The 54,514-nt window shown below is 65.8% G+C and carries 57 protein-coding genes, 1 tRNA gene and 2 pseudogenes (2 of these 60 only partly in view); 28 read left to right on the top strand and 32 right to left on the bottom strand.

What is annotated here, in order from left to right; translation table 11 throughout:
* From AC5Y2L_RS00820 to AC5Y2L_RS00790, 7 genes are all read right to left on the bottom strand, one after another.
* On the bottom strand, positions 1–178 hold the 5' portion of the coding sequence (locus tag AC5Y2L_RS00820) for a DUF3349 domain-containing protein (protein WP_499938582.1). 134 nt of this gene lie to the left of the window's left edge; the window shows 178 of its 312 coding nt (coding positions 1–178); it begins with the start codon at positions 176–178; its stop codon lies beyond the left edge, outside the window.
* Positions 179–233: 55 nt separating this feature from the next.
* Positions 234–524 carry a hypothetical protein gene (locus AC5Y2L_RS00815; protein ID WP_499938580.1) on the bottom strand — a complete coding sequence of 97 codons (291 nt, stop codon included), beginning with the start codon at positions 522–524 and terminating at the stop codon, positions 234–236.
* Positions 524–1,753, bottom strand: a complete 1,230-nt coding sequence (locus AC5Y2L_RS00810) for an inorganic phosphate transporter (RefSeq protein WP_499938578.1) — start codon at positions 1,751–1,753, stop codon at positions 524–526. Before AC5Y2L_RS00810 ends, AC5Y2L_RS00815 begins: the two co-directional genes overlap by 1 nt.
* Before the next feature lie 97 nt (positions 1,754–1,850).
* On the bottom strand, positions 1,851–2,258 hold the full coding sequence (locus AC5Y2L_RS00805) for a VOC family protein (RefSeq protein WP_499938576.1): 408 nt from the start codon (positions 2,256–2,258) through the stop codon (positions 1,851–1,853).
* A gap of 32 nt (positions 2,259–2,290) precedes the next feature.
* Positions 2,291–3,172 carry an SDR family oxidoreductase gene (locus tag AC5Y2L_RS00800; protein WP_499938575.1) on the bottom strand — a complete coding sequence of 294 codons (882 nt, stop codon included), beginning with the start codon at positions 3,170–3,172 and terminating at the stop codon, positions 2,291–2,293.
* Between the two features lie 90 nt (positions 3,173–3,262).
* Entirely contained in the window at positions 3,263–4,165 is a 903-nt protein-coding gene (locus AC5Y2L_RS00795; RefSeq protein ID WP_499938573.1) for a 1,4-dihydroxy-2-naphthoyl-CoA synthase, read from the bottom strand.
* Entirely contained in the window at positions 4,162–4,635 is a 474-nt protein-coding gene (locus tag AC5Y2L_RS00790; protein WP_499938572.1) for a nitroreductase family deazaflavin-dependent oxidoreductase, read from the bottom strand. The genes AC5Y2L_RS00795 and AC5Y2L_RS00790 overlap by 4 nt, the downstream gene beginning before the upstream one ends.
* 61 nt (positions 4,636–4,696) lie before the next feature.
* On the opposite strand from AC5Y2L_RS00790, the gene AC5Y2L_RS00785 reads away from it, so the two are divergent.
* Positions 4,697–5,116: a PPOX class F420-dependent oxidoreductase gene (locus AC5Y2L_RS00785; protein ID WP_499938570.1), complete on the top strand. Its 420-nt coding sequence runs from the start codon at positions 4,697–4,699 to the stop codon at positions 5,114–5,116.
* 202 nt (positions 5,117–5,318) lie between these two features.
* Here AC5Y2L_RS00785 and fadD8 read toward each other — a convergent pair whose 3' ends face one another.
* Positions 5,319–6,920, bottom strand: coding sequence for a fatty-acid--CoA ligase FadD8 (fadD8, locus tag AC5Y2L_RS00780; RefSeq protein ID WP_499938569.1), 1,602 nt, complete (start codon positions 6,918–6,920; stop codon positions 5,319–5,321).
* A 78-nt stretch (positions 6,921–6,998) separates the two neighbouring features.
* On the opposite strand from fadD8, the gene AC5Y2L_RS00775 reads away from it, so the two are divergent.
* From AC5Y2L_RS00775 to AC5Y2L_RS00740, 8 genes are all read left to right on the top strand, one after another.
* Positions 6,999–8,603, top strand: coding sequence for an amidohydrolase (locus AC5Y2L_RS00775; protein ID WP_499938568.1), 1,605 nt, complete (start codon positions 6,999–7,001; stop codon positions 8,601–8,603).
* Positions 8,603–9,571, top strand: coding sequence for an o-succinylbenzoate synthase (locus AC5Y2L_RS00770; RefSeq protein ID WP_499938566.1), 969 nt, complete (start codon positions 8,603–8,605; stop codon positions 9,569–9,571). The genes AC5Y2L_RS00775 and AC5Y2L_RS00770 overlap by 1 nt, the downstream gene beginning before the upstream one ends.
* A complete protein-coding gene (locus tag AC5Y2L_RS00765) occupies positions 9,568–10,356 on the top strand; it encodes an alpha/beta fold hydrolase (RefSeq protein WP_499938564.1) in 789 nt (262 codons plus the stop codon). Before AC5Y2L_RS00770 ends, AC5Y2L_RS00765 begins: the two co-directional genes overlap by 4 nt.
* Positions 10,357–10,402: 46 nt before the next feature.
* Positions 10,403–10,666 (top strand): type II toxin-antitoxin system VapB family antitoxin, encoded by a 264-nt coding sequence (locus AC5Y2L_RS00760; protein ID WP_499938562.1) that lies wholly within the window; start codon positions 10,403–10,405, stop codon positions 10,664–10,666.
* Positions 10,663–11,088: a type II toxin-antitoxin system VapC family toxin gene (locus AC5Y2L_RS00755; protein WP_499938560.1), complete on the top strand. Its 426-nt coding sequence runs from the start codon at positions 10,663–10,665 to the stop codon at positions 11,086–11,088. The genes AC5Y2L_RS00760 and AC5Y2L_RS00755 overlap by 4 nt, the downstream gene beginning before the upstream one ends.
* A gap of 52 nt (positions 11,089–11,140) precedes the next feature.
* Positions 11,141–12,799, top strand: a complete 1,659-nt coding sequence (gene menD / locus AC5Y2L_RS00750; RefSeq protein WP_499938558.1) for a 2-succinyl-5-enolpyruvyl-6-hydroxy-3-cyclohexene-1-carboxylic-acid synthase — start codon at positions 11,141–11,143, stop codon at positions 12,797–12,799.
* 7 nt (positions 12,800–12,806) lie between these two features.
* Positions 12,807–13,325, top strand: coding sequence for a DUF3592 domain-containing protein (locus AC5Y2L_RS00745; RefSeq protein ID WP_499938556.1), 519 nt, complete (start codon positions 12,807–12,809; stop codon positions 13,323–13,325).
* A 66-nt stretch (positions 13,326–13,391) separates the two neighbouring features.
* The gene (locus tag AC5Y2L_RS00740) at positions 13,392–14,537 is read left to right on the top strand and encodes a glycosyltransferase family 4 protein (protein ID WP_499938554.1); all 1,146 of its coding nucleotides are present in this window, start codon (positions 13,392–13,394) and stop codon (positions 14,535–14,537) included.
* Positions 14,538–14,632: 95 nt separating this feature from the next.
* On the opposite strand, the pseudogene AC5Y2L_RS00735 reads toward AC5Y2L_RS00740, so the two are convergent.
* A pseudogene (locus AC5Y2L_RS00735) lies at positions 14,633–14,920 on the bottom strand (SDR family NAD(P)-dependent oxidoreductase); the annotation flags it as partial.
* Between the two features lie 92 nt (positions 14,921–15,012).
* Between AC5Y2L_RS00735 and AC5Y2L_RS00730 the strand changes: the two are divergent.
* Positions 15,013–15,699 (top strand): demethylmenaquinone methyltransferase, encoded by a 687-nt coding sequence (locus tag AC5Y2L_RS00730; RefSeq protein WP_499938552.1) that lies wholly within the window; start codon positions 15,013–15,015, stop codon positions 15,697–15,699.
* 6 nt (positions 15,700–15,705) lie between these two features.
* Here AC5Y2L_RS00730 and AC5Y2L_RS00725 read toward each other — a convergent pair whose 3' ends face one another.
* The 3 genes from AC5Y2L_RS00725 to menJ form a co-directional block, all read right to left on the bottom strand.
* Positions 15,706–16,044, bottom strand: a complete 339-nt coding sequence (locus AC5Y2L_RS00725) for a DUF732 domain-containing protein (RefSeq protein ID WP_499938550.1) — start codon at positions 16,042–16,044, stop codon at positions 15,706–15,708.
* A gap of 24 nt (positions 16,045–16,068) precedes the next feature.
* A complete protein-coding gene (locus tag AC5Y2L_RS00720; RefSeq protein WP_499938548.1) occupies positions 16,069–16,755 on the bottom strand; it encodes a class I SAM-dependent methyltransferase in 687 nt (228 codons plus the stop codon).
* A 126-nt stretch (positions 16,756–16,881) separates the two neighbouring features.
* The gene (menJ, locus tag AC5Y2L_RS00715) at positions 16,882–18,102 is read right to left on the bottom strand and encodes a menaquinone reductase MenJ (protein ID WP_499938546.1); all 1,221 of its coding nucleotides are present in this window, start codon (positions 18,100–18,102) and stop codon (positions 16,882–16,884) included.
* 21 nt (positions 18,103–18,123) lie between these two features.
* On the opposite strand from menJ, the gene grcC1 reads away from it, so the two are divergent.
* The 3 genes from grcC1 to AC5Y2L_RS00700 all read left to right on the top strand — a co-directional run bounded on the left by grcC1 (position 18,124) and on the right by AC5Y2L_RS00700 (position 20,365).
* Positions 18,124–19,131: a nonaprenyl/(2E,6E)-farnesyl/geranylgeranyl diphosphat synthase gene (gene grcC1 / locus AC5Y2L_RS00710; protein ID WP_499938544.1), complete on the top strand. Its 1,008-nt coding sequence runs from the start codon at positions 18,124–18,126 to the stop codon at positions 19,129–19,131.
* 84 nt (positions 19,132–19,215) lie between these two features.
* A complete protein-coding gene (htpX, locus tag AC5Y2L_RS00705) occupies positions 19,216–20,070 on the top strand; it encodes a zinc metalloprotease HtpX (RefSeq protein ID WP_499938543.1) in 855 nt (284 codons plus the stop codon).
* A gap of 61 nt (positions 20,071–20,131) precedes the next feature.
* Positions 20,132–20,365 (top strand): helix-turn-helix transcriptional regulator, encoded by a 234-nt coding sequence (locus AC5Y2L_RS00700; RefSeq protein ID WP_499938542.1) that lies wholly within the window; start codon positions 20,132–20,134, stop codon positions 20,363–20,365.
* A 13-nt stretch (positions 20,366–20,378) separates the two neighbouring features.
* Here AC5Y2L_RS00700 and AC5Y2L_RS00695 read toward each other — a convergent pair whose 3' ends face one another.
* From AC5Y2L_RS00695 to AC5Y2L_RS00680, 4 genes are all read right to left on the bottom strand, one after another.
* Positions 20,379–21,932, bottom strand: a complete 1,554-nt coding sequence (locus AC5Y2L_RS00695; RefSeq protein WP_499938540.1) for a SulP family inorganic anion transporter — start codon at positions 21,930–21,932, stop codon at positions 20,379–20,381.
* A gap of 232 nt (positions 21,933–22,164) precedes the next feature.
* On the bottom strand, positions 22,165–23,190 hold the full coding sequence (locus AC5Y2L_RS00690) for an NAD(P)H-dependent glycerol-3-phosphate dehydrogenase (RefSeq protein ID WP_499938539.1): 1,026 nt from the start codon (positions 23,188–23,190) through the stop codon (positions 22,165–22,167).
* Positions 23,180–24,670 (bottom strand): flavin-containing monooxygenase, encoded by a 1,491-nt coding sequence (locus AC5Y2L_RS00685; RefSeq protein WP_499938537.1) that lies wholly within the window; start codon positions 24,668–24,670, stop codon positions 23,180–23,182. The genes AC5Y2L_RS00690 and AC5Y2L_RS00685 overlap by 11 nt, the downstream gene beginning before the upstream one ends.
* A 13-nt stretch (positions 24,671–24,683) precedes the next feature.
* Positions 24,684–25,175 (bottom strand): YajQ family cyclic di-GMP-binding protein, encoded by a 492-nt coding sequence (locus tag AC5Y2L_RS00680; RefSeq protein WP_499938535.1) that lies wholly within the window; start codon positions 25,173–25,175, stop codon positions 24,684–24,686.
* A gap of 81 nt (positions 25,176–25,256) precedes the next feature.
* Between AC5Y2L_RS00680 and AC5Y2L_RS00675 the strand changes: the two genes are divergently transcribed.
* A tRNA-Tyr gene (locus tag AC5Y2L_RS00675) sits at positions 25,257–25,340 on the top strand.
* Positions 25,341–25,345: 5 nt separating this feature from the next.
* Here the strand turns inward: AC5Y2L_RS00675 and AC5Y2L_RS00670 are convergent.
* Both AC5Y2L_RS00670 and AC5Y2L_RS00665 read right to left on the bottom strand, forming a co-directional pair.
* Positions 25,346–25,696 (bottom strand): annotated as a pseudogene (locus AC5Y2L_RS00670) (tyrosine-type recombinase/integrase); the annotation flags it as partial.
* 354 nt (positions 25,697–26,050) lie between these two features.
* Positions 26,051–26,305, bottom strand: coding sequence for a helix-turn-helix domain-containing protein (locus tag AC5Y2L_RS00665; protein WP_499938534.1), 255 nt, complete (start codon positions 26,303–26,305; stop codon positions 26,051–26,053).
* Between the two features lie 568 nt (positions 26,306–26,873).
* Between AC5Y2L_RS00665 and AC5Y2L_RS00660 the strand changes: the two genes are divergently transcribed.
* The 4 genes from AC5Y2L_RS00660 to AC5Y2L_RS00645 all read left to right on the top strand — a co-directional run bounded on the left by AC5Y2L_RS00660 (position 26,874) and on the right by AC5Y2L_RS00645 (position 29,531).
* Positions 26,874–27,170 carry a hypothetical protein gene (locus AC5Y2L_RS00660; protein ID WP_499943414.1) on the top strand — a complete coding sequence of 99 codons (297 nt, stop codon included), beginning with the start codon at positions 26,874–26,876 and terminating at the stop codon, positions 27,168–27,170.
* A gap of 217 nt (positions 27,171–27,387) precedes the next feature.
* Positions 27,388–27,669 (top strand): transposase, encoded by a 282-nt coding sequence (locus AC5Y2L_RS00655; RefSeq protein WP_499938530.1) that lies wholly within the window; start codon positions 27,388–27,390, stop codon positions 27,667–27,669.
* Positions 27,670–27,846: 177 nt separating this feature from the next.
* Positions 27,847–27,975, top strand: coding sequence for a hypothetical protein (locus AC5Y2L_RS00650; RefSeq protein ID WP_499938528.1), 129 nt, complete (start codon positions 27,847–27,849; stop codon positions 27,973–27,975).
* On the top strand, positions 27,972–29,531 hold the full coding sequence (locus AC5Y2L_RS00645) for an MFS transporter (protein ID WP_499938526.1): 1,560 nt from the start codon (positions 27,972–27,974) through the stop codon (positions 29,529–29,531). Before AC5Y2L_RS00650 ends, AC5Y2L_RS00645 begins: the two co-directional genes overlap by 4 nt.
* A 64-nt stretch (positions 29,532–29,595) precedes the next feature.
* On the opposite strand, the gene AC5Y2L_RS00640 is transcribed toward AC5Y2L_RS00645, so the two are convergent.
* Positions 29,596–29,700 (bottom strand): VOC family protein, encoded by a 105-nt coding sequence (locus AC5Y2L_RS00640; protein ID WP_499938524.1) that lies wholly within the window; start codon positions 29,698–29,700, stop codon positions 29,596–29,598.
* A gap of 40 nt (positions 29,701–29,740) precedes the next feature.
* A complete protein-coding gene (locus tag AC5Y2L_RS00635; protein ID WP_499938522.1) occupies positions 29,741–30,253 on the bottom strand; it encodes a hypothetical protein in 513 nt (170 codons plus the stop codon).
* Positions 30,254–30,797: 544 nt separating this feature from the next.
* Here AC5Y2L_RS00635 and AC5Y2L_RS00630 point away from each other — a divergent pair.
* Entirely contained in the window at positions 30,798–31,109 is a 312-nt protein-coding gene (locus AC5Y2L_RS00630) for an Rv1352/Rv1906c domain-containing protein (RefSeq protein WP_499938520.1), read from the top strand.
* Between the two features lie 26 nt (positions 31,110–31,135).
* Here the strand turns inward: AC5Y2L_RS00630 and AC5Y2L_RS00625 are convergent, their stop codons facing one another.
* Positions 31,136–31,939, bottom strand: coding sequence for a mycofactocin-coupled SDR family oxidoreductase (locus AC5Y2L_RS00625; RefSeq protein WP_499938518.1), 804 nt, complete (start codon positions 31,937–31,939; stop codon positions 31,136–31,138).
* A 104-nt stretch (positions 31,940–32,043) separates the two neighbouring features.
* On the opposite strand from AC5Y2L_RS00625, the gene ligD reads away from it, so the two are divergent.
* Positions 32,044–33,030 carry a non-homologous end-joining DNA ligase gene (gene ligD, locus AC5Y2L_RS00620; protein WP_499938516.1) on the top strand — a complete coding sequence of 329 codons (987 nt, stop codon included), beginning with the start codon at positions 32,044–32,046 and terminating at the stop codon, positions 33,028–33,030.
* On the opposite strand, the gene AC5Y2L_RS00615 is transcribed toward ligD, so the two are convergent.
* Positions 33,009–34,322 (bottom strand): hypothetical protein, encoded by a 1,314-nt coding sequence (locus AC5Y2L_RS00615; RefSeq protein WP_499938515.1) that lies wholly within the window; start codon positions 34,320–34,322, stop codon positions 33,009–33,011. The genes ligD and AC5Y2L_RS00615 overlap by 22 nt on opposite strands.
* Before the next feature lie 120 nt (positions 34,323–34,442).
* Between AC5Y2L_RS00615 and AC5Y2L_RS00610 the strand changes: the two genes are divergently transcribed.
* Positions 34,443–35,900: an amidase gene (locus tag AC5Y2L_RS00610; protein ID WP_499938513.1), complete on the top strand. Its 1,458-nt coding sequence runs from the start codon at positions 34,443–34,445 to the stop codon at positions 35,898–35,900.
* Between the two features lie 56 nt (positions 35,901–35,956).
* Here the strand turns inward: AC5Y2L_RS00610 and AC5Y2L_RS00605 are convergent, their stop codons facing one another.
* Both AC5Y2L_RS00605 and AC5Y2L_RS00600 read right to left on the bottom strand, forming a co-directional pair.
* A complete protein-coding gene (locus tag AC5Y2L_RS00605; RefSeq protein WP_499938512.1) occupies positions 35,957–36,397 on the bottom strand; it encodes a DUF5994 family protein in 441 nt (146 codons plus the stop codon).
* Positions 36,398–36,692: 295 nt separating this feature from the next.
* Positions 36,693–36,896, bottom strand: coding sequence for a cold-shock protein (locus tag AC5Y2L_RS00600; RefSeq protein WP_499938618.1), 204 nt, complete (start codon positions 36,894–36,896; stop codon positions 36,693–36,695).
* 368 nt (positions 36,897–37,264) lie between these two features.
* Between AC5Y2L_RS00600 and AC5Y2L_RS00595 the strand changes: the two genes are divergently transcribed.
* Entirely contained in the window at positions 37,265–37,792 is a 528-nt protein-coding gene (locus AC5Y2L_RS00595; RefSeq protein WP_499938511.1) for a DUF5994 family protein, read from the top strand.
* Positions 37,793–37,850: 58 nt separating this feature from the next.
* Here the strand turns inward: AC5Y2L_RS00595 and AC5Y2L_RS00590 are convergent, their stop codons facing one another.
* Together AC5Y2L_RS00590 and AC5Y2L_RS00585 are read right to left on the bottom strand one after the other, a co-directional pair.
* A complete protein-coding gene (locus tag AC5Y2L_RS00590; RefSeq protein ID WP_499938509.1) occupies positions 37,851–39,503 on the bottom strand; it encodes an ABC transporter ATP-binding protein/permease in 1,653 nt (550 codons plus the stop codon).
* A 124-nt stretch (positions 39,504–39,627) separates the two neighbouring features.
* On the bottom strand, positions 39,628–41,181 hold the full coding sequence (locus AC5Y2L_RS00585; protein ID WP_499938507.1) for an HD domain-containing phosphohydrolase: 1,554 nt from the start codon (positions 41,179–41,181) through the stop codon (positions 39,628–39,630).
* A gap of 92 nt (positions 41,182–41,273) precedes the next feature.
* Between AC5Y2L_RS00585 and AC5Y2L_RS00580 the strand changes: the two genes are divergently transcribed.
* Positions 41,274–42,080, top strand: a complete 807-nt coding sequence (locus tag AC5Y2L_RS00580; RefSeq protein ID WP_499938506.1) for an adenylate/guanylate cyclase domain-containing protein — start codon at positions 41,274–41,276, stop codon at positions 42,078–42,080.
* On the opposite strand, the gene AC5Y2L_RS00575 is transcribed toward AC5Y2L_RS00580, so the two are convergent.
* A complete protein-coding gene (locus AC5Y2L_RS00575) occupies positions 42,065–43,234 on the bottom strand; it encodes an FAD-binding domain (RefSeq protein WP_499938504.1) in 1,170 nt (389 codons plus the stop codon). The two genes, AC5Y2L_RS00580 and AC5Y2L_RS00575, sit on opposite strands and share 16 nt — an antisense overlap.
* 447 nt (positions 43,235–43,681) lie before the next feature.
* On the opposite strand from AC5Y2L_RS00575, the gene galT reads away from it, so the two are divergent.
* The 3 genes from galT to AC5Y2L_RS00560 are packed head-to-tail and all read left to right on the top strand — an operon-like array spanning position 43,682 to position 46,598.
* Entirely contained in the window at positions 43,682–44,764 is a 1,083-nt protein-coding gene (gene galT, locus AC5Y2L_RS00570; RefSeq protein WP_499938503.1) for a galactose-1-phosphate uridylyltransferase, read from the top strand.
* Entirely contained in the window at positions 44,761–45,846 is a 1,086-nt protein-coding gene (locus AC5Y2L_RS00565) for a galactokinase (RefSeq protein WP_499938502.1), read from the top strand. The genes galT and AC5Y2L_RS00565 overlap by 4 nt, the downstream gene beginning before the upstream one ends.
* The gene (locus tag AC5Y2L_RS00560; RefSeq protein WP_499938616.1) at positions 45,843–46,598 is read left to right on the top strand and encodes a Mut7-C RNAse domain-containing protein; all 756 of its coding nucleotides are present in this window, start codon (positions 45,843–45,845) and stop codon (positions 46,596–46,598) included. Before AC5Y2L_RS00565 ends, AC5Y2L_RS00560 begins: the two co-directional genes overlap by 4 nt.
* 3 nt (positions 46,599–46,601) lie before the next feature.
* Here the strand turns inward: AC5Y2L_RS00560 and AC5Y2L_RS00555 are convergent, their stop codons facing one another.
* The 3 genes from AC5Y2L_RS00555 to AC5Y2L_RS00545 form a co-directional block, all read right to left on the bottom strand.
* Positions 46,602–47,087 (bottom strand): hypothetical protein, encoded by a 486-nt coding sequence (locus AC5Y2L_RS00555; RefSeq protein ID WP_499938500.1) that lies wholly within the window; start codon positions 47,085–47,087, stop codon positions 46,602–46,604.
* Positions 47,088–47,171: 84 nt separating this feature from the next.
* Positions 47,172–47,849, bottom strand: a complete 678-nt coding sequence (lpqN, locus tag AC5Y2L_RS00550) for an envelope biogenesis lipoprotein LpqN (protein ID WP_499938499.1) — start codon at positions 47,847–47,849, stop codon at positions 47,172–47,174.
* A gap of 296 nt (positions 47,850–48,145) precedes the next feature.
* Positions 48,146–48,403, bottom strand: coding sequence for a hypothetical protein (locus AC5Y2L_RS00545; RefSeq protein WP_499943406.1), 258 nt, complete (start codon positions 48,401–48,403; stop codon positions 48,146–48,148).
* Between the two features lie 170 nt (positions 48,404–48,573).
* Here AC5Y2L_RS00545 and AC5Y2L_RS00540 point away from each other — a divergent pair, with 170 nt between their 5' ends.
* Positions 48,574–50,586, top strand: coding sequence for a zinc ribbon domain-containing protein (locus AC5Y2L_RS00540; RefSeq protein ID WP_499938496.1), 2,013 nt, complete (start codon positions 48,574–48,576; stop codon positions 50,584–50,586).
* 18 nt (positions 50,587–50,604) lie between these two features.
* Here the strand turns inward: AC5Y2L_RS00540 and AC5Y2L_RS00535 are convergent, their stop codons facing one another.
* The gene (locus AC5Y2L_RS00535) at positions 50,605–52,974 is read right to left on the bottom strand and encodes a lysylphosphatidylglycerol synthase domain-containing protein (RefSeq protein WP_499938494.1); all 2,370 of its coding nucleotides are present in this window, start codon (positions 52,972–52,974) and stop codon (positions 50,605–50,607) included.
* 86 nt (positions 52,975–53,060) lie between these two features.
* On the bottom strand, positions 53,061–53,510 hold the full coding sequence (locus tag AC5Y2L_RS00530) for a hypothetical protein (RefSeq protein WP_499938492.1): 450 nt from the start codon (positions 53,508–53,510) through the stop codon (positions 53,061–53,063).
* A gap of 107 nt (positions 53,511–53,617) precedes the next feature.
* Here AC5Y2L_RS00530 and AC5Y2L_RS00525 point away from each other — a divergent pair, with 107 nt between their 5' ends.
* Positions 53,618–54,514, top strand: partial view of a class I SAM-dependent methyltransferase gene (locus AC5Y2L_RS00525; RefSeq protein ID WP_499938490.1) — the 5' portion only. 48 nt of this gene lie beyond the right edge of the window; 897 of the gene's 945 nt are visible here — the first part of the coding sequence; the start codon lies at positions 53,618–53,620; the stop codon falls past the right edge of the window.

The following is a 54,514-nucleotide window of genomic DNA, read 5'->3' as shown; positions in this document are numbered from 1 at the left end:
CGATGTCGATATGGTCGAATTCGCCGCGCCGCATCAGCTCGTTAGCTACCAGCTTGACCTCATCGTTGGTCAATCGGCGCGCCAGCAGGGCAAGTACCGCGAATGAGTCCGTAGGCGGGATGCCCTCCGGATAGCCGGCACGCAGCCACGAGACGATCGAGGTGAGAAATCGGTTCACGCTCTTACCACTCCGCGCGTAGGCTCGGCACTCCTTGGGGGACGACGCTTCGATGCTACTTGGGTTTGGCGCCCAGGAAGGGATAGCCGGTGTGATGGGCGATGAAATCCCGGGCGATGAAAAGCACGCCGAGGATGACCACGGCAACTACCAACGCGTAGATCAGCCAGGCGATCGAAGTCAGGACCGGGTTGCGCTTGGGTGCGGCCCTACCGACGCCGATCGCGCCGGCACCGAGCGCCTGCAGCCGCACCCCGAGCGCAAAAATCGCGGGCAGCGCGGCCCCGGCCAGCATGCTGAAGACCAGTATTTTCAGCGTCGCTTGATAGTTGAACCAGGCGCTCATCATGCGGTCCGCACGGGAAGAGCGTCGTCATCTGAGCCGTAGGGGGACGCGCCCACCTTAGGGCCCGAACCGGGTGGCGGGTCGGGTGATTCGTCGAGCCCCGCGGTCAGGCTGCCTTCCCAGTCGGCGTTGACGTTGTGGTGGTCGACCTTCACCCGGCGTGACCGCAGGTAGATGGCGCCGGAGATCGCCACCAGCAGTGCGAAGCCGATGATCGCGCCCGGGTATCCGCCGATGAGGTGCACGACCCAGTAGGTGACCGCCCCGACCAGCCCGGCCAGCGGTAGCGTCACCAGCCACGCCGTCGCCATCCGGCCGGCCACCCCCCAGCGCACCTCGCCGCCTGGCTTGCCCAGCCCGCTGCCAAGCACCGAGCCGGTGCAGACCTGCGTCGTCGACAGCGCGTAGCCGAAGTGCGCCGATAGCAGAATCACTGCGGCAGAAGACGATTCAGCCGCCATGCCCTGTGGCGACTGGATCTCGACCAGGCCCTTGCCCAGGGTGCGGATGATCCGCCAGCCACCCAGGTAGGTGCCGGTCGCCATGGCTACCGCGCAACTCACGATGACCCACAGCGGCGGCGTGGCCGCTGTTTTGCTGACGGCCCCGTACGACATGAGCGCCAGGAAGATCACGCCCATCGTCTTCTGCGCGTCGTTGGTGCCGTGGGCCAGCGAGACCAGCGAAGCCGAGCCGATCTGGCCGCGCCGGAACCCGCTGGCGGTGCGCTTTTCCGGAACGCCGCGGGTGATCCGGTACACCAGCCAGGTCGCCGCCGCCCCGACCAGGACCGCCAGCACCGCCGACACGACGGCCGGAATGATTGCCTTGGACACCACGCCTTTCCAGATCACCCCGTGTCCGCCGACCGCTGCGATGGTGGCGCCGACGATGCCGCCGATCAGCGCATGGGAGGAGCTGGACGGGATACCGAGCAGCCAGGTCAACAAGTTCCAGACGATGCCGCCGACCAAGCCGGCAAACACCAACTCCAGCGTCACCAGGTTCGCGTCGATCAGGCCTTTGGCGATCGTCGCGGCCACCGCGGTGGACAAGAACGCGCCCACCAAATTGAGCACCGCGGACAGGGCGACCGCCGCCTTGGGTGCCAGCGCGCCGCTGGCGATCGAGGTCGCCATGGCGTTGCCGGTGTCATGAAAGCCGTTGGTGAAGTCGAACGCCAATGCAGTGATCACGACGATGATCAAGAGGAACAGTTCGATGTTCACAGCGCCTGATTCTGGTGGTCGGGGGATTCGATTGTCGAATGGTGGAAGACGCGAATCGCGGGAATACCTCGACTCGTCGCCAGATATTAGTTCGTCGTTAACCGTCCGTTCCGCGGGGCTGGGCGCGGGTGTCGCGGCGCAGCGGGTGATCGCCGGGCACCTGGACGAAGATCAAGGTGATGCCGTCGGGATCGGTCACATGCATCTCATGTAGGCCCCATGGTTCCCGGCGCGCCTCGCGGGTGATCGGCACGCCACGGCTTTCCAGCTCGGACTGGGTCGCCCGGACGTCGCGCACCTGCAACCACAAAGCGCCGGGAAACGGGCCCCGGGAGTGGTCCGGCTCGCCGTAACCGGCCAGCTCCAGCAACGACTGGCCCGCGAAAAACACTGTGCCCGCTCCGTATTCGCGCGCGATCGCCAGGCCTATCTGGTCGCGGTAGAAGGTCAGCGACCGCTGGTAGTCCGCCGGCCGGAGCAGCATCCGGCTGGCCAGGATGTCCATGTGGTCGTGTCTACCACGTCCGATGCCCGGAGCTACTTCAAATGGCTGGCGCGCCGCTGCATGAGCGCATTGACCCAGCGGGGGCCGACGGTGTTGAGCGCGTCCAGGGCAACGGCCATCCGCGGCGCAATCCGCACCGGCCGGGTGCGGGCGGCGGTGACCATCCATTCGGCGGCCTCTTCCGGGGTCAACGCGGGCATGCCGTCGTAGGCCTTGGTCGGTGCGATCATCGGTGTGGCCACCAATGGGTAGTAGAGCGTCGTCGAATGCACACCCTGTTGGCCCCATTCGGTTTCCACGACTCTGCTGATGGAGGCCAGCGCGGCCTTCGATGCGTTGTACACCCCGAACATCGGCGATGCCTCCGACATCACGCCCCAGGTCGCGACGTTGATGATGTGGCCGTCGCCGCGTTCGAGCATTCCCGGCGCCAGCCCGCGGATCAACCGCAGCGGGGCGTAGTAGTTGAGCACCGTGACCCGCTCGACGTCGTGCCAGCGTTCCAGCGACTCGGCCAGCGGCCGTCGTATCGACCGGGCGGCGTTGTTGATCAGGATGTCAACGCCGCCGATGCGGTCTTCGACGTCGGCCACCAACGCATCGACGGCATCCATGTCCGACAGGTCGCACGGGATCGACAACGCCGTGCCGCCTGCCGTCGTGATCCGGTCGGCGACCGCGTCCAACAGATCCTGGCGGCGGGCCACGGCCACCACCGTGGCGCCGCGTTTGGCGAATTGTCCTGCCGCGGCCTCACCTATGCCCGACGATGCGCCGGTGAGCAGGACGCGCTTGCCCTGGAGGCTGACCGGTTTGATCGCGGGACGGTTGACCATCAGCTGCGGCGCAGCCGGCGGCCGCATGCTGGCCAGCACCAGCTGGTCGGCGAACCGGCGAAACGGGCTCTTGCTCATCGTCGGCAGTGTAGTTTCGCCGAGCCGGTAATTTTGCAGGCCCTTACTCGACCTTTCGCTGCAAATTTACCGGCTCGACGATAGCCATCGTCAGAAGTAGCGCGGAAAGGAGCTCCAGTCCGGCGCCCGCTTCTGCAGGAACGCGTCGCGGCCCTCCACGGCCTCGTCGGTCATGTAGGCCAGCCGGGTGGCCTCACCGGCGAACAGCTGCTGACCCACCAGCCCGTCATCCAGCAGGTTGAACGCGTACTTCAGCATCCGTTGCGCCTGAGGCGATTTCGCGTTGATCTCGCTGGCCCATTGCACACCGACGCGCTCCAGCTCAGCGTGGTCGACGACCTCGTTGACCGCGCCCATCCGGTGCATCTGCTCGGCGGTATACGCACGGCCCAAAAAGAAGATTTCGCGGGCGAACTTCTGGCCCACCTGCCGGGCCAGGTAGGCGCTGCCGTAGCCGCCGTCGAAGCTGCCGACGTCGGCGTCGGTCTGCTTGAAGCGGGCGTGCTCCCGGCTGGCCAGGGTGAGGTCGCAGACCACGTGCAGGCTGTGCCCGCCGCCGGCCGCCCATCCGTTGACCAGGCAGATGACCACCTTTGGCATGAACCGGATCAGTCGTTGCACCTCGAGGATGTGCAACCGGCCGGCGCGCGCTGCGTCAACCGTGTCGGCGGTGTCTCCGCTGGCGTATTGATAGCCGGAGCGTCCGCGAATGCGCTGGTCGCCGCCGGAGCAAAAGGCCCAGCCGCCGTCCTTCGGCGACGGCCCGTTGCCGGTCAGCAGCACCACACCCACGTCGGGTGACATTCTGGCGTGGTCGAGCGCGCGGTAGAGCTCGTCGACCGTGTGGGGTCGAAATGCGTTGCGCACTTCGGGCCGGTCGAACGCCACCCGCACGGTGGCGTCTGCGACGTGGCGGTGGTATGTGATGTCGGTCAGGTTGTCGAATCCCTCGACCGGCCGCCACTGAGTAGCGTCGAATGGGTTGTCGCTCAAGGCTGTTGAACTCCGTCGATCGGATCGAGACGAAATACCGCGCAGCGGCCGGCCAGCTTCTCGAACTCGTCGGGGTGTCCATGCTCGACGAGTCCCGACCGCTTCATGAAACCCACCCCGGTGGGCACCTCGGTGGGGAAGGCCCGCAGCAGCGGCTTGGCCTCGTCGGGGGAGAGCTCCACCATCCGGACATGTTCGGTGTTGCGGCCCCGGGTCAGCGTGACTTCGCCTGCGGCGCGGACGTTTTGCACCCAGTCCGCACCGGGGAAGCCGCCCACGACATAGCGTCTTCCGTCGACCGTCATCGGTGTGACGGGCGTCGACCGGGGCGCGCCCGACTTGCGGCCGGGAACCGTCAGCACCACCGGGCTTTCCCCGCCGAAGCCCATGCCCAGTCGCGACATCTGGATGAAGACCTTGTTGGCAGGCTTCAGCCACCACGGCGGCTTGATCCGCTCAGCGTTGCCCATGCCGCGACGTTACCTCCGCACTCGTGGGAATGAATCGGCAGGCGCCACGGTAGAAGACCGTATGAATCTCAACGAAGCCGCGCGCGGGCTCATCGGTAACGGCGCCGACGCCACACTGGTCACTCTCAATCCGGACGGTAGTCCGCAGGTGACGCTGGTCTGGGTGGCGCTGCGATCGACACCCGAGGGCGACGAGCTGGTGACGGCGCACCTCGGCGAGCACAAGAAGGTCCGCAATATCCGCCGCGATCCCCGAGTCGCGTTGACGATCGTGTCGACCGGAGACGCCGGCAAGGCCATGCGGCCCTATCTCTCGGTCGAGGGGACCGCGCGGGTTGTCGAGGGCGGGGCCCCGGAGCTGCTGCGGTCGCTGGCGCAGACGCTGTCGGACCCGGCCGCGTTTCCGCCCGACGACGCGCCGCCGGGGTTCGTGACGCATATCCGGATCGACAAGATCGGCGGCGTCGGTCCCTGGCAGTAAGACCGAGCATTGCCCGCGGCGCGTTCGCTAGGGTTTGGGCGTGAAGCCACGGCTTTCGTTGTGAATCCTGGACTTTGAGTGTGAGGCCAGGGCGCAAACTGGCGCCGATCCCCGCCCCCTGTTCACTGTGAAAGCCCAGGATTCACAACGAAAGCCGTGGCTTCACACTCGAAGCCGTCGCTTCACACCCGGCGCGGCGAACTCAGCCGACGGCGCGCTCGGCGCCTTCCCAGAACTGTGCCCGCACGGCCTTCTTGTCCGGCTTACCCAGCCCGGTCAACGGCAGCGACTCGACGACCACCACCCGCTTGGGCGATTGCACCGAGCCCTTGCGCTCTTTGACGGCGGCCTGGATCTCGGCGGTCATCGCCTCGATCGCGGCGTCGTCGCGGGGTGCGTCGGAGCGCAGCACCACCACCGCGGTGACGGCCTCGCCCCACTTGTCGTCCGGCGCCCCGACCACGCACACCTGCGCCACCGCGGGATGCTCGGCCACCACGTCCTCGACCTCGCGCGGGAAGACGTTGAACCCGCCGGTCACGATCATGTCCTTGACCCGGTCCACGATGTAGTAGAAGCCGTCCTCGTCCTCGCGGGCCATGTCGCCGGTGTGCAGCCAACCGTCTTTAAAGGTCTCGGCCGTCGCCTCCGGCAGATTCCAGTAGCCGCCGGCCAATAGTGGTCCGCTGACACAGATTTCGCCCGGTTCGCCCTGGGGCACCGGCTTGCCGTCGTCGCCCAGCAGGGCGACGCGAGCGAACAGCGTCGGGCGACCGCACGAGGTCAGCCGCTTCTCGTCGTGGTCGCCCTTGGCCAGGTAGGTGATGGCCATCGGCGCTTCGGATTGCCCGTAGTTCTGGGCGAAGATCTTGCCGAATCGGCTGATGGCCTCGGCCAGCCGCACCGGGTTGATCGCCGACGCGCCGTAATACACGGTTTCGAGCGATGACAGGTCCCGGGTGCGCGAATCCGGGTGGTCCATCAGCGCGTACAGCATCGACGGCACCACGAAGGTGGCCGTAATCCGTTTCTCTTCAATGGTTTTCAGCACCTCGGCCGGATCGAATTTGGGCAGCACGTACATTTCGCCGCCCTTGATCAGCGTCGGCACAAAGTAGGCAGCCCCGGCATGCGACAGCGGAGTGATCATCAAAAACCGCGGCTGTTCCGGCCATTCCCATTCGGCGAGCTGAATCATCGTCATGGTCGAGATCGACTGGGCGGTGCCCATCACGCCCTTGGGCTTTCCGGTGGTACCGCCGGTGTAAGTCAGGCCGATCACCTGATCCGGCGGCAGGTCGGAGGCCACCAGCGGCTGCGGCTGGTACTTGGCGGCCTCGGCGGACAGATCCACCGCCACACCACGCAAAGCCTCGGGCACCGGCCCGATCGTCAGGATCTGCTTGAGCGAGTCCACCTTCTCCAGTAGCCCCAGCGCGCGCTCGACGAACATCGGGTTGGGGTCGATGATCAGCGAGCTGATGCCCGCGTCGTTGAGCACATAGGCGTGATCGTCCAGCGAGCCCAGCGGGTGCAACGCGGTGCGCCGATAGCCCCGGGCCTGTCCGGCGCCGATGATCATCAGCACCTCGGGACGGTTGAGCGACAGCAGCCCCACCGCGACGCCGGTCCCGGCTCCCAGCGCCTCGAACGCCTGGATGTATTGGCTGATCCGCTCGGCCAGTTCACCACCGGTCAACGTGGTGTCCCCGAGGAACAGCACCGGCTTGTTCTTGTGGCGCTTGAGCGCGCCCACCAACAGGTGGCCATTGTGGGTCGGGTTGCGCAGCAGCTGGTCACTCATGGGGCCAGACTAGAACGTGTTGCAGTTCTGCCGTATCGCACCCTCAACCAAGCGCCGCAATCAGTAGGCTTCCTGCCTATGGCCGAGGCAGATGTCGTCATCACCGGAACCGTATTGACCGTCGACGAGACCCGCCCCACCGCTGAGGCGCTCGCCGTCGCCGACGGCCGCATCATTGCGGTTGGCGATCGCTCGGAAATCGACGCATTCATCGGCAGCGGCACCGAGACGATCGACATCGGCGATGGCTGCGTGATGCCGGGATTCGTTGAGGCACACGGACATCCGCTGATGGAGGCGATCGCGCTGTCCGACCGGCTCGTCGACATCCGGCCGGTCACCCTGCGCAGCGCCGACGACGTGATCACGGCGGTACACCGCGAGGTTGCTCGCCGCGGTCCCGACGGCGCTTATCTCAACGGCTGGGATCCGCTGCTGCAGAGCGGGCTACCACAGCCGACGCTGGCCTGGCTCGACGAGGTCGCACCGGACGGGCCGCTGGTGATCATGCACAACTCCGGGCACAAGGCGTTTTTCAACACACACGCCGCCCGCCGCGCAAACCTGACCCGCGACACCCCCGATCCCAAGGGAGCCAAGTTCGGCCGCGACGCGCACGGTGAGCTGGACGGCACCGCCGAGGAAACCGGCGCGGTGTTCCCGCTGCTAGCCGGCGCCATCCAGCCCAGCGACTACCCGCAGATGCTGCGCGCCGAGTGTGCCCGGCTCAACCGGGCCGGACTGACCACCTGCTCGGAGATGGCCTTCGACCCGAATTTCAAGCCGCTGGTGGAGCAGGTGCGCAGCGACCTGACCGTCCGGCTGCGCACCTACGAGATCTCCAACCCGCAAATGCGCACGGCCGCCACACCGGGCGAAGGCGACGACATGCTGCGCCAGGTCGGCATCAAAATCTGGGTGGACGGCTCGCCCTGGATCGGCAACATCGCGCTGTCGTTTCCTTACCTCGACACCGAAGCCACCCGCATCAGCGGCATACAGCCCGGTTCGTGCGGGTGCGCCAACTACACCGCCGAACAACTGCACGAAATCGTCGGCGCCTACTTCCCGCTGGGCTGGCCGATGGCGTGTCACGTCCAGGGCGACGCCGGCGTGGACACCATCCTCGACGTCTACGAAGAAGCGCTGCGCCGGCACCCGCGCGACGATCACCGGTTAAGGCTCGAGCACGTCGGCGCCATCCGGGACGACCAGATCCGCCGGGCCGTCGAACTCGGCGTCACGTGCAGCATCTTCGTCGACCAGATCCACTATTGGGGTGACATCATCGTCGACGGATTGTTCGGGCCGGAGCGCGGATCCCGTTGGATGCCTGCGGGTTCCGCGGTTGCCGCCGGCATGCGCATCTCGCTGCACAACGACCCGCCGGTCACGCCCGAGGAGCCGCTGCGCAACATCAGCGTGGCCGCGACACGCACAGCGCCGAGCGGGCGGGTGCTGGCGCCCGAGGAGCGGCTGACCGTCGAGCAGGCCATCCGCGCGCAGACCATCGACGCGGCGTGGCAGTTGTTCGCCGACGACATCATCGGCTCGCTCGAGGTGGGCAAATACGCCGACCTGGTGGTGCTGTCGGCCGACCCGCGCGCGGTGCCGCCCGAGGAGATCGCCGATCTGGACGTGCGTGCGACGTTTCTGGCGGGGCGCCAGGTTCACCGCGCGTGATGCCGCCGCTGCAGGACCTGCTGGACCGCCTGCATGTGGTGGCGCTGCCGATGCGGGTGCGATTCCGCGGCATCACGACCCGCGAAGTTGCGCTGATCGAGGGCCCCGCCGGCTGGGGGGAGTTCGGGGCATTTGTCGAGTACGCGCCGCCCGAGGCCGCGCACTGGCTCGCTTCGGGCATCGAGGCCGCCTATCGCCAGCTGCCGGCGCCGCGACGTGACCGGATCCCGATCAACGCGACCGTCCCCGCCGTCGGCGCCGCCCAGGTCAGCGAGGTGCTGGCCCGGTTTCCCGGCGCCCGCACCGCCAAGGTGAAAGTTGCCGAGCCCGGGCAGCGGCTGGCCGATGACGTCGAGCGGGTCAACGCGGTGCGGGAATTGGTCGCCACCGTGCGGGTGGACGCCAACGGGGGCTGGAGTGTCGACGAGGCAGCCGAAGCCGCGGCAGCCCTGACCGCCGACGGACCTCTGGAGTACCTCGAACAACCCTGCGCCACGGTGGCCGAATTGGCCGAGCTACGCAGCCGGGTCGACGTGCCGATCGCCGCGGACGAGAGTATCCGCAAGGCCGACGACCCGCTGGCCGTGGTCCGCGCCGGCGCCGCCGACATCGCGGTGCTGAAAGTTGCTCCGCTGGGCGGTGTTTCGGCGCTACTCGATATCGCAGCGCGGATCGACGTCCCGGTCGTGGTATCCAGCGCGCTCGATTCCGCCGTCGGCATCGCCGGTGGGCTGGCGGCCGCCGCGGCCCTACCCGAGCTGCGTCACGCCTGCGGGTTGGGCACCGGCGGACTGTTCTTGGCGGACGTGACAGCGCCCGCGGAGCCGGCCGACGGCTACCTGCCGGTTCGCCAGGTTGTGCCGGACCAGGCGCGGCTGCAGGCGCTGGCCGCGCCGGAGCAGCGACGGCGCTGGTGGATTGACCGGGTCAAGGCGTGCTATCCGCTGCTTGTACCGTCGTTCGGGTGATCAACCTGGCTTACGAAGACAAGGGGACTGGCGAGCCGGTTGTCTTTATCGCCGGCCACGGCGGCCTCGGACGAACCTGGCAACCCCATCAGGTCCCGGCGTTCCTGGCCGCGGGCTATCGCTGCATCACGTTCGACAACCGTGGGGTTGGTGCCACCGAGAACGCCGAGGGTTTCACCACCGAGACGATGGTCGCCGACACCGCGGCGCTGATCGAATCCCTCGACGCCGCGCCGGCGCGCATCGTCGCGTTGTCGATGGGCTCCTTCATCGCCCAGGAACTCATGGTGGCGCGGCCTGAGCTGGTGAGTGCGGCCGTGTTGATGGCCACCCGCGGGCGCCTGGACCGAACCCGCCGGTTCTTCCACGAGGCCGAAGCGGAGCTGTATGACTCCGGCACCCTGCTGCCGCCCCTGGCCGACGCGAAAAACCGCTTGTTGGAGAACTTTTCACCCAAGACGCTCAATGACGACAACGCCGTCGCCGACTGGATCGGCATGTTCACCATGTGGCCGGTCAAGCCCACGCCCGGGTCGCGCTGCCAGCTCGAGGTCGCCCCAACGACCAATCGGTTGCCCGCCTACGGCAGCATCACGGCGCCGGTGCTGGTGATCGGCTTCGCCGACGACGTCGTGACGCCGGCGCATCTGTGCCGCGAGGTCGCCGACGCCATACCCAATGGCCGGTATCTACACGTTCCGGAGGCCGGGCATCTCGGCTTCTTCGAGAAGCCGGACGTCGTCAACGACGCCGCGTTGCGGTTCTTCGCGAGCGTCAAGGCCTGACAGCCGGAACGGTAGATTACACCTTTAGCAGGTGTATTCTTACTTAATGGCATTGAACATCAAGGACGCGGAGACCGAACGCCTAGCCACCGAACTTGCGGCCCGCCTGAAGATCAACAAGACCGCTGCCATCCGCCACGCTCTCCGGACGCAACTCGCGCTGCTCGAATCGCGAAACCACGAGCGTCTCGATCAGGCCATCGAGATGCTCCGCTGCGAAATCTGGCCGCTCACAGCACATTCCACGCCCATAACCAAGAAGGACCGAGAAGACATCCTTGGCTACGACGAGCGCGGATTCAACGCGTGATCGTCGACACCTCGGCCATCATCGCACTTGCCCAAAACGAGCCGACGGCAACGGATGTCGTCGCGGCGCTGATTCGCGACCGGCATCCGGTCATTGCTGCGCCCACCGCAACCGAATGCCTTATCGTGCTCACCAGCCGATTCGGACCAACCGGTCGCACCATTTACGAGCGGCTTCGCGCGGAATTCAATATCAGCGTCACCCCTTACACCGAAGACCATGTCGTTCCCGCGCTGCAAGCATTCACCCGATTCGGCAAAGGACGGCACGCAGCGGGGCTGAACTTCGGTGACTGCATGACGTACGCGGCTGCGCGCGTGAGCGGTGAGCCGCTGCTGGCGGTGGGCGAAGACTTCCCTCACACAGATCTCGAATTCGACGGAGGCGTCCTCGGCTACTGGCCAACCTCGCCAAATCGCTGAGCGTGATGTCGGCTCCCACCGGCGCAAGCCGCGGTTATGACACCCTGTACTGATGAACCCCTCGACGACACAGGCTCGCGTTGTCGTCGACGAGCTGATCCGCGGCGGCGTCCGCGACGTGGTGCTGTGCCCCGGCTCGCGCAACGCGCCGCTGGCATTCGCGCTGCAGGACGCCGACCGCGCCGGCCGGATCCGGTTGCACGTCCGCATCGACGAACGCACCGCGGGCTATCTGGCCATCGGGCTGGCGATTGCGGCCGGCGCGCCGGTCTGCGTCGCGATGACGTCGGGCACCGCCGTGGCCAACCTGGGCCCGGCGGTGGTGGAGGCCAACTACGCGCGCGTGCCGTTGATCGTGCTGTCGGCCAACCGGCCCTACGAATTGCTGGGAACCGGGGCCAACCAGACCATGGAGCAGCTGGGCTATTTCGGCACCCAGGTACGCGCCACCATCAGCCTGGGCCTCGCGGAGGACGCGCCGGAGCGGCTGGATGCCCTCAACGCGACCTGGCGCTCGGCCACCTGCCGGGTCTTGGTGGCCGCCACCGGTGCCCGGACCGCCAACGCCGGGCCGGTGCATTTCGACGTCCCGCTGCGCGAGCCGCTGGTGCCCGATCCCGAACCGCACGGCGCGCCGACTCCGCCGGGCCGGCCGGGCGGCAAGCCGTGGACGCATACGCCGCCGGTCAGCTTCGATCAGCCCTTGGACATCGACCTGTCGGCCGACACCGTCGTGATCGCCGGGCACGGCGCGGGCGTGCATCCCAACCTGGCCCAGCTGCCCACCGTCGCCGAGCCCACGGCACCCTCACCCCCCGGTGGCGGCAACCCCCTGCACCCGCTGGCCCTGACGCTGCTGCGCCCCAGGCAGGTGATCATGCTGGGCCGCCCCACGTTGCACCGGCCGGTGTCGGCGCTGCTGGCCGACCCCAAAGTGCCCGTGTACGCGCTGACCACCGGGCCGCGCTGGCCCGACGTCTCGGGCAACTCGCAGGCCACCGGGACTCGCGCTGTCATTACCGGGACGCCGAACCCGGCCTGGCTGCGCCGCTGCGCGGAGATGAACCGGCACGCGATAGCGGCGGTTCGCGGCCAGCTCGCCGCACACCCGCTGACCACGGGTCTGCACGTCGCAGCGGCGGTGGCCGACGCGCTTCGGCCCGGCGACCAGCTGGTGCTCGGCGCGTCCAACCCGGTGCGCGATGCGGCCCTGGTCGGCCTCAAAACCGACGGCATCCTGGTGCGGTCCAACCGCGGCGTGGCGGGCATCGACGGCACCGTCTCCACCGCGATCGGGGCGGCTTTGGCGCATGAGCGGACGGGTGGGCCGGACAGCCCCGCCCGCACCGTAGCGCTGATCGGCGACCTGACCTTCGTCCACGACAGCTCCGGGCTGCTGATCGGCCCCACCGAGCCGACACCGGCGCACCTGACGATCGTGGTGTCCAACGACAACGGCGGCGGCATCTTCGAGCTACTCGAACAGGGCGACCCCAGGTTCTCCGACGTGTCATCGCGGATCTTCGGCACCCCGCACGACGTCGACGTGGGCGCGTTGTGCCGCGCCTACCACGTGGAGAGCCGACAGATCGAGGTCGACGAGCTCGCAACGGCCCTCGACGAACCCGCGTCGGGCATGCGGGTGCTGGAAGTCAAGGCCGACCGGTCTTCGTTGCGCGGCCTGCACGCCGCCATCAAGGCTGCGCTATGAGGGCGCGATGAAGTCGCCGAAACTGCTGCTGCGCATGCTGATCCACGGCCGTACGGACGAGCCGCCGAAAACCCGCGCCCGGATCGTGCTGCGGTGGGCCCGGATCGCGGTCCTGATCGTGACGGGTCTGGTCACCTTGCAGTCGGTGCTGTTGGTGGCCGGCGCCTGGCGTAACGACTTGGCGATCAAACACAACATGGGAGTGGCGCAAGCGGAGGTGCTCAGCGCTGGGCCGCGGCGCTCCACCATCGAGTTCGTCACCCCGGAACGGGTGACCTATCGACCCGAACTTGGAGTGCTGTATCCGTCCGAGTTGGCCACGGGTATGCGGATCTACGTCGAGTACAACAAGAACGACCCGAACCTGGTCCGGGTGCAGCACCGCAACGCGGGATTGGCGATCATCCCGGCGGGTTCTATCGCCGTCGTCTGCTGGCTGGGCGCCGCGGCTGTGCTGGTGATGCTCGCCCTGGTGGACCGGCGGCTGGACCGTCGATCAACCGGCACGCCCAGCACGGCAACCTGACGAGATTTCGCGCGCCGTATGCCCGTCGGCAATCTTGTCGACAGTTAGTGCTGCGACCGTGGTGGCGTGCGCGTTGCGATCGTCGCCGAGTCGTTTCTTCCGAATGTCAACGGCGTCAGCAACTCCGTGCTGCGGATACTGGAGCACCTGCGCCGAACCGGGCATGAAGCCCTGGTGATCGCGCCCGACAACCCGCCGGGTGAGCCCCGTGCCCCGCGAATTCACGACGGTGTGCGAGTTCATCGGGTGCCGGCCCGGATGTTTCCCAAGGTGACCACCCTGCCGCTCGGTGTGCCAACACCGCGAATCGTCGGTGTGCTACGCGGATTCAATCCCGACGTGGTCCATCTGGCATCGCCCGCGCTGCTCGGTTATGGCGGGCTGCGCGCGGCGCGCCGGCTGGGGGTGCCGACGGTGGCGGTCTATCAAACCGACGTACCAGGATTCGCCGCGAGCTATGGCATTCCGATGGCTGCCCGGGCCGCATGGGCGTGGTTCCGCCATTTGCACGGCCTCGCCGACCGCACCTTGGCTCCGTCCAGTGCGACGATGGAAACGCTTCTCGCCCAAGGGTTTCCGCGCGTGCACCGATGGGCGCGCGGGGTGGACGTGCTGCGCTTCGCGCCGTCGGCGCGGGACGAGGCGCTGCGACGACGGTGGTCGCCGCGGGGTAAGCCGATCGTCGGATTCGTCGGTCGGCTTGCACCGGAGAAGCATGTCGAACGGCTGGCCGTGCTGGCGGCGTGCGACGCGGTGCAACTGGTCATCGTCGGCGACGGCATCGACCGGGGCAAGCTGCAATCCGCAATGCCCACAGCGGTTTTCACGGGTGCGCTGTATGGCGCGGAACTCGCCACGGCGTATGCCAGCATGGACGTCTTCGTGCACACCGGTGAGCACGAGACGTTTTGTCAGGTCGTGCAGGAAGCGCTGGCGTCGGGGCTGCCGGTGATCGCCCCCGACGCCGGCGGACCACGCGACCTCGTCACACCAGGCCGCACCGGAATTTTGTTGCCGGTCAACGATTTCGAGCAACGACTCCCCGCTGCGGTCAACCATCTGGTTTCCGAACGCCGCGGCTATGCAGCCGCCGCGCGGCGCAGCGTGCTCGGGCGCAGCTGGCCGGTCATTTGCGACGAGCTGCTGGGCCACTATGACGCGGTCATGTCACCGGCCGCACGGATACGGCTTTCCTGGCGGCGATCCGCGTAGGCCGCCTTATCCCTGAGCCAATTCGGCGACCGGCTGCCACTGCTCCCAATTACGCAGCCGGCTCTCGTATTCCGCCTTGGCCAGTTGCAGTGGCAGAGCTCTTCGATGAAGCCGAACTCGGCATAACCGGCGTTGTTCACCACGACGTCCAGCCGGCCGAAATGTTCGTGTGCTTGCTTGACCGCCGCGAAGTCCGCTGCCCGGTCCGTGACGTCCAGCCGGATGGGTAACAGGGCGTCCCCGTGCTTGTCGACCAGGTCGTCCAGCGTCGCGGCATCGCGTGCCGTCGCGGCAACCTTGTCGCCCCGCTCCAGCGCCGCAATCGTCCACTGCCGGCCGAACCCACGCGATGTACCGGTGATAAACCAAACCTTTTCGCTCACGCAGTGTTTCAACGTCGTCGCCGTCGCCGCATTCCCGCGAAGGTCAAACCTCGACGCAAGCGCCCACGGCCGCCCAAGGTAGCGTCTTCCTGGTGAGTCGCGCGGACCTGGACAAAGACCCTCGCGACGTCGCGTCGATGTTCGACGGTGTGGCCCGTCGCTACGACCTCACCAATACCGTGCTCTCGCTCGGTCAGGACCGCTACTGGCGGCGAGCCACCCGCGCAGCGTTGCGGATCGGCCCCGGCGACCGGGTGCTCGACCTGGCGGCGGGCACGGCCGTGTCGACGGTTGAGCTGGCGAAATCCGGCGCATGGTGCGTGGCAGCGGATTTTTCGGTCGGAATGCTCGCGGCGGGGGCAGCGCGAACGGTGCCGAAGGTGGCTGGCGACGCCACCAAGCTGCCATTCGACGACGGCGTGTTTGACGCCGTGACCATCAGCTTCGGACTCCGCAATGTCGTCGACCACCGCAAAGCGCTGCGCGAGATGGCCCGGGTCACCCGCCCCGGTGGCCGTTTGGTGGTGTGTGAGTTCGCCACCCCGACCAACCGCGCGTTCGCCACGGTCTACAAGGAGTACCTGATGCGGGCGCTGCCCCGGCTGGCCCAGGCGGTGTCGAGCAACCCCGAGGCATACGTGTACCTGGCGGAATCGATCAGAGCGTGGCCGGACCAGCCCACCCTGGCGCGCCAGATTTCACAGGCCGGATGGTCGGCGGTGCGCTGGCGCAATCTGACCGGCGGCATCGTCGCCTTGCACGCCGCCGTCAAGGCCTAGCGGTCCTTACTGATGCCCGACCTGCTGCAGGCGGTCCACATGCTCGGGGCAGTAATGGTCGATCGCCGCACCCAGGAACTGGAACGCCTGACCCTGGGTGGTGCCTCGCGGCAGGTTGCGTTGGATGAACGTGGCCGACTTGTACGCGTCGGTGTCTACACCCCGGTCCATCCGGTCACAGCTGATCTTGGCCAGCCAGGCGTTGTAGTCCTGGGGGCCGTAGATGCCGTACTGGTGGAGCTGGGCGTTGAACGGGGCGTCGTAGTCGTCAGCCAATGCCGGCGCGGCTAGTGCGATCGCAGCGGCCGCCGTGGCACCGATGGTAGCCAGCCTCATGCCCTTCATTAGCGGGACTATACACCGGCAGTATCAGCCCAGGTGCGCCGTCAACAACCAGCCGCCGACAGAGCTGAAGCCGTTGGGTTCTTCGCGGACGTCGAACATCGGTGGCAGGCCGCCGAACTCGGGAGAGAACTTCGAGTACAGCCGCGCCGGCCTGACGTCGTCGATGACCCAGTACTTGGAGACCACCTCGCGCAGCTCTTCCTCGGTGACCGCGTTGATCGGGCCTTCCGGTACGGCCGCTCTGTCGAAGACGAGCACGAAGTACGACGCGCCCGGCGCGGCCGCCCGGACGATCGACTGCTGATATCCCTCGCGGAGCTCGACCGGCATCGAGTGGAACAGCGTGCTGTCCACGATGGTGTTGAACCGACCCGCCGAACCTGGCGGGTAGGCGCTGAAATCGCTGATGTCTGCCACCGCGAAGCTCGCGTTGGTCAAGCCGCGTCGCTCCGCTTCACGACGGGCCAGCTCGATGGCGGTGGGAGACATGTCCAGGCCGACGGTGGTATGCCCTCGTTCGGCCAGCGCCAGCGAAATGGCGCCCTCCCCGCAGCCGGCGTCGAGCACGTCGCCGTGAAACTTGCCCTGCTCGATCAGGGCAGCCAGTTCGGGCTGCGGTTCCCCCAGGCTCCAGGGCGGCCGCACGCCCTCTCCGAGTCGGGCGGATTCGCCGCGATATGCCGTTTCGAATTCAAAGTCAAGTTCAGTCATACCGTCCTGTATATCAACCCGCTTGATATATGTCAATCACCTTGATACCGGCGAGCAGACGCAAAATTACCCAAAATTAGCCGTTTTCAGGCAATTTTGCGTCTGCTCGTCACAGGTTCGCCACCCTTAACTGAACGGGGGACGACGGTCGATCAGCCGCGACGCGCGACCGCCGCCCCGCCATATCCGGGCCACCCAGTCGGCGTCGTCGTCGGTGACCAGGTTGGCCATCACCCGCACGGCAATCGTCATCAGCCTTGTCGAGCGCATCGCCACCGGCCCGGTCGCGGGCAGGAAGCGCTGAAACGTCAGCAACAACGCCAGCCGGCGCGCCACCGAGAACCCGCGCGCGTAGTGGTGCGCCAGCAGCGACGGCCATACCCGCGACAGATCGCGCGAGTCCAGCAGCTCGGCAGCGAACCGTCCCGTCTCCAGGCCGTAGTCGATGCCCTCGCCGTTGAGCGGGTTGACGCAGGCCGCCGCGTCGCCGATCAGCATCCAATTCGGCCCGGCCACCCCAGACACCGCGCCGCCCATCGGCAGCAACGCCGACGACACCGCCCGCGGCGGGCCGTCGAAACCCCACTCGTCTCGGCGCAGGTCGGTGTAATACGAGATCAACGGCCGCAGCGCCAGGTCGGCCTGTCGTTTGGTGGTCGACAGCGCCCCGACGCCGATGTTCACCTCGCCGTCGCCCAGCGGAAAAATCCAGCCGTAGCCCGGCAGCACCGCCCCGTCGGGGGAGCGCAGTTCCAGATGCGAGGTCAGCCACGGCTCGTCGCCGCGCGGCGTGGTCAGGTAGCCGCGGGCAGCGACGCCGTAGACCGTCTCCTGATGCCATCGCCGGCCCAGCTTGCGGCCCAGCGAAGACCGGGCGCCGTCGGCGACGATCAACTGCCGACAACCCACCTCCGTGCCGTCGGCCAGCGTCAGCGAAACCACTCGCCGAGACGAATCATGATGCACCGCAACGGCTTTGGTGCCCAGCAGCATGCGTGCCCCGGAATCCTCGGCGACCTTGCGGATCCGGTCGTCCAGTTCCACGCGGGCCACCGCGCTGCTGTACGACGGGAACGACGGGCCGGGCCATCGGACCTCCACCTCGCCGCCGAATCCGCTCATCCGCAGGCCGCGATGCCGGATACGGCCGTTCAGCCAGTCGCCCAGGCCCAGCCGTTCCAGCTCGGCGATCGCGCGCGGGGTGAGTCCGTCGCCGCAGGCCTTGTCACGGGGGAAGCCGGCCGAGTCGATGACGAGCACGTCGCTGCCCGCCCGCGCAGCCCAGGCCGCCGCCGCCGATCCGGCCGGTCCGGCGCCCACGACCACCACGTCAGCGCTGCTCTTCATATTCACCAGTATGTTGGTCGGGTGGGGACTCCGGCGACGGTGGTGGCGGGCGTGGACTTCGGCGACGCCGCATTCGCCGCTACCGTGCGGGACGGTGTCGCGCGGATTGAGCAGCTCATGGACACCGAGCTGCGCAGCGCCGACGAGGTGATGATCGATTCGCTGCTGCACCTGTTCAAGGCCGGCGGCAAACGGTTCAGGCCGCTGTTCACCGTGCTGTCCGCGCACAGCGGGCCCAACCCGGACGCCTGGGAGGTGACGCTCGCCGGCGCGGTCATCGAGATGATCCACCTGGCGACGCTGTACCACGACGACGTGATGGACGAGGCCGAGGTGCGCCGGGGCACGCCGACGGCGAACGTGCGCTGGGGGAACAACGTCGCCATCTTGGCCGGCGATTATCTGCTGGCGACGGCGTCGCGGCTGGTATCGCGGCTGGGGCCGGAGGCGGTGCGGATCGTCGCCGACACCTTCGCCCAGCTGGTGACCGGCCAGATGCGCGAAACCCGCGGGGTGGCCGACGGGGTCGATTCGGTTGAGCACTACCTGAAGGTGGTGTACGAGAAGACGGCTTGCCTGATCGCCGCCGCCGGCAAATTCGGGGGCATGTTCTCCGGCGCCGACGACGAACACGTCGAACGGCTGAGCCGGCTCGGCGGCTATGTGGGCACCGCATTCCAGATCTCCGACGACATCATCGACATCGACAGCGACTCCGAGGAGTCCGGAAAGCTGCCCGGCACCGACGTACGTGAAGGTGTACATACCCTGCCGATGCTGTATGCGCTGGGCGATGCCGGGCCCGAGGCCGAGCGGCTGCGCTCGCTGCTGTCCGGGCCCGTCGACGACGACACGGAGGTGCTCGAGGCGCTGACGCTGTTGCGGGCGTCGCGAGGCATGGCCAAGGCCAAGGAAGTGCTGGCTGAGTATGCGGCGAAGGCACGCTACGAACTGGCCTTATTGCCTGACGGCCCCGGTCGGCGCGCACTGGAAGCGCTGGTCGACTACACGGTCAGCCGGCACGGCTGAGAGCCGGCGGAACCTCAGCGGCGACCCCGGGCGTTGATTAGCTGTAATGCGAAAAGACCCAGGTGTTCGTAGGAGGACACACTGATGACCTGGCATCCCCATGCCAACAGGCTGAAGACGTTCGTCCTGCTGGTCGGTATGTCCGCGTTGATCGTGTTCGTAGGCCGATTGTTCGGGCCGACGATGATGTGGCTGGCGGTGCTGTTCGCCGTCGGAATGAACGCTTTCGTCTATTTCAACAGCGACAAGCTGGCGTTGCGGGCGATGCACGCGCAGCCGGTTTCCGAGCTGCAGGAGCCGACGATGTATCGCATCGTGCGGGAGCTGGCCACCACCGCGCACCAGCCGATGCCGCGGCTGTACATCAGCTACACCAACGCCCCCAACGCGTTCGCTACCGGGCGCAACCCGCGCAACGCCGCGGTGTGCTGCACCGAGGGCATCCTGCAGCTGCTCAATGAACGAGAGCTGCGCGCCGTGCTGGGCCACGAGCTGTCGCACGTCTACAACCGCGACGTCCTGATCTCCTGCGTCGCGGGCGCGTTGGCGTCGGTGATCACCGCGCTGTCCTACATAGCGATGTTCTTCGGCGGCGACAACCGCGATGGCGAGAATCCCTTTGCGCTGCTGCTGGTTTCGTTGCTGGGCCCCATCGCGGCCACGGTGGTGAAGCTGGCGGTGTCGCGATCACGGGAGTATCAGGCCGACGAATCGGGTGCCGTGCTGACCGGTGACCCGCTGGCCCTGGCGTCGGCGCTGCGCAAGATCGCCGGCGGCGTGCAGATGGCCCCGCTGCCGCCCGAACCGCAGCTGGCCAGCCAGGCGCACCTGATGATCGCCAACCCGTTCCGCGCGGGTGAGCGGATGTCGTCGTTGTTCTCGACGCACCCACCAATCGAGGACCGCATCCGTCGTCTGGAGGCGATGGCGCGCGGGTAGTCCGGGCTTTTGCGTCTGCTCGGCGGACTCTACTGTGGTTTCAATGCCCAACCCTGAATCAATGGATATCCACGAAGCCGGACTGTCATTGGATCTGCCCGATTTGGTGTTCGAGACGCGCGTCGGTGCGAATATGACCCAGGCCGAGCTGGCCACTGCGCTCGGCACGAGCCAGGAGGCGGTGGCCGCCTGGGAGAGCGGAGCCGAGGTGCCGCGCGTCGACGAGCTGGCGCGGCTGGCAAAGGTATGCGGCAAGCGGCTGCATCTCAGCATCGAGGTTGAGTCCTCGCATTAGTCTCGGCGCTACCCTAGGCCGACGTTTCGGGGCCCTCGTGGTCGACCAGATCGTGCATCGTCCGGCGAGCGTGGTTGCCGGTATGGATTCCGCCTTGGATATGAACGGTCCCTCCCGCGGCGCGGTGGTGGCGCTGCCAGTCCGCGATCGCCTCATGGGCGGCGTGATCGAGGTAGATGACCGACATGATGACGGTGACCGTCTTGTCGTCCGGGATAGATGTCAGCACCCGGGTCAGCCGGGGCAGGGAGAGAAAGGTGCACGCCCCCTCGATGACCACGCGCCATTCGTCACCCACAGCTTCGGCCTCGATAGTTGTACGCATTACCCGCCATGCGGTCAGTGCGATGGCAAAAGCGAGACCGATCAGGACGCCCTGCATGAGATTGAGGAAGACGACGCCGATGACGGTCACCACGTATACGGCCAGGTCCCCGTTGCGCATGGCGGTTTCTATGTGGGCCGGCTGCAGCAACCTGATTCCGACGAAAACGAGCAGACCGGCAAGCGCGGCAGCGGGGATCTGCTGGATGAGCCCCGCGAAAAACAGTGTGAAAACGAGGATCCACACGCTGTGCATGATCGTTGAAGCGCGGGTTCGAGCGCCCGCGTGAATATTGGCGGAGCTGCGAACGATCGCGGCGGCGATCGGAAGGCCGCCGATCATCCCGGATGTCATGTTTGCGATGCCTTGCGCGGCCAGCTCCCGGTCCAGCTTGGTCCGTGGCCCTTGGTGCATTCTGTCGATCGAAACGGCGCCCAGCAGGCTCTCGACGGTTGCGATGAAGGCGACGGTGACAACGCTGATCGCGACGGCGCCCCACTTGCCGTCGGGCAGGGCCGGCAATTGGAACGCATCCAGGGGAGACCCCTTGAGCGTGATCCGGGCGACGTCGAACGGGAATACCGCCGAGACGATGGTCGCTACCACGATGGCTACCAGCGGACCTGGAACGACAGCCAACTTGGCGGGTGCCCAGCGCCAGGCGACCATGATGGCGATCACCAACAATCCCAGGAACGCTCCGGGCTTGTGCGCGGCGATGATTTGGCCCGGCAGCTCAACGACGTTCGCCCACGATGAGGTGTGCGACTCGCCGCCCAGCAAAACGTGTACTTGTTGAAGGGTGATGGTGATTCCGATGCCGGCCAACATCGCATGCACAACGACAGGCGAGATCGCCAGTACCACTCGCGCAATCCGGCTGATACCGAAGATGAGCTGCAGAACGCCCGCTGCCACTGTGATAAAACAGGTCACCCGCCAACCGAACTGGGCGATCAGGCCCACCGAAACGACCATCATCCCATTCGCGGGACCACTGACTGCCAGCGGTGACCCGCCAATGGTTCCGACGACGATCCCCCCGACGACTGCCGAAATCAGGCCGGCGAGCACCGGCGCGTCCGAGGCGATCGCGATCCCCACGGACAACGGGAGCGCGATCAGGAAAACCACTATCGACGCGGGCAGGTCGTGCTGCGCGACTGATTTCAGCCGGTGAGCTAACGTCGCCGACGTGCGCTCTTCTCGGTCTGGAGTGTCCCGCTCTTCGGTGGGCTGCATTGGTAAATCCCCCGCTGGCTATTGCTGGGGACGGTCCGCCCCGCACCAGGTTCGTTCGTATCGATGCTTGGCTTACTAGCAAACACAAACCGCGGCTGAGCTTTTCGCCGGCGCCTGGCTGCTGCCCCGACGGTATTGGCGCGGCCAAAAAGGGTCAAGCTGTCGAGCCGGGCACATACGAGATGCAAATGAACGGTGGCATAACTGCCGAATACGGTGAACGCGGGAAGGACTAGAACCCTGAGCCGTGTACCTCGTGGCCCGGGGTTTCGGCGATCAGGCCCTCATACGCCTGCTGAGCGGTCGAGCCGTGGTTGATCACCGCGTCGACTTCGCGTGCGATCGGCATACGCAGACCGAACTCGTCGGCGAATTCCATGATCACGCTGGCGGCCTTGACTCCCTCGGCAACCTGATTCATAGCGGCGATGATCTCGTCGATCGGCTTGCCCGCACCGAGTTGCTCGCCGACGTGCCGGTTTCGGCTGCGCTGGCTGGTGCAGGTGACGATGAGGTCGCCCAGGCCGGCAAGCCCTGGGAAGGTCTCGGCCTTGCCGCCCACCGCCACGCCAAGTTTCGTCATCTCGCGCAACGAGCGTGCGATCAGCAATGCGCGGGTGTTTTCGCCGATGCCCCCCGAGTAACCCATCCCGACGGCGATGGCGAAAACGTTCTTCAACGCGCCGGCCATCTCGACGCCGATGACATCGTCGGTGGTGTAGACCCGGAATCGCCGAGTCCGGAACAACTCCGAAAGCCGGGTGGCCAGATGCTGGTCGGGCATCGCCAGCACGGCCGCGGCTGCGTAGCCTTCGGCCACCTCGCGGGCGATGTTGGGCCCGGCCAGGATGCCTGCCGGATGGCCGGGCAGCACCTCCTCGACGATCTGCGACATCCGCATGTTGGTGCCCTGCTCGAGGCCCTTGACCAGTGACACCACCGGCACCCAGGGCCGCAGCTCTTTGGCCAGCTCGGTGAGCACGCCGCGGAAGCCGTGCGACGGCACGCCCATCACGACGACGTCGGCGGCATGAGCGGCTTCGGCGAAGTCGGTAGTGGCCCGTAGGTTTTCGCTCAACACGACGTCGTTACCCAGGTAGCGGGAGTTGCGGTGGTTTTCGTTGATGTCCTTGGCGGTGGCCTCGGAACGCACCCACTGCAGCGTCGGTGCGCGGCGCGCACAGATTGACGCCACCGTGGTTCCCCAGGAACCACCACCAAGGACAACGACTTTGGGTACGCGCTGCTCAGCTGCCATGAAGCTCAGCGTATTGCCGAACGCTGCCGAACACCATCGCCTCCTCGATACGGTCGAACTTGTAATCGATGGCGTCGGCGAAGTAGTTCTGCCGCACATTCCACGGACGCCGGGTGCCGGACTTGGGCAGCGCGTGCAGCGCCCGCTTCACGTAGTTCGCCTGGATGTCCCAGGACGGCTTTTCGGCCATCGGCTGATCGCCCAGGTGTGGATAGGCGTGCGTGTAGCCGTGAGAAGCCATGTACGCCAACAGCTTTGCCGTCGCGCGCGCGGTGATGTCGGCACGCAGCGTCCAGGATGCATTCGTGTAGCCCACACACCAGAACAGGTTGGGCACATCCTCGAGCATGTGGGCCTTGTAGACGAAGCGGTCCCGGGTGTTGATCTCCATGCCGTCCAGGCTGATCGTTGCGCCGCCGAGCGCCTGGAGCTGCAGACCCGTGGCGGTGACGATGATGTCGGCGTCGAGATGCTCACCGGATTGCAGGGCGATACCTGTCGCGTCGATGTGGTCGATGTGATCGGTGAGCACCTCGGCCCTGCCCTCGCTGATCGTGGTGTACAAATCGGCGTCTGGGATGAGGCACATCCGCTGGTCCCACGGGTTGTACCGCGGCTTGAAGTGCGTGTCGACGTCGTAGCCGTCGGGCAGGTTGGTGACAGCAGTACGGCGCAGCAGCCACTTCACGAAAGCCGGTACCTTGCGGGACAAGAACCAGATGAGCCCTTCCAGCAACGCGGCCCACATCCGGATGACCAAGTGGGAGGCCTTGGGCGGCAATACTTTACGCGCGACGGCGGCAACCCGGCTGTATTTGGATGCCGAAATCATGTAGGTCGGCGAGCGCTGCAGCATGGTTACCTTGTCGGCGCGCTCGGACAACGACGGGATCAGCGTGACCGCGGTGGCCCCGCTGCCGATCACCACGACCTTCTTGCCGGTGTAGTCCAAGTCCTCCGGCCAGTGCTGGGGATGGACGACGGTGCCCCCGAACTGCTCGATGCCGGGAAAGTCCGGGGTGTAGCCCTCGTCGTAGTTGTAGTAGCCGCTGCCGAAGAACACGAAGCGGCTGCGGTACTGCTTGCGCACCCCGCCCTGTTCGAAGGTCACCGTCCAGGTGTCGGTGCCCGAATCCCAGTCCGCCGAGCGGACGTAGCTGTCGAACTGGATGTGACGGTCGATGCCGTACTTGTGCGCGGTGGCGGTCAGGTACTCGCGGATGTGGTCGCCGTCAGCGACGCCTTCCTTGCGCGGCCACGGCTCGTAGGGGAAGGAGAGGGTGAAAATGCTGCTGTCGGAGCGCACGCCCGGATAGCGGAACAGATCCCAGGTGCCGCCGATCCGCTCGCGCCGTTCCAGGATGGTGTAGCTCAGCTGCGGATTGCGCTCGGTGATCCGATAAGCCGCGCCGATGCCCGAGATACCGGCGCCGACAATGATGACGTCGAAGTAATCCGCTTCCTGGGGGTTCAATGTCATTGCCTACCTCGCTCTACCGGTAGTTCACAAACTGCAGCGCCACGTCTAAATCGGCCTTCTTCAGCATCGCGATGACGGCTTGCAGGTCGTCGCGCTTCTTGCTGGTGACCCGGACCTCGTCGCCCTGGATCTGCGTCTTGACGTTCTTGGGTCCCTCGTCGCGGATGAGTTTGGTGATCTTCTTGGCGTTCTCGCTGCTGATGCCCTGCTTGAGGGTGCCGGTGACCTTGTAGGTCTTGCCGGAGGCCTGTGGCTCGCCCGCGTCGAAGGCCTTCAGTGAGATGTCGCGGCGGATCAGCTTCTCCTTGAAGACGTCGACGGCGGCCTTGACGCGCTCCTCGGTGGACGACGTCAGCTCGACGGCCTCGTCGCCCTTCCAGGCGATCTTGGTGTCGGTGCCGCGGAAATCGAAACGTGTGGCCAGCTCCTTGGCCGCCTGGTTGAGCGCGTTATCGACTTCCTGCCGGTCCACCTTGCTGACGATGTCGAACGATGAGTCCGCCATTCGATGCCTCCCTCCTTCAGGGCCTCTTTCGGGTAACGCCCGTTTGTGCACTGTCTACCCGCTCGTTGTAACCTGTCTGGCGGCAGGTTGCCCGAGCGGCCAATGGGAGCGGACTGTAAATCCGTCGCGAAAGCTACACAGGTTCGAATCCTGTACCTGCCACCAACAGGTCAGGGGGTGTTTCTGGCCAGCACAACCGGTTCGGATACCTTGACCGTCCGCAGAGCGTCCGCAGTGGTTTCAACGGCGGCGTCGAAAGCGCTGGCTACGGCGTCAAGGTCATCGGGGAAAAGGTGGCCATATCGGTCCAGTGTGAGCACTGCTGTCTTGTGGCCTAGAAGCTTCTGCACCACCTTGACGTTGGCTCCCGCGCTGATCGCCAGAGACGCACATGTATGCCTCAGGTCATGCAGCCGAACCCCGCCGCAGCCGTCGACGGCGGCTGTGGCTTTCTGGAAGGTGTAGCGGGCCCGGGCCAGCGTCAGGAAGCCGTCAGTGCGTACCGAGGGGAACACCAGCGCCGCGCCGTCTTAGGTAGCCGGTCAGACTCCGCTATGAGTTCCACACGGACTTAGGGCCGGGCAACGAAGTCAACGTTAGAGCCTCCTAAAACCCCACGGAATCCCGTTGCCATGTCCTCAGAAGCTGTAGGAAACCTCTAACGAATTGGCAAATTGCGGCGACTTCTGAAAGGTTCGAGCCGGCAGCCCTGTCCGTCGGGGCGTTCTAACCGAGTTGCCCATGTTGGGATGCTGGTCGGACACTTGCCCCGAGCTGGCAGCCCTAACCGCCCTCTCGCCGCTGTTGAGGGTTTCGCCACCCAGGACCTGCGTGGGGAAGAAATGACCAGAGGCCGTCAAATCCAGCATCCTGATCTAGGACTCGAGGAGTTGTCCCGGCGGCACTTGAAGCGCCTCAGCGAGGTCGTAAAGGCGTTCAAAGAGCAATCCCCGTCGGCCATGTTCCAGGTCGATGAGGACGTTTCGCGTCACGCCTGACATCAAGGCGAGTTTCTCTTGGGTGAGGCCCCGCTCGGTGCGGAGTGCACGGATCCGATTCCCAACCTCTCGGCGGCGGAGTTCCCAAGCGGCCACGCGCTCAGGGTCGTTCTGGCTGGGGCGCGTAGGCACGGCTCCCAGTAGTTGGTCAAAAGCAACCCGTGTCTGCCCTACTAGTAGTACTCTGACCTCTCGCAATGCTTTGGGCCTGCAGTCCGCGGTCGAAGCAGCGCGTCGTTCGAAAGGGGCGAGATATGAAGGCTATTGCAGTAGCAATCGCAACCCTGATTGCCATGTTGCTGCTGGGCTCTGGCACCGCCAACGCTGGTTGCCAGACCCAGTGCTACAACGCTGGGAACACCGGCTATCACTGCGTGACAAGCTGCACCTGAGGAACGCTGGCCTGCAAGGGGTCATCTGACACGACTCGACTGCTATGGCGCGTGTGGAATTAGCCGTTAGTGCCATCCCGCCAACTCGGCCCTCGACGTCAAGCGCATGCTCGAGTTAACGCTGACGCCAAATTCGCAATGGCGGTTTGATTGCCTTCCCAACGGAACAGCTGTGATGGTGTGTGTGAAAAGTATGACCACCCAGGGCGTTGCGACAATGACGTGTACCACCGCGGGCTCCGTCTGCCCGGGCGGGAACAACGCCATTGTTTTACTTGGTGCCAGTTAAGCATCGCGGTGTCCGCCCGATGTACCACCAAGAAGCGTTAGGGCCGATGAAGAAAAAACTACTGGCAGCGGCAGCCGGATTGATCTTCGCGCCTGTCCTGGAGATAGGAGCGGCCTACGCTGACGATAGTAAATACACTGCCTGTGTTAACGCAGGCATCGACATGAACAACTGCCACCTCATCATTAATCAGGCTACGGAAACTAACGCCTGCAATATGGAAGTTGGAAACGGGAATCTGGTACAGGCCTTTCTCATCCGCCAGGGCTACAGCGAACAGATGGCGCGGGTTGGTGCCGCCATCGCCTGTAGCTGACGAGCGCGACTGTCGATCCCCAACAATAGAACACTCCACAAGGCACGCTCGGCAACGCGATTCGTTGGTTCGGTGGCTTCTTGTCTTGACGCTGGCGTTCGCCGCCGGGGACGGGGCTCTGCTTACCACGATCCATGTGGCGTGTCCCCGGTGAATGAGTCCGCCTTGTTTTAGAGTCCTGTGGCCCCGGGTGGGGCCGGAAGGGACGATGAATCACATGGCTGGCCGGAAGAAGCATTCCGCTGAGGACGTGCTGCGTAAGCTGCGCCGCGCCGATGAGTTCGCCGCGGCGGGCAAGACCAATGAAGAGATCGCGGCCGAGCTGGAGGTGTCGGCGGCCACGCTGTACAACTGGCGACGCAGTTATGGCGGCATGGACGTGGACGCGGCAAAGGAACTCAAAGAACTGCGGGAACAGAACACCCGCCTCAAGCGGCTGCTGGCGGAGGCCGAGCTGGAAAAAGACGCCCTGCGGGAGGTCGCCAAGGGAAAATTCTGAGCCCGGACGCCAAACGCCGCGCTGTGGACATCATCTGACGAATTCAAGAAGTCGATGAGAGCCGCCGAAGCGCTCGTCGAAGCGGCACGACGAGCCGAGGCTAGCGCGGGGAGCGGCGGCGAGGAGTAATGCGGGCAATTCTCAAAAACAATCTTCGCTGCTTGCAAGGATGGCCTCATGCCGGCTGCTGACCTGATCATTGTGGGATCCATCCGCACCGTCGACGATCTGCAACCCACCGCTGAAGTCCTCAAGGTCTCGGAAGCCCGCATTCCCGCGCCGGGCCGTAAAGTTCACGGCGAATGACCCGGCTGGCCGCCGACATCAACGGCGACCGGCCAGAGGTGTCGGGGCTGGCGGCGACGATGACGGTCGCGGCGATGGGCCTGGGCTACAGCATCACCGCCGCCGACCCGACCATCCTCTCGGCGAACATCTCCGAAGTTCGCGCAGGCCTGGCTATGTCGCCCAGTACCACCAGCTTCGTGGCCAGCTTGGCGACCTTGAGTCTGGCGGCGGCGGTGCTGGGCGCCGGTGCGCTGGGAGACCGGTATGGCATGCGGCGGATGTTCACCGTCGGCCTGCTCGGCACTATCGGTTTCGGTGCAATGGCCGCCGCGGCGCCCAACAGCGCGGTGCTGATCGTTGCGCGGGCCGGGGCGGGCGTGGCGTTCGCGTTCCTGCTCGGCTTGTCGCTGGCGATCATCAACGCGGTATTTCCGCCGCAGCGCCGGGCGGCCGCAATCGCCCTATATCTGGGAGCGGGTTTCGCGCTGACGACGCCCATGCCTGCGTTGGGCAGCCTCCTGGCCGCGCATGCAGGCTGGCGCACCGGGTTTCTCGTCGCACCGGCCGCCGCGATGATCGCGCTGGCTATTCATCTTCGGTTTGTGCCCGAACCACCGCGCGCGCCAGGCCGACTCGACATTGCGGGCCTGTTGCTCATCGCCGCGGCCTTGCTGGCGCTGGTCTACGGCATCTCACAATTGCAGGGCGGTCCGCACGCCGGTGCGCTGGTCCCGCTGGGCATCGGTGTCGTCGCGGCGGTGGCATTCGTGTTCCGCGAAATGCGTGCCTCCGAGCCGGCGCTGGATCTGCGCATCTTCCGCTCCGGCCGCTTCAACGCCGCGGTGACCGCGGGAGCGACGTTCAACTTCTTGACCGGAGGTTCGACGATCCTGTTCGCCTTTTATCTCGTTACCGTGCGTCGCGAGTCACCGGCGGTGCTGGGACTGCTACTGTTGCCTGCCACGGCGCTGCAGGCGCTGGCCGCGACAGCCTCGGGGCGCGCCGCCCGAAAGTTCGGTGATCGCGTGGTTCTCGTCAGCGGGCTACTCCTGCTGGTCGCCGGTCTTCTGGTGTTGACCATCGTCGACGAGCACACCTCGCGGGTCGTGTTCTTCGTCGCGGTGGCGCTCAACGCCGTCGGCGGAGCGGTTGTGCAGACGCCGCAGTCGACGATCATGATGTCCAGTGCCCCAACCGATCTCGGTGGATCGGTGTCTGCGGTCAAATCGGCCGTGGGTCAGGCCGGATACTCGCTGGGTCCCGCGTTGTTCGCCCTGATCGGCACCACGCTGTTCGCCCAGGACGCGAGGCGAAGGCTCGCTGGCTCCGACGTGAGCGTCGAGCAGGCGCGCGAGGCGTTTCGCGTTGCACACGCCACCTCCGTGGCTTCGACAGGTGGAGCGAATGTCGTTGACCCGCAGCGTGCTCGGGAGGTAGTGGAGGGCGCGACCGCCAGCATGGTCGACGCCATCCACACCTTGAGCCTCTTGATGACCATGGTTCCAGTTGCCGCCATCGTCCTGGCCCTGGTGTTGCTCCGCCCGACCGGACGCCAAGCCGAAGAGGAGTACTGACGAACCAGCAACAGCATTCGTGCCATGCCGGGTCGAATCCCTTTGTGACACTGCGGAGTTCAAGCTATTCGGGCTGGTTCAACTCAAGCAGGTTGCCGAATGGATCGCGCAGGAAGGCTTGCTGCCCGGCGCCGCGGACCAGCAGCACGCGCTGGGTGTCGGACTCCATCAGGTGCACTTGCTGTTGGTGCGGCCCTTCTGCTGCAGGGCTATTCGACCGGATGGACACTGACCGGCGGGCCCGGTCCCATGGCCAAGACGGCCCAGCCGCCGGCAGCGGCAGACAAGACGTGCCAGGCACCGTGGTACTGCCACCAGCTGTCGGGCCGGCACAGCGGCGACCCCGAGCGTCCGGCGGCGTAGGCGATCAGTCCCAGGACGAAGATCCCGGCCGGTTTACTCCATGCCGACCATCGATGCCGGCGCGTGCTTCGGGCAAAGCCGGCGGCGTAGACCGCTGCTGCGGCGACGATGGACCAGTCGTGGGCGAGCTTCGCCCATGACGGCTGCGGCCCGTGGTAGGCGAAGCTGCCGGCCCCGACGGCCGCCAGCGCAAGTCCGGCGGCGCCGGCCAGCGGCGCCCTGACCCGCACGACCCAGGGCAGCACGGCCAACCCGGCAATGACGTAGGCCAAGCTGGTGACTGCCAGAACGGGTTGCGCAAGTGCGCCGACCACGATCCGCTCGCAGTCGGAGTTACCGAAGCTCACGGCAGCACTCATGACCACTCTGAGCGGAATAGTAATTGTCGGGCCGCCGAAGCAAGTCGCTGTCTTAGACTCGGGGCAAGCTCGGGGTCTGGACGTTAGCGAATGGGAGGCCTTATGAGGATGTTTGTTCGCCGCGCGGCGGCCGCGATCGCGGTGGCATTAGCGCCCTTGGCGTACGCCACGGTGGTGATGCCTGGTGTCAGCTCGGCCCAACCGCCCGATTGCGGCCCGGGTAACTGGTGGAACCCAGGAGCTAACGCGTGCCAGCCTGTGGCGCCGCCGCCACCGGATTGCGGTCCGGGCAACTGGTGGAACCCTGCGACCAATGCCTGCCAGCCCGTAGTGCCGCCACCACCGCCGGATTGCGGTCCGGGCAACTGGTGGGACCCGGGAGCCAATGAGTGCCGGCCAGTCGTACCACCCCCGCCGTCATAACTTTGGCCATAGCGCCATCGACGGGTTTTGCCCTCGGCCAACGCAGGGCAAGACGACTGCCGTCGCCGCGGCAGTGATACTCCTGACAGGTTGCGGCGGCGGCGGGTCAACCCAGGCGACCGTGACGGTGACGTCCACGCTCGAAGTCACCAAAACGGTTGCGGTGACCTACCCGCCGCCGTCGTTCGCTCCCAAGACGACCATCGAAACCGATGGCACGTATCGAGTGGGCGTGGACATCGTCGCCGGCACATATCGCTCGGCCGGCGCCAGCCCGCAAGGCGAATCCGATTGCTACTGGGCGAGACTGAACAGTCTGAATCCAACCCACATCATCAGCAACGGCCTCGGCACGGGTCCTCAGGTGGTCACGGTCCAGCCGGGTGACACCGCATTCTTGACGCACAGCTGCCTTACCTGGCAGAAGGACTGAAAGGTCACTCCCGGTGGCGTGTCCAGTCAGTGAATGCGGGCGCTACCGCCGAGACCGACCTCCAGCACACTGCCGGTGATCACCCCTGGGTCGGCGACCAGGTAGAGCACTCCGCGGCTGACGTCTTCGGGTTGCAGCCACGGCAGCGGTATCGGGTTGGCTTTCATCATCCGGCGCACCAGGTCGTCGGGAACGTCGTCACCTCCGGCGGGCTGCACCATCGGCGTCTGCGTCGTGGTGGGACAGATGACGTTGACGGTGATGCCCTCTTTGGCGACCTCAAGGGCGACAGACTTGGCCAGCCCGATGATCCCCCATTTGGTGGCGTTGTATGCCGCCAGATCGGGGATGCCCATTCGGCCACCCATCGACGACGTCACGACGATCCGGCCGAAGCGCTGCCGTCGCATCACCGGTAGGGCCGCCCGCAGGGTGTGAAACACACCCGTCAGGTTGGTGTCGACCAGCTGCCGCCACACCTGATCACTGACCTGCTCTAACGGCCCGGTACTCACAATGCCCGCGTTGGCCACCACGATGTCGAGACTGCCCATGTCTTTCACCGTCTGCTCGACCGCCGCGTCGACCTGAGCCGCGTCACGCACGTCGAGGGTTATCGGCAGGCAGCGTCGGCCCAGCTGTTCGACTTGCTTGGCGGTGTTTCGCAGGTCGTCCTCGGTGGCCAGCGGGTAGGTCAGATCCGTCATCGCACCGGGCGCATCGGCCACCACGATGTCGGCCCCTTCGGCCGCCAGCGCCAGGGCATGTGCGCGCCCTTGCCCTCGACCGCCTCCGGTGATCAACGCGACTCGTCCATCCAGGGCACCCATAGGCGGCAAGCCTAGCCGGGCCATCCGTCAGCTCCCCGCCAAGTGCCGCAATGGATTTGCCGCGGCCATCCGGTCAACGCGACGCCTGCGCCTAGGCTGGCTGAATGAGCGTCGGTGAGCAGCGCGCTGGAGTCGATCTGACCAACCTCGACCAGCCGCTGTTTCCGAATGCCGGAGCCACCAAGCGCGACTTGGTGGACTACCTGGATGCGGTTGCGGACAGGATGCTGCCTGGACTCGCCGGCCGCCCGCTCACCGTACTGAGGGTGCTGCGCGGACGTGCGCCGTTCATGCAGAAGAACGTGCCCAAGTACACCCCGGACTGGGTGCGAACGGCCACAATTTGGGCGGAGGCATCGCAGCGCAAAGTCCGTTATCCCATCTGCGACGACAGGCGCACACTGCTATGGCTGGCCAATCAGCGTGCCGTCGAGTATCACCCCACATTGGGCTTGGCCGACGACATTTACCGGCCCACACATCTGGTCCTCGATCTCGACCCACCCACCGAAGATGACTTCGCCGCGGTGGTCAGGGTCGCATACCTGGTAAGACAGGCTTTGGCAGATTGCGGACTCGCCGGTTCGGTGAAAACCAGCGGCGCCAAGGGCATCCATGTCTTTGTGCCTGTCGACGACCACGCCCCGGTGGACGACGTGGCTGCAGCGACACGTGCGCTCGCGGCACGTACGGAAGCACTCGAACCCACCCTTGCGACAACTGCTTTCATCATCGAGGACCGGGCGGGCAAGGTGTTCGTCGATTCAACCCGAGCCGGCGGAGCGACCGTCGCGGCTGCGTACAGCCCGCGCCTGCGAGCGGGCACGCCGGTGTCGTTTCCGTTGGATTGGTCCGACCTGGACCGCGTCAATCCCGCTGACTTCACGGTGCATACCGCAGTCCGCGCGCTTTCCGGCCGCGACCCGTGGGCCGAGACGATGGTGAAACCTCAGCGACTGCCCGATGACCTCATCGAGCAGGGCCGCACGATTCCGGTCGCCCGAGTGGCTGCGATGCACGAAGGGAAGCGACGTGCGCGGGAGCGGCGGGCGACCGGTGAGTCGTCGGCTCAGGTCCAGGGGCCGGGGTAGTGGCCGTTTTCGTCTTGCACCAAGACGATTTCCTTGCATTCGCCGCTCGTCGGGGTTTCGCCGCGGCACACCAGCGTCCACCCGGATATCCGTCCGAAAGGCCGCACGGACCAGCTCGACGCCACCGGGTTGGCGGTGGGCAGACCGAGCACCGAAAGCGAGCCATCGACGTGTGTGACATAGAGCCGGTCGCCGAAGAAAGTCAGTTTCGAAACCGCCAATTTACTGGCTTCGTCTCTGCTTTTCAATAAGTCCCACTGCTGGGTGCGCAGATTCCACACGCCGAACCCGAACCGCGACTTATCTGAGCCGCGAGCGTCGACGAACAATTTCCCGTCGGACAATGTGGCGACCAGTCCGCCTCCCGAAATCCGGTCGCTGTCGCCGAATTTGACAATAGATCTGGTGTTCAAGTCCCAAAATATGGTGGACATGGTCGACGGGTCGGCGGGATCTCGCCGCGAAATCTTCACCAGCTTGTCGGGTCCCTCGGACAGCTCGGCTTCGACGGCCGCTATGTCGTTGTCCTGAAATACCGCTTCGCCGGTCGGTAGCCTCAGCTCCGCTCCCGACGGCTTGCCCGGCGTCGTATTCCGTTGGAAGGCAAGGATATCCTGCCACACCTGCCCGGGCTGCGGGTCAGTCCATCCCATCGTCAGGTCGGTGTTGGACAGAATGACGGTGCGCGGCGGCAATGCCGCGCCGTGTCCGTCGCCGAAAGCGTTCATCCAGGCCACACCGGATATGGTGGGGCCCAGCCGCCATTCTTTAGGCGCGGACAATTTGAGGTCGGGTGCGGGAGGCTGAAGTTCTTTCGTGGCCAGCGGCTTATCCGACTTGAGGTCGAATAGATATGCCGTGGTCTTGGTGGCCTCGGGTGGTGCGCCGACGGTCGTGACGACATACATGACTTTCATGTCGTCGGCCGTATTCGACAGCGCGCATAGGCCGCCGGTCACATTTTCACCGGCAGGCACGGCCGGAACGGCTGGCGTGCTGAATTGCCCCGTTTTGATATTGAAGATCTTCGGGCGAATGTCCTCGAGTGCTGATTTGCTGGACGAGAATCCCTCGGGACAGCCGAAGTAGACCGTGCCGCCGTAGCTTTTCCAGTCTTTCGCCAATGGACTGGTTGCCGGAGCCGGCATCGCGACCGGCATGGTGGTTGGGGAAATGGAGGTGGTGTGCACTACCGCGGGCGGTGACGCGGTCTTTGATGTCGTGCAGGCCGCGCACGAGACGACGGCAGCACCGGTCGCCGCCAAGGCGATTCCGCGTTTGGCGATACTCATCCGCGTAGTGACACTGATCTACAAATCCCCCGTTATGTCTCTGCGCGAAAAGCCTAAAGGCCTTCGCGGACGACTGCGACTCGAGCGTCGTGGGTGGCCCGTCGTGGTAAACCGAAAGCCATGACTGCGCTTGCCGAAGAGACACGCTGGATGGACGCCACCGAACAGGCCGCGTTGGTGGCCAAGGGCGAGGTCACGCCGAGTGAGCTGCTGGAGGCGGCCATCGAGCGGATCGAGCAGTCGAACCCGTCGTTGAACGCCGTGGTCATCGAGTGGTTCGAGCACGCCCGCTCGATTGCCGCCGACCCCGGTCTGCCCGACGGCCCCTTTCGCGGCGTCCCATTTCTGCTCAAGGACCTCTACACGAGTTTCAAGGGCCAGACCCTGTCCAACGGCAACGTCGCGCTGAAAGAAGCGGGCAAGATCGACACCTTCGACACCACGCTGGTGGCCAGGTTCAAGGCGGCCGGATTGGTCATCGCCGGGCGGACGAACAGCCCCGAAATGGGCAGTCTGCCCACCACCCAGCCGCTGGCGTGGGGACCCACCCGCAACCCGTGGGCGCTGGATCGCACTCCGGGCGGATCGAGTGGCGGTGCGGCCGCCGCGGTCGCCGTCGGCATGGTTCCATTCGCCAACGCCTCGGACGGAGGCGGCAGCATCCGTATTCCCGCCTCGTGTTGCGGGCTGGTGGGGCTCAAGCCGAGCCAGGGCCGGATCACGGTCGGCCCGCAGCGCGCCGAGGCGGGGCTCGGAGTCGAACTGTGCGTCAGCCGCACGGTGCGTGACACCGCGGGCCTGCTGGATGCCGTGCGCGGTCCGGGCATCGGTGACAGCGTGATCGCACCGGCGCCGCAGCGGCCATATCTCGACGAGGTCGGTGCAGAGCCGGGCCGGTTGCGCATCGGGCTGCTCGACGTCCACCCGCGTGGCGAATTCCTGCATCAGGACTGTGTTTCGGCCGTGCGAGCAGCGGCGTCGATGCTAGAGGGCCTGGGGCACATCGTGGAGCCCGCGTGGCCGGCGTGTCTGGGCGATACCACGTTGATCCACAAGTTCATGGCGCTGTGGGCGACGCAGATGGCGATGGCGGCGCGCGCGGTCAGCGAGACGCTCGGACGCGAGGTGACCTCCGACGACATCGAGCCGGTCAACTGGGCGCTGATTGAGCAGGCGCGGGAGGTGAACGCCGTCGACTACGCCGTGGCTCAGGCCGCGGTGTACACGTTCCGGCGTGCGGTGCAACAGTGGTGGGCCGACGGCTGGGATCTCCTTCTTACGCCGACGGTCGCCGAACCGCCGCCGCCGCTGACGGAGTTCGAGAACGACCCCGAGCATCCGACGGCGCCGATGCGCCGCGGCGGCCAGTTCGCCGCGTTCACGCCGCCGTTCAACATGAGCGGACAGCCGGCGATCAGCCTTCCGTTGCACCGCAACGCCGACGGACTGCCCATCGGCGTCCAGCTCGCCGCGGCCTACGGCGCCGAAGATGTCCTCATTCGCGTGGCTGCGCAACTGGAGGTAGCGCATCCATGGCACTCAGCGCGAGCAGACGCAAAATCGCCCCAAAGTGGTTGATTCTGCGGGATTTTACGTCTGCTCGCGCATCACTCGGTGCGTCTTATCGCACAGGGCTAGGCGTGCAGTAGGCGGTCGATCGTCGAGTCGTTGTCTGGCGCAGCTGCAGTCATCAGAATGTCGTGCGCATGATCGGAGGGGGTATGGGCGGCTATCACAAGCAACACGATCTTGTTGCGATTGAGCCCGAGTACCTCGACGGTGCTGACCGGCTGCCGGTAGTAGCCGCAGAGCCGGACAATTCGTCCACCGATCGGTAGTTTCGCCGGGCCATGCGCCCATTCGGTGAGGTTGTATATCACCCGATCGATCCGCCCGAGTCGCACTGATAGCACCGCCAGTAGGTCGGGAAGTTCCTTCGAAAGGTCGTCACTGTGCGGCCACCATGCGCCATCGACATATCCGGTGGGGGGCGCCTTGGGTTTTAAGCGCAGCCGCGGGGTGTTCTGCGGCCCTTGGTCGTTGGAACGGTTGGTACGGGCCTGGGTTCGCGTCATCGACGCTCCTGTCTTGGCCGCGAAGCGGCCGCATTTCGAATCGGCAATGACGCAATCTCAAACGGTTGCGTACGACGTACTGCCGATTCCGCTGATGGTACTCGCATTCGACAGGTAGGACACGATTCGACAGAAAGCCGCATGCGATGCTGTCGATGGTTCCGGCTCGTCGCGCCGGATCTGTTGCGGCACAAGGGTATTCACCGTACAGCCTAAAGCCGGTCGGTTCGGGCCATGAAAAGGATGTGGGCTGGCAGGCTCGTGCCTGCCAGCCCACATGCGACGACGAGGATCGCTAGACGGCTGTCACTCCGGTGGCCTGAGGGCCCTTGGACCCTTGACCGACCTCGAACTGAACGCGTTGGTTTTCCTCAAGCGACCGGAAACCGGTTCCTTGGATTTCTGTGTAGTGAACGAACACGTCCTCTGCGCCGCCGTCAGGAGCGATAAAACCGAAGCCCTTCTCGCTGTTGAACCATTTCACAGTTCCCTGTGTCATACTCTTTTCAACTTCTCTCATTTCAGAATGGATGTCCGGAAAGACATCCTGCGTCAGGGTAGCACGTCGGTGTGCCAAGCCCTGAAGTGCTGTGATGGCGCGCGGTTGTGGACGGCGAATTACCTTGGCGCTGAAGCTGACAGCGTTCCGATGATGACCGCAGGGTGTAGTGTCGACAGTGAACATCTCATCGCCAGCGCTGACTCCGACTGTGGCCACAGCCGAAATAGCCCTTCGCGACTAGCTTTGTTCTGCCGATCCACACTCGTGTGTCGGTCACCGCGAAGTGGAGGATCCCCGATGGATCACCGACAGGCATTGTTCGTATCACCTTGTGCTGGCGCCGAATTCGTTGATGCGCTGGCCCCATGAACAGGGCGGTGCGGGGCCGGCGCCTGGCCAGCCCGGTCCGGCTTGCGCTGGCGATTGAATTGGGCACGTTGCTTGACGGCGCGTGGTGGCCGCATACCGTGTCGATTGCAGACGAGCTGCCCGAGCTCGTTGACGCGCTGTCCGGGCGGTTGGGTGAAATCGTCGCTATCAGCATCAACTGGACATCGTTGGAAGGTTCGTTGAATTACGATGCACTGAATCGCGCACGCATATCGGACCACGGAGGGGGGATCGAGCACCACCGCCTGATGATGGTCGCCGGGAGAACGGCGTCCGCTCGCCTACTCGTGGTGCCATGCAGTACCTCCAAAATGCTTGCCATGATGGTGTTGCGGCAAGCCGCGGACCTGCCATTGGACCGAGCCGCGCGTGATACTCGGGAATTTCGAACTAGCGAATACATCGTGTGCACCGCGCGTGCTGAAAGCTCCGCGTGTGGCCGAAGCACGCCGGATGCTCCTCTCCCGCATGCGAATACAGCAGATCCCGTCGTGACCGGCTGACACTGCAAAGCCCCTCAAAACGACCGTTCTGAGGGGCCTTTGCGTCAGCTTGCCGAAGTTAGCGGGCGCCGGGCGCCGACCGCCGGTCGAGCACCCACACCGTTGCCAGCGTGAGCACTACGGCGAATGAAGCGAGTGCGACGAGACTCCCGCCGGTGCCGCCGTGGAAGGTGTCGCGGTAGGCCGACATGGCCGGCACTGTTGCTGTGTATCGGTCCAGATTCAGCTGGCGGCCCAACGCGTCGAAGGCGTGGCGGTTTGACAAGACCAGGCTCATCAGGCGTCCGGGGGTAGCCATCTCGTCGACGGGGACTATGGCGCCACCGAACAGCACCTGGGGAAAGCAGAGCATCGGCAGGGCTAGCGCGGCCTGCGCGGCATTGTGGACCGACGCCGAGGCGAGCAGACCCAGCGCCAGCGCCGACGTCGCCTCCACCACTACCGTCGCGAAAAGGACTGCGTAGGTGTCCCATCCGACGGCGGGTAGTCGACCGAGTGCGCGCAACACCCCGAGCAGCACCGCGCTCACCGCCGCCAGCACCGGAAGCAGCGCTGCGATCTTGGATGCCACGTAAGCGCCCACACTCAGCCCAGCCAGGCGTTCGCGCCGGAAAACCGCCATCTCCCCGACGATTTGGAGCAGCCCGTAGGTCAGTCCAAAGAAGAAACCGGCGAACGCGATCCAGAACACAATCTGCGCCGGCCCCACGTCGGCCGGGCTATGGGGATTGAACGCTCCACGTTTGAACAGCGTCGCCATCATCGCCGTCACCAGCACTGGAGAGCCGAGCAGCACCGCCAGCGTCAACCGGTTGCGACACAGCACATCGACATTGCGTCGAGTGAGCAGCCACCACTGCCGGACCGCGCCGACGCGGGCGACGCCAGGGTACTGAGCTTGGGCGGCAACAGGTTTCGCCGGGACAGGCTGGCTGTTCGTGAATCGCGTCGGATTCTCAGCAGCCAGCCGCCCGTACACGTCGTTGAGATCATGCACGCCGAAGTAACGACGAGCTTGGGTCGGAGTACCGGTAAACGCGTGGTGTCCGTCGCGGGCCAGGAATACCACCCGGTCGCAGCGGTCGATGGCGGCCGGCTCGTGTGTCGTGAGCACAACGGCCACCCCACGACTACTAAGCCTGCGCAGCAGGCGCATCACATCGGCCGCGGTGGCCGGGTCCAGGCCGGAGGTCGGCTCGTCGAGAAAGAAGATCCGTGGATGGGTCAGCAGTTCCACCGCGATGCTGGCGCGTTTGCGCTGGCCGCCGGACAGGGCGCGGACGGGCACGTCGGCCCGATCGGCCAGGTCGAGGTCGTGCATGGTCTCCTCGACTATGCGGTCGGCTTCGGCCGCCGAGGTGCCTGCGGGCAGCCGCAGCCGCGCGGCGTAGCGCAGCGTGCGACGCAGCGGCATCTCGAGGTGGATGATGTCGTCCTGGGGCACATAGCCGATGCGTGACTCGCAGCTCACCCGCGCGCCACACGGGACACCGTCGTGCCGAACCTCGCCCGACGACGGCGGCGCCAGGCCGGCGAGGATTTCCAGCAAGGTCGTCTTGCCGGCGCCGCTGCCCCCCGCGATGGCGAGCAACTCGCCGGGTTCGACCGACAGCGACATTTCCCGCAGAATTTCGCGGGAGCCCATGCGCCTGCTCACGTTGACGGCGTCGACTGCGTCGCATCTGGATTCGGTTTGTACGTGCTTGGTCATGTAGCGATCATCGGTCGCCGGTGTCGTGGTCACATGAGGCGTTTGCCTCAATCTGGTTGGCCGAGCAGACGCAAACATCCCCCGACAAGCCGTGCGTGGGGGGATTTTGCGTCTGCTCGCGCTGCTAAACCAACCCGCGATCGATCGCAGCGAGCGTCGCCTGCGTCCGGTTCTTCACGCCCAGCTTGGTGTAGACATGCTCGACGTGGTTGCGCGCCGTTTTCTCGGCGATCACCAGCTCGGCAGCGATCTCGCGGTTGGACCGGCCCTGCGCGACCAGCCGCAACACCTCGACCTCGCGCGACGTCAGCCCTCCGGACCAAGGCTTTCGCCGCGAAGCCCGGTGCCCGGCCGCTGTCAACACGGCCTCTACCGACTCGGCGTCGAGTCGGCCTGCGCGCGCCTCGTCGCGCAACTTGCTCGCGGCCCCAGCGGCGTCGAAGGCGGGTCGATCCGGACGCGGCTCGAGCAGTTGGTGATACGCCACCGCTGCCGCCAGCAACCTGTCCTGCTTGCTCAGATCCGCACCGGCGAGCCCGCGGGGGAAGCCGGACCCGTCGATCCGTTCTTCGTGCTGAGTCGCCAACGACGCCACCGATTCCAAACCACCGACCCGGCTCAAGATCCGCCCGGTCAGATACGGATACATCCGCAGCCGCTCCCATTCCGCGGTGGTGAGCGGCCCCTTCTTCGACCAGATCTGGTTGGATACCCCCAATTTGCCGAGGCCGTGCACCAGGCCGGCCCGGTACAGGCGCGTGACGTCAGCAGCGGGCATGTCCAGCTGCCGCGCCGCGGCGGCGGCCAGGTCGCCGACTCCGCGCGAATAGCCTGGCGAGCAAGGGCATTTCAGATCCACGAAATCCGCTATGGCCCTCAATAACTCGTCGATCTCGCTATCGTCGAGAATCCGATCGCGATCGGGTGCCTGCGCCAATACCGCTGCCCAGACGTCGATTTCGAGCAACCCGTCGAGAATCGCAGCGGCATCGCCTTCGAACACCGCTGCCACGGCGGGGCTGAACTGCGTGCCGCTCCGGGAGCGGACGACGTCAACCGCCGCTTGGATGCCGCCGGTGCGAAAATGCACCTCGACGACGTCCGCCAGGTGAACGATGTGGATCTCGACCGGAATGTCATCTCCGCGAACGCCGTTCGGCATCCCGTGGCCGTCCCAGCGCTCGAAGACATACCCAAGCGCCGCGCCGACCTGCCGGTCCAGGCCCATCCGATCGGCCAACACCCGGGCGGAGCTGCAATGCGAATGGATCATCTTGGCGACCTGGTTTCGCGCCGTAAGCACAAATGCGGCCGAGCGGATGCCGCGCTCCCAACTCGGCAATCCCCGACCCAGATGACTCACCATCAGGCGCAGGAACGGCAGCCCGGTCATATCGACCGCGTAGGTGTCGGCGCGATAGGCGATGTCGTCGCCGAAGAGCGCGGCGAGCTCGTGGGAGTCGGCGTGACACCCGATCCAACCCAGCAAATTGGCGTAGTACACGGTGGCCTGCTGCTGGCGGTCGAGACCCATCCGCTCAGCGATACGCGTCGCGATCAAAGCCGACCGCAGCATGTGCTCCATCGGCTGCCCCAGACCGAGGTCGATCGCCAGCGATATCGCTGCCAGCAACTCGGCTCGGCGCAGACCTTTCGTCGAGCCTTTGGTTGGGTGCACGCTCTGATTCTGGCCCGACCGGTGGTCCGCTACCCGGTTTTTGGGGCGGATGCCTCATGTGTCGAATTGGCCGTCGGGCAACGATTTGTCCCATGACCGCAATAAACACGACGCAAGCGGTCCCGCGGCAACCGTGGGACAAGGTGCTCACCGAGGGTCACGCGTCCTTGGTGAGGGCCCGACGGGTGTTTCGCTATCTGCCGTCGGCGCCGCGTTGCAAGGTGTGCAACAACCCCTTCGGCGGACCCGCCGGGCGGGTGCTTGCGGCCGCCGGGTTCAGCCCGTCGCGCAAAAACCCCAACCTGTGCAGCCGCTGCTGTGACTCGCTTCCCCCGGGTGGGGCGGAGGTGGATGTCGCCGTGTTGTTCGCCGACGTGCGCGGCTCGACGGCCCTGGGCCAGCGCGGGGTCGCCGCGGACTTCGCCGCGCTGCTCAACCGGTTTTACGTTGCGGCGACGAAGACCCTGCTGCGCCACGACGCGGTGATCGACAAGCTCATCGGCGACGAGATCATGGCGTTCTTTGTGCAGGGCATCAGCGGTCCGCACTACCGCCGCCGCGCGGTGCTGGCCGGGATGGAGCTGCTGGAAGCGGTTGGCTACGGCAGCCACGACGGGCCCTGGATCGAACTGGGCGTGGCGGTGAATGCGGGCCTCGCGTACGTCGGCAACGTCGGCGGCGCGGTGGTCGACTTCACCGCGCTAGGCGACGCGGTCAACGTCTCGGCGCGGATGCAGCAGCACGCCGCCGGCGGCGAGTTGCTGGTGGCATCGGGGGTGGCCGACGAGTTGATGGGAGCGACGCTGCAGCGGCGCCTGACCTTGCGCGGACACCACCGGCCCGTCGACTCGTTTGTCCTCGACATGTCCGGTGGCCCGTCAACTCACGGCATGCCGTAGTCAGGCAACTCGAAGTCGTCGGTCACGCTGCCCGCGAAAAGCCTTGCCAGCAAAGGGAAATTCATGCTGCGTAGCGCCACGTCCCGAAACCACAGCCCGAGTCGGCTCCGGGTGGCGAAGAACGAAATGTACCTCTTGGCACCGGCTTGCTTGCTCCTGATGAACGGATGCAGTCGCTTTTCGTAGGCTTCGAAGGCCTGATGGTAGTCGCTGCCGGCCCGCACGAGTTCGCCGGCCAGCACGTAGGCCTCGGTGATCGCCAGGCCGGTGCCCTCGCCGCCGAGCAACGAAATACACCCGGCGGCATCGCCGATCAACAGCACCCGATCGCGCGACCAGCGGTCCATCCGGACCTGGCTCACCACGTCGAAGTAGAGGTCATCGACATCGTCGAGCGCCGCCAGCATGTCCCGGCATTCCCAGCCCGCATCACGAAACTGGTTGCGCAGCTGGTCTTTTGGCGCTAACTCCGCCGTCTCATGCTGGTCGCGAAAAATGAACAGAAACATGGTGCGGTCGTCGCGCAGCGAAACACGGCCCACCTGTCGACCCGGAATGTTGTAGGTGAAGTAGATCAGCTCTTCGCGCGGCCGGTATCCGTCCACCATGCATGCCGCGACCTTGCAGCCCAGATAGTGCTCAAAGTCGCGATCGGGACCAAACACCAGGCGCCGCACGTTGGAGTGCAAGCCGTCGGCGCCGATGAGCAGATCGAATTCACGCGGCGGGTTCTTCTCGAAACTCAGGCGGATACCGTCACTGTGTTGCTCGACGGAGGTAATGCTCTCACCGAACATGGTTTCGACGTCGTCCTCGACGGTTCCGTAGATGGCGCCGGCCAGGTCGCCGCGTGGCAAGCTGGTGAAGTCGTCGCCGACCATGCGGCGAAAGACGTCGACTCCCAGCTCTGCTTTGACCTCGCCGTCGCGGCCCATGGAACGCAAGGCTTCGATTTGGTATCCCGCTTTGCGGACCTGCTCCTCGATGCCCATCCGCTTGGCCGCTTGGTACCCGACGCCCCAGAAGTCGATCATGTAGCCGCCGGTGCGGAACTGCGGCGCCTGCTCGATGAGTGTGGGCGTGTGGCCGGTGCGGTGCAGCCAATGAGCGAGTGCCGCCCCAGCCACGCCGGCACCGCTGATCGCGACTTGCATAGTGCAATTGTATCCCATATCAACAATCAGCTCGACTGGGTCTCTAGTTGCGCAGTGAGTGATTGCGGCAGCGTCGGCGTATCGGCGGTTGCTGCGTGTCAATTGTGTTCTGGGGGCGTTCAGTGTGAACATACGGCTTTCGTTGTGAAACAAGGGTTTTCGGTGTGAGCTCAGGGCGGGAATCGACGCGATTTTCCGCCCAGGCTGCACACCCGAAGCCCAGGATTCACACCCAAAGCCCACGATTCACATTCAATGCCCGAAACCCCATCGACTCGTCCGGCTCGCCGTGGGCAATCAGCAGATGCGCGACAGTTCTTTTGGCCTAGTGCAGCAGTGGCTTTGGTCCTCGCGATGACCTACGCCGCTCTTTGTCGCCTTCTTCGCGAGCGACATCTTCTGTGGTCGCGAATACAGCCCCACCGCAGCCAAGCTAGTTTTGACGACGTGGCAGAACCGACGCGGGCAAAGCTGGCCGACGGCCGTGACCTGCTGTTCTTCGCGTTGCCCGGAAACTGTCCAGCGCCGGTCCCCGATCGCAGGCCGTTGCCGGCCCGCTCCGCGGACCAGTCAGAGCTGCGATTCGACCAGACCACCGGGCAGTGGGTGATCGTCGCCGCGTTGCGCCAAGACCGCACCTACAAGCCGCCCCCCGATCAGTGCCCACTCTGTCCGGGTCCGACCGGGCTGACCAGCGAGGTGCCGGCCCCCGACTACGACGTGGTCGTCTTCGAGAACCGGTTTCCGAGCCTGTGCGGCGCGGCAAATCCGGCACCGCTGACTACGGGTGACGGCTTTGTGTCCGCTCCCGGTCACGGCCGGTGCGAGGTCATCTGCTTTTCCAGCAAACACACCGGCTCCTTTGCGGATCTGCCTGCCGCGCAGGCCCGCTTGGTCGTCGAAGCGTGGCGGCACCGCACTGCCGACCTGATGGCCGCACCGGGCATCGAGCAGGTGTTCTGTTTCGAGAACCGCGGGGAGGAAATAGGCGTCACGCTGACCCACCCGCACGGTCAGATCTACGGCTACCCGTATCTCACGCCGCGAACCAACGCCATGCTCACCCGGGCGCGCGAATACCGAATGCGGCATGGCGGCAACCTCTTTGCCGACATGTTGGAGCGCGAGCTCGACGACGGCTCTCGGGTGGTGGTGCGCACCGCGCAGTTCACCGCGTTCGTGCCGTTCGCGGCGCGTTGGCCGGTCGAGGTCCACATCTATCCGAATAGGTTGGTGCACAACCTGATCGAGCTCGAGTCCGACGAACTGGATGGGCTGGCACGGCTCTACCTCGACGTGCTGAAGCGGTTCGACCGCATGTATTCTGCGCCGCTGCCCTATATTTCGGCGCTGCATCAGTTCGCTGCGGCCGAGGCGCAGGCCGACGGCTACTTCCATATCGAGTTGATGTCGATCCGGCGCAGCGCCACCAAGCTGAAGTACTTGGCGGCCTCCGAATCGGCGATGGAAGCGTTCATCAGCGATGTCACGCCCGAAAGCGTGGCTCAACGGCTCCGGGAACTCCGATGACGGTCCGCTACGCCGCGCCGGGGCGGGTCAACCTAATCGGGGAGCACACCGACTACAACCTTGGGTTCGCGTTGCCGATCGCGCTGCCGCAGCGCACCATGGTGACCTTCACGCCCGACGGCAGCGACGCGATCACGGTCGTCAGCGACCGGGCGGACGGCTCGGTGCGCATTCCGCTCGGCACCGCTCCAGGTGACGTGAACGGTTGGGCCGGCTATGTCGCGGGTGTGATCTGGACGCTGCGTAGCGCCGGCCATCCGGTTCCCGGCGGCGCGATGTCGATCACCAGCGATGTGGAGATGGGGTCGGGCCTGTCGTCGTCGGCCGCGTTGGAATGCGCTGCGCTGGGCGCGATCGCGTCGGCCGCCGGTATCGAGATCGGACGCAAAGAACAGGCCCGGCTGGCCCAGCGCGCCGAGAACGAATATGTCGGCGCCCCAACGGGTTTGCTCGACCAGCTGGCGTCGTTGTTCGGCGAGCCGGCGACGGCGCTGCTGATCGACTTTCGGGAGGTTACAGTCGCGCCCGTACCCTTCGACCCGGACGCTTCCGGCGTTGCGCTGCTGCTGATCGACTCCCAGGCGCGTCACCGGCATGCCGGCGGCGAGTACGCGGCACGTCGCGCATCGTGCGAGCGCGCGGCTGCCGATTTGCAGGCGTCGTCGCTGCGCGAGGTCCGGGATCTGGCGGCGGTGGCGGCGGTGACCGACCCGGTCGACGCCCGTCGTGCCCGTCATGTGCTGACCGAGAACCAGCGGGTGCTCGATTTCGTTGCCGCGGTGAGTAATTCGGATTTCGCCGAGGCCGGGCACCTCATGATTGCCTCGCACGCGTCCATGCGCGACGATTTCGAGATCACCACCGAGCACATCGATCTGATCGCCGACACCGCGGTCCGTGCCGGCGCGCTGGGTGCCCGGATGACCGGCGGAGGCTTCGGGGGCTGTGTGATCGCACTGGTTCCGGTTGACCGTGCGGATGTGGTGTGTGAGGTGGTGCGGCAGGCGGTGTGCGATGCCGGGTTCGAGGAGCCGGTGATCACTCGAATCCGCGCGGCCGCAGGTGCGGGACTGTGCGAGTGAGTGAGGCGCCCGGCTACGTCGACGTTCGCGCCTACGCGGAACTCAACGACTTCTTGCCACTCGAGTCTCGCGGTATAACCGTGTGCCGTCCGTTCCGCAGTCATCAGACCGTCAAGGATGTGTTGGAGGCCATGGGCATTCCGCACACCGAGGTGGACCTGATCCTGGTCAACGAATCTCCGCAGGGCTTCGACTACCGCCCGACGGCCGGCGACCGCATCGCCGCCTATCCGATGTTCGAAGCGCTGGACATCGGCTCGACGGCACGCCTGCGCCCGGTGCCGCTGCGCGATCCGCGGTTCGTCGTCGACGTGAACCTTGGACGGCTCGCGCGGCTGCTGCGCGTCTTCGGGCTGGACGTGTGGTGGTCGAGTGATGCCGACGACCCGACGCTGGCCGATATCAGCCGCAACGAGCAGCGGATCCTGCTCACCCGCGACCGCGGCCTGCTGAAGCGCAGCGCCATCACGCACGGCTTGTTCGTGCACTCGCAGGATCCCGAGCAACAGGCGGTCGAGGTGATCAGGCAACTCGACCTCAAGCAGCGGTTGGCGCCGTTCACTCGGTGCCTGCGGTGCAACGGCACGCTGGCCGCCGTTTCCAAGGACGAGGTGATCGACCACCTGGAGCCGTTGACGCGTCGCTACTACCAAGACTTCAGCCGCTGCTCGGGATGCGGGCGCATCTACTGGGCCGGATCGCATCACGCCCGGATGGTCAGTCTCGTCGAGCGACTGCGCGCCCGGCTGTAACGGCTACTGCGACGGCGTGAACCGGATGGCTGCCAACTTCATCCGGTCGGTCGCCTCGGCGAACTCGTCCAGGGTCGGCATTCGCTGCTCGCGGAATTTCAAGCCGATCATCCGCTGTGCGCGCTTGACGCCGTAGCCTTGCACGCACTTCAGGTAGAGGCTCGACACCGCCGCACGGTCACTGATGAGCTCGCCGCGCATCGTGGTGGTCTTGCCGTCGTAGACGACCTGGGCGGGCGCGCCGTCGCGGAAGTTGTGCTTCCAGGAAGCGTAGACCAGTGCGTACAGATCACCGTCGATCACGTGGGCGCTCACCGGAATTGTGAACTGCCGTCCCGTCTTTCGCCCGGAGAACTTCAGCACCATCAGCTGTCTGCGAGCGGAGCCCGCGAGGGGAGTGCGCAGCAAGGCACTCAGGATCGGGTTGACCAGACGGAGTAAAGCCGACGGCGGGTGCCCGACATCTATCGCATGCGACTGTTCTGCCATGCCAACACCGTACGGCTTTTACCACGACACGTAACAGCCCGCCAAAACCGTGGTTCTGGCGGGCTGCTACGTCTGCTCGTCAGATCAAAGGCTGATGGTCGTCTGCTCGTCGATGACGTTGGTCGCGTCCATCAACGGCCCTTGCTCGCTTTCCAGCGAATCGGCGTTGAGCTGCAGCACGAACACCACATCCCCACTGGGAATGATCACCGTCTTCTGCGCGACGGCCCGCCGCTTGCCGTTCTTTTCGTAGGTGCCGCCCAACTGCCATGCGGCAAAGCCGCCCAAGGCGGACGCGTTGCCGTTGCCGGAGCCCTGGTATCCCGGCAGATTCTGCAACTCGCCCGGGGCATATTGGATGAGCTTGGCTTGGTCGACGTTACCGGTGAGCTTGGCGACGAGCGCCACGATGGTGGGCGGGTCGCTGGGGTCGGCGGGCTGGGCCAAGACAATGCCACCGTAAGGTGCGTTCGAGCTTTCGTTGAGCTGTTGCCACCCGTCCGGTACCGGCAGGTTGATGGTGGGTGCGCCGGGATCACCGTGGTGGACCGCCGTCTCGGTGATCTTGTTGTCCTTGATGTAGTCGGCGATGGTGTACTTGGCGCCGGAGGCCGGCGCGGTAGTGGTTCCAGACGCCTGGACCGTCGTCGTGGACGTCGAGGTTGACGTAGACGTGGACGTCTTGGTCTCGGACTTCGAACCGCAACCGACAAGCGCGGCACTCAGCGCCACCGTCGCAATAGCAGCCGTAAAGTATTTCATTCGTTGCCTTTCCGGAAAAGGCCGGCACCTGCTCGGCCGGTCGGGATTGAGGGTATCCGATTCGCCGAGCGGCATTACTACAACTGTCATGCAGTTAATTCCGGGAAGCAGAAACAGAAATGGGCTGGGTTGTTTCGAATTGGCTGTGCACACAGTCGAATTGCAGCGGTGTACCGTCCCCCACCAGTCACTCCAGTCACCGCAAAGGGCCTGTGTCTGTTTGCCCGCCGCGGAGCGACAGTTGTCGCGCGCCAATCGATTTGTCGCTCCGAGGCGGGCAAGAATACACATCCCAGTCATTTCATGACGGATGCGACTGCTGAGAATGCGCTGCGAACCGGACCACGACTTGTCCTACAAGAGTTGACCCGTAATTGTTTGTGGGTCTTGAGGTTCCAGAATCCGGCGATGAGTTGCAGGCTGTAGTTGACGGCGTGGCCGCGGCGGCGGCATTCCCGTAGTATCTGCCAGTCTTTGAGTCGGGCGAGGACGTGTTCGACGCGGACCTGACCCAGCGCCCGGGTGGTCAGGTTGGTGCGAAGGTGGGTCAGCACCAGCAGCACCCGCACGGCCAGCGGTAGTGCCCAGGGCCGGCCTGGCGCGGGCGGGAGGTGTTGTCGGGCCAGGGTGTAGCCGGTCTGGAGTTCGGCTCGGGTTAGGCAGGAGGTTTCGCCCTCGGTGTGGCAGAGGTCCGGTGTCGGTGCTGTGTGGTTGCATGATCCCCATGCCAGCCACGCTCGCCGACACCATGGCCGCGACCAGCGGTGATGCGGTGGTGGGTGCGCCGCGTCGGCGGGGCAAGTCCAAGGCCGCGAACTTCACGTATGAGGGGCCGGTTGCAGTGATCCGCCTGGAAATCGACGCTTCCGATGACCGGGTGCGGCGGCGGCTGGAACGGCAGTGGGAGGCGGTGTTTCGTCTGCGGCGGGCGTTGCAGCGCGACGCCGCAGCCCGCTGTCGGGCGTACTGGGCCGCCCACCACGAGCGCGGCGACGATCCGAAGGCGTTGCGGGCCCGGTTGGGGTTGTCCCGCAAAGGTATTGAGGCTGCAGCGAAGACGCATATCGAGGCCAGTGGGTGGATGCGTGATCACCTCACCAAAGCGGTGGGTTTGCACGTGGCCGACGAGGTGTGGGAGACCATCGACCGGCATCTGTTCGCCGACGCGTCGGGGCGCCGGCACGGACCGCCGCGAGTCGGGTCGTGGTGGGACTTCACTCGCATTCCGGGCCGCGCGCGATCACGCACCAAAGACCAGCCGACGTGGGAGACCTACCGTCTGGTGGGCACGTTGGACGGGCACCTGGACACGTATCGGCACCGGCACCTACCCGCTGGGGTTCACACCGCACACCAGGCGGCCGATGAACCGGTCGGCACATCGATCCTTGCCCAGCCGTCCCGCCTGCCCGCGCCCCCGCGGCCGGTCAGTAAGTCGTGGTGGCATCACGAGGGCGCACTGGCGGTGGTGTTCACCGGGCTGCCCGCCGGTGTTCTCGTCCTGCCGGTGCGGCTGCCGTCCGGGGCGGGCCAGTGGCCGCACTTGGCGCATTTTCTGGCCGACCCCAATATCTGGCACAAGATCGACCTGATTCGGGTGCGTGACCGCAAAGCCCCCGGCGGCTGGCGCTACTATGCGCATCTGCTCACCCATGGCCGCCGTTATCAGTCGCCGTCGACAATCGCCCGCCGTGAACAAATTCCAGCGGGTCGCCGTGCCGGGGTGGACGCCAATGTGTCCAACCTGGCCGTCGCGTCATTCCCCAATGGGCAGCCCAACCACCTCGATATCGAAAAGCTCCGTTGCACCGATGCCCAGCAGCGCGCCGCGGATCAGGCGGCTCGTCGGGCCCGCGGCCGGCAGAAGGCATTGGATCGCTCGCGGCGCAACACCAACTCAGGCCAATACGGCCCGTCGGTGCGCCAGCACAAACGCGCCGAACGCCGGGCCGCCAAAGGATTGCCCGCCAAGCAGGTCGTCAACCCTGGTGGAGCCCGGCATGCCCGAGCTGATGGTGTCCCACTGCGTGCTTACCGCCACGATGAACTCTCGCAGCGTTACCAGTGCACCCGCTGCGATCACGCCACCCACGCGCGCCGCACCAGTCAAGCCAAGCGGGCACGCGCCGCCCAGATCGCAGCGGCGATCGTGGCCGCCCACGGCAACACGGTCACCGTCGAGGATTGCCGCATCTCGACCTGGGCGCGGTTGTGGGGCAAAAGGATCGCCCTGTTCAGCCCCGGAATGCTGGTCACCGCCCTGACCGCCGAATGCAAAGCCAGCGGCGGACAGTTCTACCGGGCCGGCACCCGATCCACCGCGATGAGCCAGCACTGCCTCTGCGGCGGGCAGGTGCCCAAGACGCTGGCGCAACGCACCCATCATTGCCCCCACTGCGGGCTGCACGCCGATCGTGACATCGTCTCGGCCGCCTTGGCGGCCTGCGTCGAACTCACCGAACCCGACGACCCACGCACCGCGGCCGTGGACTACCGACTTGCCCACGCCCTGCGCGATGGGCTGGCCTCCCAGCAAGAGTGGGAGGGTTCAGTCAACCGGCACCAGCTACCACCATCACCCGATGAAGGATCGGCCAGGACCGGCAGCCACCACCCCACGGTGGCCTCTGCTGAACAAGCGGCACCCGGCACACCCCCGAACAGACCACGCCCACCACGTGGACGTCGCGGGACCAGCCGAAAACAACCAGCACCCAAGCTGACTGGCGCCGCATGACCCATTACGGGTCAACTCTTAGATCATCTCGTTGCGCGTCAGCCACCGCATTACCGGCCAGCCGACGAAAACCGGTATCCAGCAGGTGAGCACCCGATAAAGCAGGACCGACGGCACGCCGATTGCCGCAGGAACGCCGAAGGCGGCAAGTCCACCGATCAGCGCCGCCTCGACGGCCCCGACCCCGCCCGGCGTCGGGGCGGCCGAGGCGAGCGTGCCGCCGACCATCGTCACCACGGTGACAGTGACGAAGTTCGTGCCTCCGCCGAACGCTTCGACGCTGGCCCAAAGCGCCAGTGCCGCACCGAGAGTCGTCCCGGCGCAGCCGAGGATGATCAGCGCCAGTCGCTTCGGCTCGCGGGCAAGTGCGATGAGGTCGTCGGTCACCTCCTGCAGCTTCGGTCGCACGGCCGTCGCCAGCCAGTGCCGCAGCTTGGGCACGAACAGAAATGTGCCGACAATGCCTAGGGCCACGCCCGCGATCAGGTACAGGATCGTCGGATTCGGCACGAAATGGGACAGATCAGTCGACGCGCCCGCGGCGGTGCTGAACACGATGAGCAACGCGACGTGAACGATCACCTGCATCGACTGCTGCAGTGCGACGGCCGCGGTGGCCCGCAGTGCGTTAAGACCGCCCTTCTGAAGAAATCGGGTACTGAGTGCGAGCCCGCCGACACCGGCTGGGGTTGTGGTTGCCGCAAAGGTGTTGGCTACCTGCATGATTGACAGCTTCCAGAAGCTCACCAGGCCGTCGGCACAGGCCCACAATGCCGCCGCGGCGCCGACGTACTTCAGCGCAGATACCGCCAAGCCCAGCAGCGCCCACCACCAGTTCGCGGTGCGCAGCTGGGAGAAAAAGGTCGGCACGGTGCTGATGAACGGATACGCGACATAGACGAGCGCCCCCAGCAGGACCAGCTGGATGATCTGGCTGCGGGTGAAGCGCGTGATGGTCTCGGTCTTGATCTCGTCGGCGCCCGATTGGCGCTTGACCTCCGCACGGGTGTTGGAGATGACCGTTCCCGCGTCCGAAACCGATTGCCGGATCCGTTTGGGCACAGCTGATTTCGTGAGCCGGCGGGACGCCGTCAGGATGGTCTCCTTGCCGAACGTGTCGATCGCTGCGCGCACAGCCGACTCAGCGTCGTATAGCGCTGCAGTCGTCACCAGCAGTTGGGCGATGTCGGATTGGAGTTGTGCGTCGGTGGCCCCGTACTCGGCGCTGCCGAAGCCGCCGAAGAGCACGGCGCCGTCGTCCACGGTGATCTCGTGGCCGCGCAGGTCGCCGTGGGATATCTGGTGCTCGTTGAGGATTCGCAAGGCTTCCCACACCCGCGCGATCGGTGTTTGCGCCGAGCATTCGTCGAGCGGAATCCCGCGTACCGGCTTATGCGCATACAACGTCCATCCGCGGTCGAGCACGGCGACGGCGATCGTCGACGTGTTGCCCACCCCCGCGTCGCTGACCGCAATGGACATCAGCGCGCGGTGCTCCACGGTGCGGCGCATGGACGTCTGCAGCGGCGCGGTTTCGGTGCCGCGCAGCCGCAATTTGCGCCAGACCTGGCGCAGGGCGCCCCCGCTGCGCTGATGCGGTCCGTACAGTTCGACCGCCGCCGCCGAATCCGCGGATGCGGCCGCCAGCACCAATGGTCCCGGCCCGGCCGGCCGGACCACCCGCAGCCCGGTCGCCACGAAGCCCCGTTTGGCCAACGCCCGTACCGCACCATCCAGCGGCACCTCGAGCGCCGGCGTGCCGACGACCAACACCACCAACGCGCCGACAAACCAGCCCACGCCCAAACCCAACAGCGAGCGGGCCGGCACCACCGCGCTGACCACGAGGTGGATCGGCACGAAGGCCAGTAGCAGCGCCCACCACCAGCGCCGCCAGCGGGCCGGCAGCCACGGGCCCGACACGGTGAGCACCGCGGCCAGCATCGCGATCCAGCGCGGGTCGTCGAGGAACTGCGCCAGCACGGTCTGCAGCCGGTCGGAGAGGTCGAAGTGCCATTTGGGCGCGGCGATGCCGTTGCCGGTGATCGACAACGGCAGCACGGCGAGGATTCCGGCGGCGGCGTATGCGCCGAGCAGTTTCCACTGCTTGGAGACGATCAGCCCGATCAGGATCATGAACGGCAACGCCAGAATCGCGATGCCGTAGGCGAGGTAAACCAGATTGGATTGGGTGGGGGACAGCACCCCCACGATCGACGAGATGGATTTCTCCAGGTCCATCCACCGGGTTCGGGTGACCAGGTAACTGACGATCACCACCACGAGGAAGACGGTCGCCAGGGCGAGCCGGATGATGTCGTTGGTCCGGCGGGTCATGGGCTGCAGCAAGCTGCCGGAAACGGTGATGTCTCGCCCGTCAACGCGCATGCTGCAGGATCCCTTCGGGATCTTCCGGATCAGCCGCGCTATCGGCGGCTCGCCGACAACTTAACCGCATACCTCCATGGTCGGCGCTATATCGCTCCCAGCATTAGCACCGTCCAAGCCGCCGTGAGCAGAAGCCCATAGCTGACCAGGACGACGAACCCGACGCGGCGCGGTACCGCGAAACGCCCCGAGGCAGAGCCGGGACGGCGCCGAAGGTACGCAAGCAGGGCGCCCAGCACCACGATCACCGGAACACTGATCGGCCAGCCCGCCAAGACCAGGTAGGGGCCGTGGAAGACGAACACGCCGAACGACGCGAGTATGGCTTCGATCGGCGACGTGTGCGTGTCGATGTGCGACACAGCGAGGCCGAAGGCGAGTACGACACTGGCCAGCAAACAGACCGCACTCGCCATCACGAAAAGCGATACGACGACCCGGCCGAACGACGGCCACCGCGGAGTCGGCTCGAGCGGCGGTGGGTAACTTCCGTACGCAATCCCGTGCGCCCAGGGCGCCTGATTCCCCCAAGTCATTGGCGTAGTCAACCATCATGGCTGGCGGCAAGCTATTCACAGGCGGCTCACAAGCAGTGCGCCTACGGTCGGTAGATAGTTGTGCTAGCGAACCGGAGGGTGGGAGCGTGCCGAGAACAGAGAACGACACCTGGGAGATCACCGAGAGCGTGGGTGCGACGGCATTGGGGGTCGCGGCGGCCCGCGCGGCCGAAACCGAGAGTGCCACACCGCTGATCAGCGACCCGTTCGCGCGGGTGTTCCTGGACGCCGCCGGTGAAGGCATATGGACCTGGTTCGCGGCGCCGGCCGACTTGCCCGCCGAGGTCGTCGAGCTTGAGCCTGACGTCAAGGCGCGGATGCAGGGCATGGTCGACTACATGGCCGCCCGCACCGCGTTCTTCGACCAGGTCTTCCTCGATGCCGCCCGGGCGGGGATCGCTCAGGTGGTGATCCTGGCTGCCGGGCTGGACTCGCGTGCCTGGCGACTGGCCTGGCCGGACGGGATCACGGTGTACGAGCTCGACCAGCCCCGGGTGCTGGAGTTCAAGTCGTCGACGCTGGCCGCCCACGGCGCGGAGCCGACGTGTCGTCTGATCAGCGTTCCGGTCGACCTGCGCCACGACTGGCCGGCGGCATTGCAACAGGCCGGTTTCGACCCCAGCGCGCCCAGCGTGTGGTCGGCCGAGGGGCTGCTGCCGTTTTTGCCGGCGGTCGCGCAGGAGCTGCTTTTCGAGCGTGTCCAGGCGCTGGGCGGACCGGGTAGCCGGATCGCTGTGGAGGCGCCGGGCCCAGACTTTCTGGACCAGGAGGCTTACGCGAAGCGGCGCGAGTCCATGAAACGCGTGCGTGACCTGATGGCCAAGCTGCGGCCCGACGTTCAGCTGCCTGAGGTGCAGGACCTGTGGTATTTCGAGGAGCGCGAAGACGTCGCCGATTGGCTCGGCCGGCACGGCTGGGACGTGTCGGTCACGCCGGCCGAAGAGCTGATGGCCAGCTATGGCCGCACGCCGCCGAGAGACGTC

The sequence above is a fragment of the Mycobacterium sp. NGS66 genome, assembly GCF_059812225.1.
The sequence above is the reverse complement of the archived record's forward strand: the minus strand, read 5'-3'. Positions and strand labels throughout refer to the sequence as shown.

What these genes read in the sequence shown, in the direction of transcription:
- AC5Y2L_RS00815 (WP_499938580.1), bottom strand. Translation starts at nt 524, where the DNA reads ATGAGCGCCTGGTTCAACTATCAAGCGACGCTGAAAATACTGGTCTTC.
- AC5Y2L_RS00805 (WP_499938576.1), bottom strand. Translation starts at nt 2,258, where the DNA reads ATGGACATCCTGGCCAGCCGGATGCTGCTCCGGCCGGCGGACTACCAG.
- AC5Y2L_RS00800 (WP_499938575.1), bottom strand. Translation starts at nt 3,172, where the DNA reads ATGAGCAAGAGCCCGTTTCGCCGGTTCGCCGACCAGCTGGTGCTGGCC.
- AC5Y2L_RS00790 (WP_499938572.1), bottom strand. Translation starts at nt 4,635, where the DNA reads ATGGGCAACGCTGAGCGGATCAAGCCGCCGTGGTGGCTGAAGCCTGCC.
- AC5Y2L_RS00785 (WP_499938570.1), top strand. Translation starts at nt 4,697, where the DNA reads ATGAATCTCAACGAAGCCGCGCGCGGGCTCATCGGTAACGGCGCCGAC.
- fadD8 (WP_499938569.1), bottom strand. Translation starts at nt 6,920, where the DNA reads ATGAGTGACCAGCTGCTGCGCAACCCGACCCACAATGGCCACCTGTTG.
- AC5Y2L_RS00775 (WP_499938568.1), top strand. Translation starts at nt 6,999, where the DNA reads ATGGCCGAGGCAGATGTCGTCATCACCGGAACCGTATTGACCGTCGAC.
- AC5Y2L_RS00770 (WP_499938566.1), top strand. Translation starts at nt 8,603, where the DNA reads ATGCCGCCGCTGCAGGACCTGCTGGACCGCCTGCATGTGGTGGCGCTG.
- AC5Y2L_RS00760 (WP_499938562.1), top strand. Translation starts at nt 10,403, where the DNA reads ATGGCATTGAACATCAAGGACGCGGAGACCGAACGCCTAGCCACCGAA.
- menD (WP_499938558.1), top strand. Translation starts at nt 11,141, where the DNA reads ATGAACCCCTCGACGACACAGGCTCGCGTTGTCGTCGACGAGCTGATC.
- AC5Y2L_RS00745 (WP_499938556.1), top strand. Translation starts at nt 12,807, where the DNA reads ATGAAGTCGCCGAAACTGCTGCTGCGCATGCTGATCCACGGCCGTACG.
- AC5Y2L_RS00725 (WP_499938550.1), bottom strand. Translation starts at nt 16,044, where the DNA reads ATGAAGGGCATGAGGCTGGCTACCATCGGTGCCACGGCGGCCGCTGCG.
- AC5Y2L_RS00720 (WP_499938548.1), bottom strand. Translation starts at nt 16,755, where the DNA reads ATGACTGAACTTGACTTTGAATTCGAAACGGCATATCGCGGCGAATCC.
- menJ (WP_499938546.1), bottom strand. Translation starts at nt 18,102, where the DNA reads ATGAAGAGCAGCGCTGACGTGGTGGTCGTGGGCGCCGGACCGGCCGGA.
- htpX (WP_499938543.1), top strand. Translation starts at nt 19,216, where the DNA reads ATGACCTGGCATCCCCATGCCAACAGGCTGAAGACGTTCGTCCTGCTG.
- AC5Y2L_RS00700 (WP_499938542.1), top strand. Translation starts at nt 20,132, where the DNA reads ATGGATATCCACGAAGCCGGACTGTCATTGGATCTGCCCGATTTGGTG.
- AC5Y2L_RS00695 (WP_499938540.1), bottom strand. Translation starts at nt 21,932, where the DNA reads ATGCAGCCCACCGAAGAGCGGGACACTCCAGACCGAGAAGAGCGCACG.
- AC5Y2L_RS00690 (WP_499938539.1), bottom strand. Translation starts at nt 23,190, where the DNA reads ATGGCAGCTGAGCAGCGCGTACCCAAAGTCGTTGTCCTTGGTGGTGGT.
- AC5Y2L_RS00685 (WP_499938537.1), bottom strand. Translation starts at nt 24,670, where the DNA reads ATGACATTGAACCCCCAGGAAGCGGATTACTTCGACGTCATCATTGTC.
- AC5Y2L_RS00680 (WP_499938535.1), bottom strand. Translation starts at nt 25,175, where the DNA reads ATGGCGGACTCATCGTTCGACATCGTCAGCAAGGTGGACCGGCAGGAA.
- AC5Y2L_RS00660 (WP_499943414.1), top strand. Translation starts at nt 26,874, where the DNA reads ATGTACCACCAAGAAGCGTTAGGGCCGATGAAGAAAAAACTACTGGCA.
- AC5Y2L_RS00655 (WP_499938530.1), top strand. Translation starts at nt 27,388, where the DNA reads ATGGCTGGCCGGAAGAAGCATTCCGCTGAGGACGTGCTGCGTAAGCTG.
- AC5Y2L_RS00650 (WP_499938528.1), top strand. Translation starts at nt 27,847, where the DNA reads ATGCCGGCTGCTGACCTGATCATTGTGGGATCCATCCGCACCGTCGAC.
- AC5Y2L_RS00645 (WP_499938526.1), top strand. Translation starts at nt 27,972, where the DNA reads ATGACCCGGCTGGCCGCCGACATCAACGGCGACCGGCCAGAGGTGTCG.
- AC5Y2L_RS00640 (WP_499938524.1), bottom strand. Translation starts at nt 29,700, where the DNA reads ATGGAGTCCGACACCCAGCGCGTGCTGCTGGTCCGCGGCGCCGGGCAG.
- AC5Y2L_RS00635 (WP_499938522.1), bottom strand. Translation starts at nt 30,253, where the DNA reads ATGAGTGCTGCCGTGAGCTTCGGTAACTCCGACTGCGAGCGGATCGTG.
- AC5Y2L_RS00625 (WP_499938518.1), bottom strand. Translation starts at nt 31,939, where the DNA reads ATGGGTGCCCTGGATGGACGAGTCGCGTTGATCACCGGAGGCGGTCGA.
- ligD (WP_499938516.1), top strand. Translation starts at nt 32,044, where the DNA reads ATGAGCGTCGGTGAGCAGCGCGCTGGAGTCGATCTGACCAACCTCGAC.
- AC5Y2L_RS00615 (WP_499938515.1), bottom strand. Translation starts at nt 34,322, where the DNA reads ATGAGTATCGCCAAACGCGGAATCGCCTTGGCGGCGACCGGTGCTGCC.
- AC5Y2L_RS00610 (WP_499938513.1), top strand. Translation starts at nt 34,443, where the DNA reads ATGACTGCGCTTGCCGAAGAGACACGCTGGATGGACGCCACCGAACAG.
- AC5Y2L_RS00605 (WP_499938512.1), bottom strand. Translation starts at nt 36,397, where the DNA reads ATGACGCGAACCCAGGCCCGTACCAACCGTTCCAACGACCAAGGGCCG.
- AC5Y2L_RS00600 (WP_499938618.1), bottom strand. Translation starts at nt 36,896, where the DNA reads ATGACACAGGGAACTGTGAAATGGTTCAACAGCGAGAAGGGCTTCGGT.
- AC5Y2L_RS00595 (WP_499938511.1), top strand. Translation starts at nt 37,265, where the DNA reads ATGAACAGGGCGGTGCGGGGCCGGCGCCTGGCCAGCCCGGTCCGGCTT.
- AC5Y2L_RS00590 (WP_499938509.1), bottom strand. Translation starts at nt 39,503, where the DNA reads ATGACCAAGCACGTACAAACCGAATCCAGATGCGACGCAGTCGACGCC.
- AC5Y2L_RS00580 (WP_499938506.1), top strand. Translation starts at nt 41,274, where the DNA reads ATGACCGCAATAAACACGACGCAAGCGGTCCCGCGGCAACCGTGGGAC.
- AC5Y2L_RS00575 (WP_499938504.1), bottom strand. Translation starts at nt 43,234, where the DNA reads ATGCAAGTCGCGATCAGCGGTGCCGGCGTGGCTGGGGCGGCACTCGCT.
- AC5Y2L_RS00565 (WP_499938502.1), top strand. Translation starts at nt 44,761, where the DNA reads ATGACGGTCCGCTACGCCGCGCCGGGGCGGGTCAACCTAATCGGGGAG.
- AC5Y2L_RS00555 (WP_499938500.1), bottom strand. Translation starts at nt 47,087, where the DNA reads ATGGCAGAACAGTCGCATGCGATAGATGTCGGGCACCCGCCGTCGGCT.
- lpqN (WP_499938499.1), bottom strand. Translation starts at nt 47,849, where the DNA reads ATGAAATACTTTACGGCTGCTATTGCGACGGTGGCGCTGAGTGCCGCG.
- AC5Y2L_RS00540 (WP_499938496.1), top strand. Translation starts at nt 48,574, where the DNA reads ATGCCAGCCACGCTCGCCGACACCATGGCCGCGACCAGCGGTGATGCG.
- AC5Y2L_RS00535 (WP_499938494.1), bottom strand. Translation starts at nt 52,974, where the DNA reads ATGCGCGTTGACGGGCGAGACATCACCGTTTCCGGCAGCTTGCTGCAG.
- AC5Y2L_RS00530 (WP_499938492.1), bottom strand. Translation starts at nt 53,510, where the DNA reads ATGACTTGGGGGAATCAGGCGCCCTGGGCGCACGGGATTGCGTACGGA.